The sequence below is a fragment of the Tistrella mobilis genome (assembly GCF_039634785.1).
In the GTDB taxonomy this organism is placed as follows: Bacteria; Pseudomonadota; Alphaproteobacteria; order Tistrellales; family Tistrellaceae; genus Tistrella; species Tistrella mobilis.
The window spans coordinates 1-57,671 of sequence record NZ_JBBIAB010000026.1 but is presented as its reverse complement, the minus strand read 5'-3'; the positions used below and the strand labels follow the sequence as shown (position 1 = coordinate 57,671).

27 protein-coding genes (1 of these 27 running past the window's edge) are annotated in these 57,671 nt (G+C 68.1%); 16 read left to right on the top strand and 11 right to left on the bottom strand.

The annotated features are described in order from the left end of the window. The 8 genes from WI697_RS24045 to WI697_RS24010 all read left to right on the top strand — a co-directional run. A protein-coding gene (locus tag WI697_RS24045) for an ABC transporter ATP-binding protein (protein WP_014748479.1) crosses the window boundary here: on the top strand, positions 1–141 show its end. 633 nt of this gene lie to the left of the window's left edge; only the last 141 of its 774 coding nucleotides appear in the window; the start codon falls outside the window, past its left edge; the stop codon is at positions 139–141. Next, positions 134–1,066: an ABC transporter permease gene (locus WI697_RS24040; protein ID WP_345960205.1), complete on the top strand. Its 933-nt coding sequence runs from the start codon at positions 134–136 to the stop codon at positions 1,064–1,066. The genes WI697_RS24045 and WI697_RS24040 overlap by 8 nt, the downstream gene beginning before the upstream one ends. Continuing rightward, positions 1,063–2,217, top strand: coding sequence for an ABC transporter permease (locus WI697_RS24035; protein WP_345960204.1), 1,155 nt, complete (start codon positions 1,063–1,065; stop codon positions 2,215–2,217). The genes WI697_RS24040 and WI697_RS24035 overlap by 4 nt, the downstream gene beginning before the upstream one ends. 170 nt (positions 2,218–2,387) lie before the next feature. Further along, entirely contained in the window at positions 2,388–3,401 is a 1,014-nt protein-coding gene (locus WI697_RS24030; RefSeq protein WP_062767122.1) for an ABC transporter substrate-binding protein, read from the top strand. 148 nt (positions 3,402–3,549) lie between these two features. Then, positions 3,550–5,139: a putative bifunctional diguanylate cyclase/phosphodiesterase gene (locus WI697_RS24025; protein ID WP_345960203.1), complete on the top strand. Its 1,590-nt coding sequence runs from the start codon at positions 3,550–3,552 to the stop codon at positions 5,137–5,139. Between the two features lie 20 nt (positions 5,140–5,159). Then, a complete protein-coding gene (locus WI697_RS24020) occupies positions 5,160–5,654 on the top strand; it encodes a GAF domain-containing protein (RefSeq protein ID WP_345960202.1) in 495 nt (164 codons plus the stop codon). A gap of 72 nt (positions 5,655–5,726) precedes the next feature. Next, positions 5,727–6,104 (top strand): type II toxin-antitoxin system RelE/ParE family toxin, encoded by a 378-nt coding sequence (locus WI697_RS24015; RefSeq protein ID WP_296713269.1) that lies wholly within the window; start codon positions 5,727–5,729, stop codon positions 6,102–6,104. Further along, positions 6,082–6,399 (top strand): helix-turn-helix domain-containing protein, encoded by a 318-nt coding sequence (locus tag WI697_RS24010; protein WP_296713270.1) that lies wholly within the window; start codon positions 6,082–6,084, stop codon positions 6,397–6,399. The genes WI697_RS24015 and WI697_RS24010 overlap by 23 nt, the downstream gene beginning before the upstream one ends. A 197-nt stretch (positions 6,400–6,596) precedes the next feature. On the opposite strand, the gene WI697_RS24005 is transcribed toward WI697_RS24010, so the two are convergent. The 5 genes from WI697_RS24005 to WI697_RS23985 form a co-directional block, all read right to left on the bottom strand. Next, a complete protein-coding gene (locus tag WI697_RS24005; RefSeq protein WP_345960201.1) occupies positions 6,597–8,249 on the bottom strand; it encodes an OFA family MFS transporter in 1,653 nt (550 codons plus the stop codon). Between the two features lie 248 nt (positions 8,250–8,497). Continuing rightward, positions 8,498–9,424 (bottom strand): LysR family transcriptional regulator, encoded by a 927-nt coding sequence (locus WI697_RS24000; protein ID WP_345960200.1) that lies wholly within the window; start codon positions 9,422–9,424, stop codon positions 8,498–8,500. A 103-nt stretch (positions 9,425–9,527) separates the two neighbouring features. Next, positions 9,528–10,961, bottom strand: coding sequence for a DHA2 family efflux MFS transporter permease subunit (locus WI697_RS23995; protein ID WP_062767137.1), 1,434 nt, complete (start codon positions 10,959–10,961; stop codon positions 9,528–9,530). Next, complete coding sequence (locus WI697_RS23990; RefSeq protein WP_345960199.1) at positions 10,958–11,491, bottom strand: MarR family transcriptional regulator; 534 nt, start codon at positions 11,489–11,491, stop codon at positions 10,958–10,960. Before WI697_RS23990 ends, WI697_RS23995 begins: the two co-directional genes overlap by 4 nt. Positions 11,492–11,633: 142 nt before the next feature. Continuing rightward, on the bottom strand, positions 11,634–12,539 hold the full coding sequence (locus WI697_RS23985; RefSeq protein ID WP_062767141.1) for an IclR family transcriptional regulator: 906 nt from the start codon (positions 12,537–12,539) through the stop codon (positions 11,634–11,636). Between the two features lie 447 nt (positions 12,540–12,986). Between WI697_RS23985 and WI697_RS23980 the strand changes: the two genes are divergently transcribed. After that, on the top strand, positions 12,987–13,970 hold the full coding sequence (locus WI697_RS23980) for a thiamine pyrophosphate-dependent dehydrogenase E1 component subunit alpha (protein WP_345960210.1): 984 nt from the start codon (positions 12,987–12,989) through the stop codon (positions 13,968–13,970). After that, positions 13,967–14,938: an alpha-ketoacid dehydrogenase subunit beta gene (locus WI697_RS23975; RefSeq protein WP_062767145.1), complete on the top strand. Its 972-nt coding sequence runs from the start codon at positions 13,967–13,969 to the stop codon at positions 14,936–14,938. The genes WI697_RS23980 and WI697_RS23975 overlap by 4 nt, the downstream gene beginning before the upstream one ends. A 284-nt stretch (positions 14,939–15,222) precedes the next feature. Here WI697_RS23975 and WI697_RS23970 read toward each other — a convergent pair whose 3' ends face one another. Together WI697_RS23970 and WI697_RS23965 are read right to left on the bottom strand one after the other, a co-directional pair. Then, a complete protein-coding gene (locus tag WI697_RS23970) occupies positions 15,223–16,773 on the bottom strand; it encodes a TolC family protein (RefSeq protein WP_345960198.1) in 1,551 nt (516 codons plus the stop codon). Positions 16,774–16,897: 124 nt separating this feature from the next. Further along, on the bottom strand, positions 16,898–45,364 hold the full coding sequence (locus WI697_RS23965; protein ID WP_345960197.1) for a cadherin-like domain-containing protein: 28,467 nt from the start codon (positions 45,362–45,364) through the stop codon (positions 16,898–16,900). Positions 45,365–45,869: 505 nt separating this feature from the next. On the opposite strand from WI697_RS23965, the gene WI697_RS23960 reads away from it, so the two are divergent. The 4 genes from WI697_RS23960 to WI697_RS23945 all read left to right on the top strand — a co-directional run bounded on the left by WI697_RS23960 (position 45,870) and on the right by WI697_RS23945 (position 48,256). Then, positions 45,870–46,193 carry a DUF6916 family protein gene (locus WI697_RS23960; RefSeq protein ID WP_062769940.1) on the top strand — a complete coding sequence of 108 codons (324 nt, stop codon included), beginning with the start codon at positions 45,870–45,872 and terminating at the stop codon, positions 46,191–46,193. A gap of 143 nt (positions 46,194–46,336) precedes the next feature. Further along, positions 46,337–46,930 (top strand): phage tail protein, encoded by a 594-nt coding sequence (locus tag WI697_RS23955; RefSeq protein ID WP_345960196.1) that lies wholly within the window; start codon positions 46,337–46,339, stop codon positions 46,928–46,930. A 100-nt stretch (positions 46,931–47,030) separates the two neighbouring features. Beyond that, positions 47,031–47,624 carry a phage tail protein gene (locus WI697_RS23950; RefSeq protein ID WP_345960195.1) on the top strand — a complete coding sequence of 198 codons (594 nt, stop codon included), beginning with the start codon at positions 47,031–47,033 and terminating at the stop codon, positions 47,622–47,624. A 32-nt stretch (positions 47,625–47,656) separates the two neighbouring features. Then, on the top strand, positions 47,657–48,256 hold the full coding sequence (locus tag WI697_RS23945; protein ID WP_345960194.1) for a phage tail protein: 600 nt from the start codon (positions 47,657–47,659) through the stop codon (positions 48,254–48,256). A 1,089-nt stretch (positions 48,257–49,345) separates the two neighbouring features. Here the strand turns inward: WI697_RS23945 and WI697_RS23940 are convergent. The 4 genes from WI697_RS23940 to WI697_RS23925 all read right to left on the bottom strand — a co-directional run bounded on the left by WI697_RS23940 (position 49,346) and on the right by WI697_RS23925 (position 55,043). Continuing rightward, positions 49,346–51,538, bottom strand: coding sequence for a site-2 protease family protein (locus tag WI697_RS23940; protein ID WP_296710123.1), 2,193 nt, complete (start codon positions 51,536–51,538; stop codon positions 49,346–49,348). 3 nt (positions 51,539–51,541) lie between these two features. Then, the gene (locus WI697_RS23935; protein WP_345960193.1) at positions 51,542–53,092 is read right to left on the bottom strand and encodes an efflux RND transporter periplasmic adaptor subunit; all 1,551 of its coding nucleotides are present in this window, start codon (positions 53,090–53,092) and stop codon (positions 51,542–51,544) included. After that, on the bottom strand, positions 53,089–54,009 hold the full coding sequence (locus WI697_RS23930; RefSeq protein ID WP_231889548.1) for an efflux RND transporter periplasmic adaptor subunit: 921 nt from the start codon (positions 54,007–54,009) through the stop codon (positions 53,089–53,091). The genes WI697_RS23935 and WI697_RS23930 overlap by 4 nt, the downstream gene beginning before the upstream one ends. 140 nt (positions 54,010–54,149) lie before the next feature. Next, positions 54,150–55,043 (bottom strand): c-type cytochrome, encoded by an 894-nt coding sequence (locus tag WI697_RS23925; RefSeq protein WP_345960192.1) that lies wholly within the window; start codon positions 55,041–55,043, stop codon positions 54,150–54,152. A gap of 252 nt (positions 55,044–55,295) precedes the next feature. Between WI697_RS23925 and WI697_RS23920 the strand changes: the two genes are divergently transcribed. Further along, positions 55,296–56,231, top strand: a complete 936-nt coding sequence (locus WI697_RS23920) for a DMT family transporter (protein WP_345960191.1) — start codon at positions 55,296–55,298, stop codon at positions 56,229–56,231. A gap of 32 nt (positions 56,232–56,263) precedes the next feature. Continuing rightward, entirely contained in the window at positions 56,264–57,517 is a 1,254-nt protein-coding gene (locus WI697_RS23915; protein WP_345960190.1) for a M20/M25/M40 family metallo-hydrolase, read from the top strand. Positions 57,518–57,671: the final 154 nt, after the last annotated feature.

Sequence of the window (57,671 nt, the reverse complement as noted above, 5' to 3'; positions counted from 1 at the left end):
CCGCGCCCGGGCCGGATCCTGGAAGAGATCGTCTGCGACCTGCCGGCGGAGCGCACGCTGGAGATGCGCGAGAGCGCCGAATTCCAGCGGGTCGCGGCCCTGGTCAGGGCGGGCCTCGCCAAGGGCCATTCCTATGACTGAGCTTGCAGCCGGGCCTGCCCCGCGCTCCGGCCGCCTGGGCCGCGCGCTGGCCGAAAGAGGCGCCGACATCCTGCCGGTGACGACGGTCGCCCTTCTGGTGATCGTGATCTGGTATGCCGCGGCCTATCTGCTCAACACCCCCCAGGCGGCGGAACAGCTGGCCCGCAAGGGCATCACCGAGCCCGGCTTTTCCCAGCTGATGACCGAGGCTTTCACCCAGCGGCGGCCGGTTCTGCCCACACCCGATCAGGTGGTGGTGGAGATCGTCACCTCGTCGACCGAGCGGCCGGTCGGCAATGTCCGCAACCTGATCACCCATGTGATCGCGACCGCGCAATCGACCCTGGCCGGCTTCGTGCTGGGCTCTCTTCTGGGCCTGGGCCTTGCGGTCGGCATGGCCGCACTCAGGCCGCTGGAACGCGGCGTGCTGCCCTGGATCGTCGCCTCGCAGACGGTGCCGATCCTGGCGATCGCGCCGATGGTGGTGGTGGTGCTGGGCAATCTGGGCTTCACCGGCCTGCTGCCCAAGGCGGTGATCTCGATGTATCTGTGCTTCTTCCCGGTCGCGATCGGCATGACCAAGGGGCTGCGCTCCGCCGATCCGCTGCATATGGATCTGATGCATTCCTATAACGCGACGCCGCTGCAGGTCTTCCTGAAGCTGCGTCTGCCGGCCGCCCTGCCCTATCTCTTCGCCAGCCTGAAGGTGGCGATCGCCGCCGCACTCGTGGGGGCGATCGTGGGCGAGCTGCCGACCGGCGGCCAGGCCGGGCTCGGCACCCGGCTGCTCGCCGGATCCTATTACGGCCAGACCACCCAGATCTGGGCGGCGCTGATCGTGGCTTCGCTGCTTTCGGCCCTGCTGGTCCAGGCGGTGGCGCTGGCCGAGCGGATCGTGGTCCGCCAGAGCGGAGGTGCGCGATGACCACGGCATCCACCGCACCCTCTGCCCCTCTCCAGCCCGTCTCCCGCGGTCTGGATGCCGTCTGGGGCCTGATGGGGCTCGTCGCCCTGCTGCTGCCCCTGTCCACCACGGGCGGCACCTGGATCGGCAATGCCGATCTGACCGTTCTGCTGATGATCGCCGGCATCCTGCTTTTTGCGCTGGCGGGGCTTCGGCCCCGGCGAAGCGGCATGCGCGGGCCGCTGGTGCTGGCAGGGGCGGCCCTCACCGCCATCGCCACGCTCGTGGCGCTGCGCAGCGGCACGGTCGGCTTCGGCGAAGGCGGTGCGGGCTACACCCTTGCCGGGCTCGCTGCGATGGCCGCGGCCTTTCGCGGCATCGCCCTGGTCGCGCGCCTGCCCGAGACCTCGCTGCCGGTGCGGCTGCTGCCGCCGGCCGCCCTGGGCCTGACGCTGCTCTATGCCTGGGAGGGCGGCTGCCTGGGCTTCGGCGTGCCGGCGGTGCTGCTGCCGCCGCCATCGGCGATCGGCGCCGCCTTTGCCGCCAACCTGCCGGTACTGTGGCAGGATTTCGTGCAGACCGTGTGGAAGGGGGCGCTGCGCGGCTATCTGATCGGCTGCACCGCCGGCATCCTGCTGGGTGTGGCGGCCGATCGCGTCGCCTTCCTGCGCCGCGGCCTGCTGCCGGTCGCCAATCTGATGAGCGCCGCCCCCATCGTGGGCGTCGCACCGATCATGGTGATGTGGTTCGGCTTCGACTGGCCGTCCAAGGCGGCGGTGGTGGTGGTGACCACGCTGTTCCCGATGCTGGTGAACACGCTGGCGGGGCTTTCCGCCACCTCGCGGCAGGAACTGGACCTGATGCGATCCTATGCCGCATCCCATGCCACCACGCTTCTGGTCGCCCGGTTGCCGAACGCATTGCCCTTCCTGTTCAACGGGCTGAAAATCAGTGCGACGCTGGCCCTGATCGCGGCCATCGTGGCGGAATTCTTCGGCACGCCCGTGGTCGGCATGGGCTTCAGGATCAGCACCGAGGTCGCGCGGATGAATGTCGACGTGGTCTGGGCGACGATCCTGGTAGCCGCCATTGCCGGCTCCGGCACCTATGCCGCGCTGTCGTTCATCGAGCGGCGCGTGACCTTCTGGCATCCCGCGATGCGCGGGCGCTGACGGCGCCCGGCCAGCTGATGCGGAGACGGCGTCCCGGGCGGGACCATCGGAGGCTTCGGCCCGCCCGTGGATGATTTTGAGGGGAGACCCCGCGATCCGCCGCCGCCCCACAACGGGGGCAAACCCCGCCGGCGGCCGGTCCGGGACAGATGATGACGAGGGAGACGAGAATGAGGACGCTCAAGACCCTCCTGACCGGTTCGGTCGCCGGGATTGCCCTGGCACTGGCCGCGACGGGCCCCGGCCTTGCCGCCGATGCGCTGACCCTGCAGCTGAAATGGGTCACCCAGGCGCAGTTCGCCGGCTATTACGTGGCGAAGGAAAAGGGCTTCTACGACGAAGCCGGGCTCGACGTGACCATCAAGGCCGGCGGTCCCGACATCAACCCGTCGCAGGTGATCGCCGGCGGCGGCGCCGATGTCGTGGTCGACTGGATGCCTTCGGCGCTGGCCACGCGTGAAAAGGGCGTGCCGCTGGTCAACATCGCCCAGATCTTCCAGCAGTCGGGCATGATGCTGACCTGCCGCAAGGACAGCGGCATCAAGACCCCGGCCGATTTCAAGGGCCATACCCTGGGCGTCTGGTTCGGCGGCAACGAGTATCCCTTCCTGTCGTGGATGTCGACGCTGGGCTACAAGACCGAAGGCCCGGATGCCGACATCACCGTGCTGAAGCAGGGGTTCAACGTCGACCCGATCCTGCAGAAGCAGGCCTCGTGCGTGTCGACCATGACCTATAACGAATACTGGCAGATCCTGGATGCCGGCATGCCGGCCGACGAGCTGATCACCTTCAAGTATCAGGATCAGGGCGTCGCCACGCTGGAAGACGGCCTCTACACGCTGGAGAAGAGCCTTCAGGATCCGGCGATGGTCGAGAAGCTGGGCCGCTTCGTGAAGGCCAGCGTCAAGGGCTGGGAATACGCCGCCGCCCACCAGGACGAGGCGGTGGAGATCGTGCTCGACAACGACACCACCGGCGCCCAGACCGAAGAGCATCAGACCCGGATGATGCAGGAGGTGGCCAAGCTGCTCGACGGTTCGAAGAAGGGCATGGGCTATCTGGCGCCCGAGGATTTCCAGCGCACGGTGAAGGTGCTGCTGGGGGCCAAATCCGCCCCGGTCATCACCAAGGATCCGGGCGAGGCCGCCTGGACCCACGCGGTCTACGACAAGGCCATGTGATCATGTTCCATGTGATGTGATCCGCCAGGTCACGTCGAAACACTTGCGTCCTCTTACGCCGCCGCCCAGGATCGGACGATCCGGGCGGCGGTCGCATTTCGGGCCATGCACGACCGCCTGCCCCGGTGATCGGAAGGAGGACAACCGTATGTCGACGTCGCGGCCCCGCCGCATTCTGCGCCGCCTGGTTCGCCGGCGCATCTGCCTGAGGGATGCCGGCATCATCGCCGTGGTCATGGTCGTGGCCGGCTATGTGGCGGTTGCCTTCGACCTGTTCGAAGCGAGTGAACATGCCGCCGACACGGCGACCGCGATGCTGGAGCTCGACGAGGCGCTGGCGCTGGGGGTGTTGCTGGCCCTGATCATGCTGGGGGTGGCGCTGCGCCAGTACCGCGAGCAGAGCCGCGAGATCGCCCGCAGGCGGGCGGCGGAAACCGAGGCCCGGCGCCTGGCCTATCAGGATCCGTTGACCGGCCTTGCCAACCGGCGCCGGTTCGAGGAGCGCCTCGCGGCCGCGATCGCCGCCCCGCCGGCCGCGGGCGCCACCCATGGCCTGTTCCTGCTGGACCTGAACGGCTTCAAACAGGTCAACGACGTCTATGGCCACGGCACCGGCGACGAGGTGCTGATGGTGGTCGCCAACCGCCTGATGGGCGCGGTGCGCGACAGCGACCTGGTCGCCCGGCTGGGCGGCGACGAATTCGCCGTGCTCGCCCCGCATCTGATGGGGCCGGAAGCCGCGACCAGCGTGGCGCTGCGCCTGACCCGCGCCTTCGCCGACCCGATCGCCAGCGGCCGCGGCCGGCATGATGTCGGCACCGGCATCGGCATCGCACTTCTGCCCCAGGATGCCGATGACCCGGTGGAGGCATTGCGGCGCGCCGATGTGGCGCTCTACCGCGCCAAGACCGAGCGCCGCACCGCCTTCCGCTTTTTCGAAACCCAGATGGACGATGCCGTCCGTGTGCGCGAGGCGCTGGAGATCGACCTCAGGGCGGCCGTGGCCAGGGGCGGGCTCGACCTGCTCTACCAGCCGTCGATCGATCTGGGCAACGGCCGGGTGACGGGCTTCGAGGCGATGCTCTGCTGGCACCACCCCATCCATGGCGACATCCCGCCCGAGCGCTTCCTGCCGATCGCCGAGGATACCGGGCTGATCCACGGCCTGGGCCGCTGGATGCTGGATCAGGCGGCCCGTACCGCCGCCGGCTGGCCGGCGGACGTGATGCTGTCGATCGACCTGCTGCCCGGCCAGGCCAAGGACCCGACCTTCACCGCCGACGCCATCCGCATCCTGGCCGAGGCCGGGCTGCCGGCCGGCCGGGTGGAATTCGACATCGCCGAGAGCACGCTGGTCGGCGACCCCGATATCGTCCGCACCCTGGTCGGCGATCTCAGATCCGCCGGCGCCCGGGTGGCGCTGGCCAATTTCGGCACCGGCTATTCCAGCCTCTACCATCTGCGCGATCTGGAGCTCGACCGGGTCAAGATCGACCGCAGCTTCATCCAGCGCATCGACGAGGCCGAAACCGCCCGGCTGGTCCAGGCGCTGGCCGGGCTGGGCGAAGGGCTGGGCCTAGATGTCGGCGCCGAAGGCCTTGGGGCGGAAACCGGCGCTGCCGCCGCCGACCGGCTGATGGCGAGCGGCATCCGCAACGCCTCCACCCGCGGTCGAAGCGTGACGGCGGCCGAAAGCCTGGGCATGATCGGGGCCACAGCCACCCCGCCCACCGCCTGACGGCCGGAGCCCGCGCCCCCATGTTCGACGCCGCCCCCATCGATACCGACGCGACCCCCAAGCCCGAGCTGTACCGCCTGCTCGCCCGCCAGCTCGACGCCCTGATCGCGGGCGAGCGCGACCCGGTGGCCAATGCCGCCAACATGTCGGCCCTGATCTGGATGTCGCTGCCCGGCCTGAACTGGGCCGGCTTCTACTTCCTGAAAAGCCCGGACGAGCTGGTGCTCGGCCCCTTCCAGGGCCGGCCGGCCTGCGTGCGCATCGCCCGCGGCCGCGGCGTCTGCGGCACGGCGGTCGCGGAGGCCCGCACCCAGCTGGTCGAAGACGTCCATGCCTTCCCCGGCCATATCGCCTGCGATGCCGCCTCGGCTTCGGAAATCGTCGTGCCGCTGATCCGCGACGGCCGGATCCTGGGTGTGCTCGACCTGGACAGCCCCCACCCCGCCCGCTTCGACACCGAGGACCAGGCCGGCCTGGAACGCCTGGCTGCGATCTGGGTGGCGGGGAGCGATTGAGAGGGCAGCATTGCTTGATAAAGTATCACGCCATGTGTGATATTAATGGGGTGCGAAGCTTTGAGGCTGTTCATGAATGCCTGGTTTGCCCGCTTCGTTCGCAAACAGCGGCTACCACTGTCCCCATTGGTGGATGCCGTAAGGCGGGCCAACGCCGGCCAGATTGATGCAGACCTCGGTGGCGGGGTAATCAAACAAAGGATTGCGCGCCCCGGCCAGGGGAAATCCGGAGGTTATCGGACGATCATATTCTTCAGGCATCATGATCGTGCGTTCTTCATTTACGGCTTTTCCAAGAGTGATCTGGCTAATCTGACTGAGTCTGAAGAACGGCAGTTCAAAGAGGCAGCCCGTCGCGTCCTTGCCCTGACAGGGAAAGAGCTGACAGAACTCGTTCGAAGGGGCGACTTCCTGGAGATCGCACACGATGATGAAGAGATATCGCAGTGATCCTCTCGCAGCGATCCACGAGACGATGGAAGCGCTGCACGATATTGGCGCCATCGACAAGAAGACGATGCGTGATTTCGATGATGCATGCCTGACACCAGTCGAAAGCATGTCACCAGATGACATACGAGCACTCCGTGAACGGGAACGCTTGTCCCAGCCAGTGTTCGCCCGCTATCTGAATGTCAGTCGGAATCTCGTGTCAGACTGGGAACGTGGCGTCAAAAAACCTGGCGGCCCCGCGCTTCGCCTGTTGACGGTAATCAGGAAGAAGGGCCTGGAGGCCATCACCTGAGGCGATCGACGCCCCGGTCCCCGACGGGGGCGCGCCCCGTATAAAAGATCTCCACCAGCACGGAACCGCCGAGAGATTCCACTGGCCGGCATGCGAGGCGTTCTGAGAGCGCCTCGCATACACGATCTTCTGCGGCGACGTCAGGGTCTGGCGATGTATGGACCCAGGTCATGAAACACAAGACGTCGCAGAGAGCCTTACCGGAACAGCACCAGCGCCTTGTCGAGGGTGATCCACACACCCCAGAGGATCGGCAGACCGACGGCGGCCCAGGCGATGGCGGCGCGGGCGTCGATGCCGCCACGGCCGATGCCGAACGAGCCTTCATGCGCGGCATCCACCGGGCGGAGCTTCGCCTGGATCTCGGCCAGTTCCGCCTTGCCGATGAACCAGCGCTCGGCCAGGGGCCGGATCGCCAGGTTGCAGAGGAAGCCTGCGGCCAGCATCACCGCCAGCACGATCATGATCGTGTCGTAGATCTGCGGCCGCGGCACGCCGGCGGCGATCTGGGCGTCGCGCATATAGGCGACCACCAGCGGCCCCAGAATGCCCGCGGTCGACCAGGCGGTGAGCAGGCGGCCGTGGATAGCACCGACGAACTGGGTGCCGAAGATGTCGGCCAGATAGGCCGGGATGGTCGCGAAGCCGCCGCCATACATCGAAGCGATGACGCAGAAGGCGAGCACGAACAACGCCAGCGCATGGCTGCCCGCCAGCATCGGCGCCGCCAGATAGAGGCCGGCCCCCAGCACGAAAAACACCGCATAGGTGGCCTTGCGGCCCAGATGATCCGACAATGAGGCCCAGAAGAAGCGGCCGCCGATGTTGAACAGCGAGATCAGCCCCACGAAGCCGGCGGCGATCGCCGCGGCCGAAAGTTTCTGCTGCTCGTCGAATTCCAGGAAGCCGACATCGGGGGCCCCGACCAGCGCGCCGCCGAAGATTTCCTGCAGCATGGGTGCGGCCACGCCGATGATGCCGATGCTGGCCGAGACGTTCAGGCACAGCACCGCCCAGATCAGCCAGAATTGCAGCGTCTTATGGGCGTCGCGCAGATGGACATGGCCATGGGTGATCATGGCCTTGGACGCCGGTTTCGGCGTCCAGCCATCCGGGCGCCAGCCGGCCGGCGGCACGCGGTAGCCGAAGGCGCCGGCCAGCATGAACACCAGATAGATCGCGCCCAGCGCCAGGAAGGTTTCCCATACCCCCACCGAATCAGGCGTGCGGAAGTGGTTCATCATCATGTTGGCGAGCGGGCTGCCGATCATCGCACCGCCGCCGAAGCCCATGATCGCCATGCCGGTGGCCATGCCGCGCCGGTCGGGGAACCATTTGATCAGGGTGGAGACCGGCGAGATGTAGCCGAGCCCCAGACCGACGCCGCCGATCACGCCCGAGCCCAGCCACATCAGCCAGAGCTGATGGCTGGCGATGCCCAGCGCCGACACCGCCATGCCGCCGCACCAGCAGATCGCGGCCACGACACCGGCCTTGCGCGGGCCGGCCCGTTCCAGCCAGCCGCCGAACACCGCGGCCGAGGTGCCGAGCACCACGAAGAACAGGGTATAGATCCAGACCAGATCGCTGATCCGCCAGTCGCAGCTGGTGGTGGTCAGCGCCGACAGGAGCGTGAGATCGGCGCAGGCGACCGGCTGGGTCACGCCGATCGCGCGCGACAGCGGCAGCCAGAAGACGCTGAACCCATAGGCCATGCCGATGCAGAGATGGATGGCAAGCGCCGCCGGCGGCACCAGCCAGCGATTGAAGCCCGGACGGGCGATGATGCGTTCGCGATCGAGCAGCCCGGGGCGGGCGCCCGGGCCGTCGGTGGCGGCGATCTGGACCATGGCGTCGAATTCCTCCCCAGCGACGCGGATCTGCGGGGGGCCCGGCTGCCCTGGCACAGCGGGGAAACGGGCTGGCGATGCGCGATGGCGCGCGCCCACGACCCGTCATCCGGCCCCGACATGCCGACCGATCTGCCTGAAAGCTTCCCCGCCCGGCGGTGGTGACCTTTTCGGCCTCTTTCACCTCCGGTCGAACAACGCTGGGTCATCCCGCGCCCTGGATCAAATCGAAACGAATGAACGTTTGATCACCGTCCTCTATCAACCCGGGCGTTTTCCCGGGCGAAATCCCGCTCGAAATCCGCGCCGCGCAGACAGGTGAGCAGGGCCGCAGCCATGGGCGACGGCGGGTCACGATCCGACAGCACCAGCCCCACCGACTGGGTGTGGACCGGATCGACCAGATCGATCGAGACCAGATCGGGCGTCGCGCCCAGCACATGCAGAAACGTATGCGGCACGATGCTGGACCAGCCGCCCTGGCGGATATGGGCGCAGACCCCGAGGAAAGAATTGCTCACGACCGGCGCATCGACCGTCACCCCCAGCCCTGAGGCGACCTTGTTCAGGATCCGGCGGTTCTGCATGTCCTCGCTGAGCAGGCACAGCGTCTGGGTGAAGGCCTCGGCCCAGCCCAGCCGGTCGCGGCCCGCGAAGGGATGATCGGGGCCGGTCACGAAGACATAGCGCTCCTGATATAGCGGCAGCAGCCGGACATGTTCCGGCGGCTCGTTCTCAAGATAGGTCAGGCCGCCATCCAGCTCGAAGGCGTCGAGCCCGCGCTGGATAGCGCGGGAGGTGAGCGACTGAATGGCGATGCGGGCGGCGGGATGGGCGGCCATGAAGCGTGCGCTCAGAAACGCCACCGAGGGCATGGCCGCGGGGATCACCCCCAGTCTGAGCGTGCCGGTCAGCCCGCTGCCGCCGCCCAGATCCTCGCGCAGGCTGTCGTAATCGCGCAGGATCTGGCGGGCCCAGACCAGCAGCTTCTCGCCCTCGGCGGTCAGCCCGGTGAAGCGGTGGCCGCGCACCACCAGCCGCACCTCCAGATCCTGCTCCAGCTTGCGGATCGCGGCCGAGAGCGTGGGCTGGGTGATGTTGCAGCGCGCCGCCGCCCGGGCGAAATGCTTCTCGCCGGCCAGGGTCACGAAATACGAGAGATGACGGACGAGCATGGCGGATGGCCTCCGGCGGGGGCGCCCGGGTCAGCCATCCGACACTATCATATCAAGGTTGATGCGCCCATCTTCCGCACACCCTGCAGACGAGCCGCCCCGCCTATACCCGGCCGGGCAGGCGCAGGGCCACGAACATGGCGGTCAGCCCGAAGCCTGCCATCACCATCAGGGTGATCGCGAAGGCCTCCATGGTCTGGCCGGGCAGCGCCGCCTCGGCGGTTTCCAGCACCACCGCCAGGATGGCGACACCGACCGCGCCGCCGAACTGGCGCCCGACATTCAGGGCAGCCGCCCCCTGCGCCACCTGGCTTTCGCCGAGCAGCCTGAGCCCGCCGGCCGACAGGGCCGGCATCACCAGGGCCAGCGACATCCGCCCGAAGGCCATGATGCCGGCGATCACCCAGAAGCCGGCCGAAAATTCGGCCCAGGTGATCAGCACCGCATGCAGCGCAAAACAGCCGAGGCCGATCATCACCTGCGGCCGCGCCGGCATGCGGTCGGCCAGGCGCCCGGCGATCGGGAACATCGCCGCCATGGCGAAGCCGCCGGGGGCCATGGCGAGCCCCACCTCGGCCGGGCTCATCCCCCGCGCGGTTTCCAGCAGCAGCGGCAGCAGATAGGTGGAGCCGAACAGGCCGAGGCCGAGCGTCATGGAACAGAGCGCCGCCGCGGCAAAGCCCGGCGCGCGATAGATCTTCAGATCCATCAGCGGCCGGGTCACCCGCCTTTCCCAGGCGAGGAAGGCCGTCGCCGCCGCCACGCACAGCACCACCAGCCCCAGAACCGGCAGCGACACCCAGCCCTGCGACTTGCCCAGGCTCAACACCCCGATCAGCGAGACGAGCGCGGTTGCAAGCAGCACGAAGCCAAGCCCGTCGAACCGGCCCCCCGCCCCGGCCGGCCGGGCATCGGGCAGGGCCTTCATGGCCAGCCCCATGCCGACCAGGCAGACCGGGATCGCCACGAAGAACACCGACCGCCAGCCGGCGAATTCGACCAGCGCACCGCCCAGGCTGGGCGCCAGCGCCGGCGCCAGCACCACGCCCAGGCCGTAGAGCCCCATGGCGGCACCGCGCTTGTCGGGCGGGTACATGCGGAAAATCACCACCATGGCCAGCGGCTGGATCATGCCCGCCGCCGCCCCCTGGATGACCCGGGCGGCGATGGCGGCATGGGCGCCGGGCGCGAAGCCGCCCAGCAGCGCCGCGGCCACGAAGACCGCGATCGCCAGGATGTAGAGCTTGCGAAAGCCCAGCCGCCCCATCATCCAGGGCGCCACGGGCATGGCGATGGTGTTGGCGGCCAGAAAGCCGGTGGAGAGGCCCTGGGCGACCGTATGGCCGACGCCCATATCGGCCATGAAGGTGGCGAGCGCCACATTGATCAGCGTGGCCGAGAGCACGGTGGCGATGGTGCCGCACATCAGCGCCGCGATGGCGAGCCGGCGTTCGGTCGCCGTGATCGCGGGGCCTGCGGTCACGGCGGGTTCGGGCAGCCGCGTCTCGTCGTCGGATCCGTCGCGGGGGGCCGTCACCGGGCGCCTCCCTGATCGTCATCGGCGGCCGTGGCCCCCGACAGCAGGCGGTCGGTGCGGGCCTGGATCATGTCGAGAAGGGCCAGCGCCTCGACGATGCGCTCTTCGGGCATGTCGCCCAGCAGATCGTCGCGCACCTCGGTGATCGCCTGGCTGATCGTCCGGGTGGCCGGGGCAGCATTCGGCCCCAACCGGATCACCTTGCGCCGGCGGTCGTCGGGGTCGGCGCAGCGCGTCACCAGCCCGTCCGCCTCCAGCCGGTCCAGCAGCCGCACCAGGGTCGGCGCCTCGATCGCCAGGCGCTCGGCCAGTTCCCGCTGGGTCAGGGCGCGGGGCTCGGTCGCCACCACATTCATCACCCGCCAGCGCGACTGGGTCAGATTATGCGGTGCCAGACGCTGGTCGAGCAGCGCCCGCCAGCTGCGCGCCAGCCGCGCGACGGTCCAGCCCAGGCGCGCCCTGGGCGGCGCGTCCGGGCCGGTGGTGGGAACGGGAACGGTGGCATTGACCGGATCGATGACGGGCAGCATGACCTGCAGGGCCTCACGGAACGAACGAGACCGTTAGCCTAGCAAATCATTCCATTAGGTCACTAACGTTCCTGATGCAGCCCAGGCCCGCGCGCCGGTCAAGGCCACCCGATCAGGCCCCACCCGCGCAGGCGTCACCCGATCAGGCCCGCATGCGGTTCCGCGCCCGAAGCGCCAGATCCCGCGCCCCCGGCGACTGGGTGCGGCCCAGCTGCTGTTCGATCCGCTCCCGCTCCCGCTGCAGCAGGGCGACCAGCTGGGCGCGGCGCTCGGGCGTCATCCGGCTGTCGATCGCGGCGATGCTCAACGCCGCCTCGGGCTCCCCGCGCCGGTTCAGGATCGGCACGGCCACGGCGCTCATTCCCGCCACGATCAGCCCGTCATTGAAGGCATAGCCCTGGCTGCGGGTCTGGTCGACCAGGGCCAGCAGGCGCTGGGGTTCGAAGCGCGGCGCGTAGGAATTCACCCGCCCGGCATTCACGTCGATGATCGAGCGGACCTCGTTCAGATCGGGCTGGAAGGCGAGCAGCGCCAGGCTGCCGGCGCCCACGCCCAGCGGCCGCCGGTCGCCCACCGCAAGCGTCAGCGTGCGGATCGGGAAGGCGCCTTCCTGCCGCTCCACGCAGATCGCATCGAAGCCTGATCGGACCGAGAGATAGGCCGTATCGCCCGAGGCTTCGGCGATGCGCAGCACCGCCGGGGCCGCGATCTTGCGGATGCCGAAGCGTTCGGCCGCAACCGAGCCCAGCGCAAAGGTCTCCACCCCCAGATGATAGCGGCGGCTGCCCGGGTCCTGGTCGACCAGGCCTTCGCGCATCAGCACCAGCAGCAGGCGGCGCACGGTCGGCTTGTTCAGGCCGCTGTCGGCGACCACGTCGACCAGTCGCGCCCCGCCGGCATCGCGCCGGGCCAGGATGCGCAACAGGCTGATCGCACGTTCCACCGACTGGGTTCCGGTGGGGGCGGCAGGTGCCGCGGCGGGGACCGCGGGTCCACGGCGGGCGGGGGCGGCACCACGGGCGGGTCCGCCCGTCAGGGTCTCGGGCATGGTGACACGTTTCCTCCGGTGGTCTCCGGGCTGCCTTCGAACGGGCTGCTCACGGGGAAGGTCGCGAGGGTGCGCCAAGTCGTCCACGATGGTCCATTATGTGGACGTCTTGCCGATCCTCTTGTCGAATGATGTCTCTGTTACGTCGATTTGACAACGTAACAGATGATTTGTAGCTTGGTCTTGAGCGAAAAGCCAATCCACATGATGGACCGAAACGCGACGTCCACATGAAGGACCCCGCCGGGAGCAACGCCGGCACACGCTCAAAACGCGGGCGAACAGCCTGCGGCCTGGATAACGAGCAGAACATGCTGCCCGGCCTGCGTCGCCCGAGACGCGGGCCAAGGGCGCTTCCGGGGAGGAAATCCGGTGACGACCGATCCCGTATCGGCGCCGCCTGCCGCAGACAACGGCAGGCGTCGGCGCCTTGTTGACCATCACGCCATGATGTGGCGCATCCGCGCCTTCGAACGGGCCGCCGAAGCGGGGCTCGCCGACGGCCATGTGGCGGGTGCCGTGCACATGTCCATCGGCCAGGAAGCCGTGGCCGCGGGCGTTTCCGCCCATCTGATCAAGGCGGATGTGATCGCATCCACCCATCGCGGCCATGGCCACAGCATCGCCAAGGGCGCCGATCTTCACGGCATGATGCTGGAACTCTATGGCCGGGCGGGCGGTTCCTGCGCCGGCAAGGGCGGTTCCATGCACATCGCCGATTTCGATGTCGGCATGCTGGGGGCCAATGGCGTGGTCGGGGCCGGCCTGCCGATCGCCGTGGGCGCGGCGCAGGGGCTGCGCCTGCTGGGCCGCAACGCCATCGCGGTCTGCTATTTCGGCGACGGCGCGGCCAATCGCGGACCGTTCCTGGAATCGCTCAACTGGGCGGCGGTGTTTCGCCTGCCGGTCCTGTTCGTCTGCGAGGACAACAACTGGTCGGCCACGACCCGCACCGCGACCATGAGCGCCGGCCCCGGCATCGCCGCCCGGGCCGAGGCGCTGGGCGTGCCGGCCGTCAGCATCGACGGCAATGATGTCGAGGCCGTGGATGAAACCGCCGGCCGGCTGATTGCCGATATCCGCGCCGGCGGCGGGCCGCGGCTGCTGCATGCCCGCACCTACCGGCTGAAGGGCCATACCGTCACCGACCCCGCCCCCTATCGCCCGGCGGAAGAGGTGGCGGCACGGTGGGAAGACGATCCCATCGCCCGCAATGCCGCCGAGCTGAAGGCGCTGGGCCTGGACGAGGACGAGATCGCGGCCATCGAGGCGGCCGAAACGCGGCGCATCGCCGATGTGGTCGCAGCCGCCCTCGCCGCCCCCTTCCCCGAAACCGCTGCCGCCTTCGACGACGTCCAGGATGTCGGCCGCCCGGTCGCCGGGGCCGAACGCGGCCTTGCCCACACCCTTCCGGCGGAGCATCTGGCATGAGCGGCTTCACCTATATCGAGGGCGCCCGCCGGGCGCTGGCGGAAGAGCTGGAGCGCGACCCCAGGGTCTGGGCGCTGGGCGAGGATCTGGGCCGCGGCGGCGTGTTCAGGCAGTATGACGGCCTGCAGGCCCGCTTCGGCGAGACCCGGGTGGTCGACACGCCGATCTCGGAAGCGACGATCATGGGCGCTGCAGTCGGGGCCGCCCTGGTCGGCAGCCGGCCCGTGGTCGAGATGCGCTTCTCGGATTTCGCCCTCTGCGCGGTCGACGAGCTGGTCAATCAGGCGGCCAAGAACCGCTTCATGTTCGGCGGCCAGGGCCGGGTGCCGCTGGTTGTCCGCCAGCCGATCGGCGTCTGGCGATCCTCGGGCGCCCAGCATTCGCAGTCGCTGGAAAGCTGGTGGGTGCATATCCCGGGCCTGGTGGTGACGGCACCCGCCACCCCGGCCGATGCCTATGCCCTGCTCAAGGCGGCGATCCGCTGCGACGACCCGGTGGTGCATCTGGAGCACAAGGCGCTCTGGCCGCTGTCGGGGGCGGCGCCCGAAAGCGACGCCCCGGCGGAACTCGGACGGGCGGCGATCCGGCGCCCCGGCCGCGACGTCACCATCGTCGCCTGGTCGGCAGCGGTGCATGAAGCACTTGAAGCGGCCCGCCTGGCGGCGCTGGAGGGCGTCGAGGCCGAGGTGATCGATCTGCGCAGCCTCTGGCCCTGGGATGCCGATTGCGTGCTGTCATCGGTGGCCCGTACCCGCCGGCTGATCGTGGCGCAGGAGGCCGTGCGCGATGCCGGCTTCGGAGCCGAGATCGTCGCCACCGTCACCGAGGCGCTGGGCGACCGGCTGGAGGCGAAACCGGTCCGCCTGGGCGCACCCCGCATCCCGGTCGGCTATTCGGCGCCGCTTGAAGCCGCCTATCGGGTCGGCCCCGACAACATCGCCCGGGCGATCACCGCCATGGCGGCCTGATCCCCCCCACCCTTCCGCAGCCCCCGCTCAGGCGGTGGCCGGATATCGATCCCCGGTACCTCCCCCGGGCAGGCCCGACGCTCTCCCCCGAGCCCCTCCCTGCCCGACCGGTGATCCACCGACCGGTGATCCGGCCACGGCCTGCAGCGTTCCGGCTGCCGCACCGCCGCGTTCTCCCTCCGCGCGGCCAATGCCCGGCACCGGAACGCAAAACCGCCGGCATCCTTCCCCCAGGATGCCGGCGGTTTCCGTTTGGATCGGATGGTTCGATCCGACGACGGTGATCAGTCGGCGGAAGCGAGCTTCGGCTTGTCCACTGCCGGCGGCACGGGCGCAAAAGTCGGCCGGCCCTCGCGCCAGTTGGTCTCGGTCCGGTCGATCGCCTGGGTCAGCGTCGCGACCGTGGGCGCCTCCAGCGCCTCGGGCAGCGGGTCGGCGCCGATCGACAGGAACAGGCGCCCAAAGGCGTTGTTGGCGTCGGCAAAGGCCAGATCGCGGCGCAGCTGGCTCTGCACCGAGGCAAGCTCGGTCTGGATGACCTGCAGTTCGCCCATGCTGGTACCGGCCGCGGCCTTGGCCTGGTCCAGGATGCGGGCATCCAGATCGGCCAGTTCGCGGGCGGTCTGATACTGGATCCGCGCCTCGTCGTAATTGGTCTGGGCGACATGCACCTGGGCCAGCACCGCCATGCTGATCGCCATGCGCCGGGCGTCGACCACCTCTTCGTTCGCCTCGGCGACCGCCATGGCGCCGGGGATGCGCAGGATGTTGAGCAGGTTCCAGGTGACCTTGACGCCGTAATCGGCCCAGTCGTTGTTCACCAGATACTTGTTGCTGTCGTAATGGGCGCCGAGATCGAGCTCGATGCCCGGCAGCAGCCGCAGCAGCGCCTTGCGGGTTTCCTTCTGCGAGATGCGGGTCTGATAGTCCAGCTCGCGCACCTCGGGCCGGTTGGCCAGGGCCAGCACTTCCAGGTCTTCGGCCGACGAGGTCACCGGCGGCAGGGCGGCCTGGGTCTCGGGCGCCTCCAGCGTGAAGTCCTCGCCCGGGCGCAGATTGATCAGCGCCGCCAGCTCGGTCTTGGCCAGACGCAGTTCGCGCTTCTGCGCCTGAAGCTGGCGCAGGGCATCCAGCAGGCCGCGGCGATAGGTCAGCGCCTCGGTCGGCGCCCTCAGCTGCTGGCGCTCGATCTGGGCCGACGAGGCGAGCGCACTCTCGATCCGGGTCATCAGCGGGTCGATGCGCGACAGCACCCGCTCCGCCGCCACCGCCCGCCAATAGGCCGAACGGACGTCCTGGATGATGGTATGCACCACCCGGCGGCGCTGTTCGGCGGCGATCAGCGACCGGTCGGCATTCTGCTGGGCGGTGACGTAAGAGACGCCGAAATCGAGGATGTTCCACGACATATTGAGGTCGGCGACCCGGCGGTTGCGCTCGGTCGAGGTCGAGGGCACCAGCGATTCGGTGCCGGTCGCGACGTTCTCGCTGCTCGACGCCGAAACGTTGTCACGCCCGACGAAGCCCGCCGAGGCGGCCAGCGAGGGCAGCATGTCCCAGCGCGACAGATCCAGCTGCCGCTGGCTCAGCGCCTGTTCCATGGTGCGGAGCCGGCCGTCCAGATTGTAGAGGATGGCCCGCGCCATGGCCTCGTGCAGGCTCAACCGGCCGCTCACCGGCTCCTGGTTCGAGAACATCCGCGCAAGATCGGCCGAAATCCGCGCCTGGGTCATCTCCGGCGCGATCGGCTCCGGCGTCACGGTGCACCCCGCGAGCAGCGCCGCGGCCAGCACGCCCGCCACCGCCTTGCGGCCGTGCCGCCCGATCCCGTTCATTGCTGCCTGCCCCCGCATATGCTCACCCCGTCTGTCCGCGGTCGTTCTGCCGCGCGTCATGATCGTCGATACCGTCCCGAAATGGCCGGCGGGCCGGTCGCAGCCCGCCGTCGCAGTCGTCCTGTCAGCCACGCGCCACCCTCACCGCAGGCCCCTGTCCCAGTGCCCCGGCCAGGGCCTCGACCTCGCGGTCGAAGCTGGTTGCAGCCTGGCGCAGGCTGGCAGAGAAGCCGGCCTCCGCCAAGACCGCATCGGTCGCGGCGTCGTCACCATCGATCAGCCGGGCCAGCAGCACCAGATCGGGTTCGATCCAGGCCAGCGTATCGTCCGCGGTCTGGCCGCGAAGATCCGCCCCCTGCTGGCCATTCTCCTCGGAGGTCTGGCCCTCAGGGGCATCGCCCTGCTGGCCTTCGCCATCGCCGGCGGGTGCCGGCGGCTGCGGCAGCGCCTCGGCCGGGAAGACGACCGGCGGACCGGCCTCGGCCGGCACCGGCTCACCCTCGCGCACCACATTGACCACCACCCTGTCGACCGACACGCCGGTCGCCGCGATGGCATCCACCCGCCGCAGCAGATCACCGAAGAAGGTGGTGACCAGTTCGCTGTCGAAGGTGGTGTCGATGGCGAGATCCGAGATCAGGCTGCGGGCCATCAGCGCGGTGTAGTCGCCCAGGATCCGCTCGCGCTCGAAGCCCGAAGCGGCACGATGGGCCTCGCGGGCATATTCGACGATCGCGGTTTCATAGAAGCGATCGCGCAACACCAGCTCGATGCGGCCGAAGGACGAGTCGGCCAGGGTGACGTCCGGCGGGATCGGGATGACCACCGCAACCGGCACCTCGTTCTCTTCCGGCAGGACGTCGATCGGGATCGGCTCGATCGCGACGGTCAGGGTGACCGATGCGCTCTCCAGCGCGCCGTCGCCTGCCGTCACGGTCACCGTCTCGACGAAGTCCGGCCGGCCGGGCGCACCGGCCGCGGCGGTGTCGACACTCGGTCGATAGACCAGCCGGCCCGCGGCGATGTCGGCGGCCGACACCGTGAAGCCCGCACTCTGCGCCACGCCGTTCAGATAGAAAGTGCCGTAGCGGGTCTCGCCGTCGAAGCGGAAGACCAGCGCATCGCCATCCGGATCCGTCGCCTCCAGCACCGACCCGTCGATCACCACCTGGCCGGTGGCAAGGATCCGGACGGTACCGGGTTCGGCCAGAACCGGTGCCTCGTTGACGTCGGTGACCGCGATGTCGACCACGCTGCGGGCGGTGATACCGCCGGCATTGGTGACGCTGATCACCAGCCGCACCGAGCCCTCGGCCTCGTGGTCGAGAGACACGCCGTCCTTCAGCTTCAGCGTCCGGACACCATCCACCTCGACGATCTCGAAGCGATCGTCGTCGACCGTCCAGGTGACCTCGCCGGGCACGCCGGTATCGTCGACCGAGACCTGGCCGATGATGCCGCCGGCCGCGTTCTCGGCCACGCTGCCGCCATCCAGCACCGGCGCGCTCGGGCTCTCGTCCACGTCGCCGACCGTGATGGTCACGCTGCGGCTTGCGGTCAGCCCGCCCGCATCGGTGGCGGTGAGGACAAGATCGATGGTGCCGTCGGTCTCGTAGTCCAGCGCCACGCCGTCCTTCAGTTTCAGGACCAGCGCGCCGTCGACCTCGACTACCTCGAAGCGGGCATCGTCGACCGTGACGGTGACGGTGTCGCCCAGATCGGGATCGTCGACCGAGATGCCGCCGACCACGCCGCCGGGCTCGTTCTCACCGACCCGATCGTCGAGCAGCACCGGCGCCGAGGGCGCCTCGTTCACGTCGCCGACCGTGATCACCACGGTCGTGCTGGTGGCAAGGCCGGTGGCGTCGGTTGCGGTCAGCACCAGCGTCACGGTCGGCTCGCCCTCGTGATCGAGCGCAAGGCCGTCCTTCAGCTTCAGCTGGCCGTCGACGATCTCGAAGCGGGCATCGTCGACGGTGATGACCGGCGCCTCGCCCACATCCGGATCCCCGGCCGTAACCGTGCCGATCACCGCACCGGCGGCATTCTCGGCCACGGTCGCGCCATCCAGCACCGGCGCCGTCGGCGCCTCGGGCACGTCGGTGACCAGGATCTCGACCGTCCGGCTGGTGGAGAGACCGCCGCCATCGGTGACGGTGAGCGTCAGCGTCACCCCAAGCCCGGTCTCGTGGTCGAGCGACACGCCATCCTTCAGCTTCAGAACCAGCGCGCCGTCACGTTCCACCACCTCGAAGCGGGCATCGTCGACCGAGACCTCCAGGCTGCCGAAATCGCTCGCCGCCGCATCCGGGTCGCTGACGGTGATGGTGCCGACCACCGCCCCCGGCGCGTTCTCGGCGACGGTGCGGTTGTCGATCACCGGCACCGCCGGCGCCTCGTTCACGTCGCCGACCGCGATCACCACCGCGGCACTGCGGCTGCCCTCGATGGTGGTCGCCGTGATCACCAGCGTGATCCGGTCGGCCGCCTCGTGGTCGAGGGAGACGCCGTCCTTCAGCTTCAGCACCGCCTGGCCGTCGATCTCGACGATCTCGAACCGGGCGTCGTTCACCGACAGCGTGACCTCGACCCCCGGATCGACATCTTCCAGGAAGCCCACCGCGCCGACGATGCCGCCCTGGGTGTTCTCGTCGACCCGGCCATCGGCCAGGACCGGCACCGGCGGGGTGGCATCGGCCCGCACGGTGACGGTGATCGCCGTGGCGGCCGAAAGCCCGCCGCGGTCGGTAACCGTCACCACCAGATCGACGCTCGTCGTATCGCCGGCGTCGAGGGTGACGCCGTCCTTCAGCTTCAGCACGCCGTCCACGACCTCGAAGCGGGCGTCGTCCACCGTATAGGTCAGCGCGTCGCCCTGGTCGGGATCGCCGGCCGTCACCCGGCCGACCACCGCACCGGCCTCGCCGCCCTGCACCGCATCCCCCGCAACCGCAGGCGCGGTCGGCGCCTCGTTGACATTGGTCACGGTGAGGGTGATCAGGCTGGTGGTGGCAAGGCCGTCACCGTCGGTTGCGGTCAGCACCAGCGTCACCGAGGGTTCGGCCTCGTGATCGAGCGCGATGCCGTCCTTCAGCTTCAACTGGCCGTCGACGATCTCAAACCGCGCATCGTCGACCGCATAGCTCAGCGCATCGCCGTCGGGGTCGGTCGCCGTCACCGTGCCGATCACGGCCCCGGCCGCATTCTCGGCCACCGTGCTGCCCGAGACCACCGGCGCCGCCGGGGCCTCGTTCACATCGGTGACGGTGATGGTCACGCTGCGGGTGGCGACAAGCCCGCCCGCATCGGTGACGGTGATCACCAGATCGACGACAGGCTCCGCCTCGTGGTCGAGGGAGACCCCGTCCTTCAGCTTCAGCACACCGCCCACGATTTCGAACCGGGCATCGTCCACGGCATAGCTCGCCGTGTCGCCCGCATCCGGATCGGTGGTCGTCACCCGGCCGATCACGCCGCCGGCGGCATTCTCGGCGACCGTGTCACCCGCCAGCACCGGCGCCGCCGGAGCCTCGTTCACATTGGTGACCCGGATGGTGATCGGGGCGTCGAGGCTATGGCCTTCGATATCGGTCGAGGTGATGACCAGATCGATGGTGGCCGCCGCCTCGTGGTCGAGCGCGATGCCGTCCTTCAGCTTCAGCACGAAGCTGCCATCGGCCTCGACGATCTCGAACCGGGCATCGTCGACCGTGAAGCTGCCGCCCTCGGGGTCGGGCAGCGTTCCGATCACGGCCCCGGCCGCGTTCTCGGCGACCGTGCTGCCGGTCAGTACCGGCACCACCGGCTGCATGCCGTCATCGACCACGGTGATGGTCACGGTCAGACTGCCGGTCAGACCACCCGCATCCTGCGCGGTGATGACCAGATCGACCGTGGGTTCGGTCTCGAAGTCGAGTGCGACGCCATCCTTCAGCTTCAGCTGACCGTCCACGATCTCGAACCGGGCGTCGTCGACGCTGAAGGTCAGCGCATCACCGTCCGGATCGCCGGCCGAGACATCGCCGATCACCGCCCCCGGCTGGTTCTCACCCACCAGGCTGGCCGAGAGCACCGGCTGCGCCGGGGCCTCGTTGACATCCGTCACGGTCACCACGACCACCCGGGTGGCCGACAGCCCCCCGGCATCGGTTGCGGTCAGCACCAGCGTCACCGAGGGTTCGGCCTCGTGATCGAGCGCGATACCGTCCTTCAGCTTCAGCTGGCCGTCGACGATCTCGAACCGGGCATCGTCGACCATGAAGGTCAGCGCATCGCCGTCGGGGTCGCCGGCGGTCACGCTGCCGATCACGGCCCCGGCCGCATTCTCGGCAACCGTGCTGCCCGAGACCACCGGCGCCGCCGGGGCCTCGTTCACATCGGTGACGGTGATGGTCACGCTGCGGGTGGCGCTCAGGCCGCCGCCGTCGGTGACGGTGATCACCAGATCGACGACGGGCTCCGCCTCATGGTCGAGCGCGACGCCATCCTTAAGCTTCAGCACGCCGCCCACGATCTCGAACCGGGCATCGTCGACACCATAGGTCAGACGACCATTGCCGGTGTCGGCCCCATCCGGATCGGTGGCAGTCACCCGGCCGATCACGCCGCCTGCGGCATTCTCGGCAACCGTGTCGCCATCCAGCACCGGTGCGGCCGGGGCCTCGTCGACATCCAGCACCCGCACCAGCACCAGGGCAGAGGCCGTGCCGCCATCGGCACCGCTGGCGGTGATACGGAGCGTGATCTCCGCCGCCGCCTCGTGGTCGAGGGCGATGCCGTCCTTCAGCTTCAGCGTCCAGCTGCCGTCCAGCTCGACGACCTCGAAGCGGGCATCGTCGACCGTGTAGCTGGCCCCCGCCACATCCGGCAGGGTCCCGACCACCGCGCCTGCCGCATTCTCGGGCACCGTGGTGCCGTCGAGCACGGGCGTCGGCGGCACGATGCCGTCGTCGATCACCCCGATGGTGACCGTGGTGGAGGCCGAGATCGCCTCGCGGTCGGTGACCGTCAGCACCAGCGTCACCGTGGGCTCGGTCTCGTAGTCGAGCGAGACACCATCCTTCAGCTTCAACTGGCCGTCCACGATCTCGAACCGGTCGTCGTCGACCGTGAAGGTCAGCTCGTCATCGGCATCCTGATCGGTGGCGGTGACCGTACCGATCACGGCACCGGCCTGGTTCTCGGGCACCGTGCTGCCATCCAGCACCGGCGCCGTCGGGGCGTCGTTGCCGTCCAGCACCTGCAGGACATAGGTCCCGGAGGCCGAGAAGCCGTTGGCCGCGGTCGCCGTGATCACGACGCTCACTGAACCTTCGGTCTCGTAGTCCAGCGACACCCCGTCCTTCAGCTTCAGCACGCCGGCCACGACCTCGAAGCGGTCGTCATCGACGGTGAAGGTCAGGCCCTTGCCGTCCGGATCATCCGCGGTGACCGTGCCGATCGCCACGCCCGGCTCGTTCTCGGGGATGTCGCCACCCTCCAGAACCGGTGTCGTCGGCGCTTCCGGCACATCGGTCACCGTCAGCCGCACCGCGGTCGAGGCGGTGAGCCCGCCCTTGTCGGTGACGGTGATGACCAGGTCGACGAAGGGTTCGCCCTCGTGATCCAGGGTCTCACCCGCCACCAGCCGCAGCTCGCCGCCCACGATCTCGAAGCGCGGATCGTTGACCGAGAAGGTCAGAGCCTCGGCCGCATCCGGATCGGTCGCGGTCACCCGGCCGATCACCTGGGCATCCTCGGGCACCACGGTCTCGGAGAGCACCGGGGCCGAGGGCGCCTCGTTCACATCGCCGACCGCGATGGTCACGACCGACGAGCGGGTGCCCTCGATGGTGGTGGTGGTCAGCAGCAGGGTGACCCGGTCGGCCGCCTCGTGATCGAGCGCCACGCCGTCCTTCAGCTTCAGCACGAAGCTGCCATCCTGTGTGACGACCTCGAAGCGGGCATCGTCGACCGAGACGGTGACATCCACCCCCGGATCGACATCCTCGAGGAAGCCGATCACGCCGACCACGGCACCCGGCGCATTCTCGGGCACCCGGCCATCGGCGATCACCGGCACCGGCGGGGTGGTGTCGGGACGCACGGTCAGATCGACGGTCGTCGAGGCCGAAAGCCCGCCGCCATCGGTGACCGTAATCACCAGGCTCACCGAAGCCTCGTCGGCCGCGGAGATGACCACACCATCCTTCAGCTTCAGCACGCCGCCGACGATCTCGAACCGCGCATCGTCGACCGTATAGGTCAGCCGGCCGTTGGCGGTGAGCGGATCATCCGGATCGCTCGCCGACACCCGACCGACGATCGCACCTTCCGAACCGCCCTGCACCGCATCGCCGGTCACCACCGGCACCGTCGGCGCCTCGTTCACATCGCCGACCGCCAGCGTCACGATCATCGCCGTCGCCAGACCGCCCGGATCGCGGGCGGTGACCACCAGGGTCACGGTCGGGTCGCTCTCATGGTCGAGCGCAATGCCGTCCTTCAGCTTCAGGGTCTGGACACCGTCGATATCGACGATCTCGAAGCGGCTGTCGTCGACCGTAAAGGTCAGCGCATCGCCATCCGGATCGGTGCAGGTCACTGCCCCGACCACGGCACCGGGCGCGTTCTCTGCCACCCCGGTGCCCGAAACCGACGGCGCCGCCGGGGCCTCGTTCACATCCGAGACCGTGATGGTGACCGTGCGGCTGGCGGTGAGCCCGCCGCCATCGGTGACGGTCAGCACCAGATCGACGGTCGCCGCGGCCTCGTGGTCGAGGGAGACGCCGTCCTTCAGCTTCAGCACGCCGCCCACGATCTCGAACCGGGCATCGTCGACCGTATAGGTCAGCCGGCCATTGGCCGTGCTGCCGCTGTCGGGATCGCTTGCGGTCACCCGGCCGATCACCGCGCCGGCAGCATTCTCGGCCACCGTGGCGGCATCGAGCGCAGGCGCGCCCGGCACCTCGTTCACATCGCTGACGGTGATCGTCACCGTGCTCGACAACGTGGTGTCGTCGACCGCGGTCGAGGTGATGACCAGGCGGATCGAGGCCGCAGCCTCGTGGTCGAGCGCCACACCGTCCTTCAGTTTCAGCGTCCAGGTGCCGTCCAGATCAACGATCTCGAACCGGGCGTCATCGACCGAGAAGCTGCCGCCATTCGGGTCCGGCAGGGTACCGATCACACCGCCGGCCAGATTCTCGGCCACCGTCCGCCCGGTCAGCACCGGCACGGTGGGCGTGACGCCGTCGTCGAGCACGGTGATCGTCACCGTGGCCGATGCCGACAGCCCGTCCGGATCGGTCGCGGTGATCACCAGATCGACCGACGCCTCGGTCTCGGCATCCAGGCTGATGCCGTCCTTCAGCTTCAGTACGCCATCGACGATTTCGAACCGGGCATCGTCGACCGTGTAGGTCAGCACATCGTCATCGGGGTCGGTCGCCGTCACCGTGCCGATGCCGGCACCGGCCACACCCTCCGGCACCACCGACCCGTCGAGGGTGGGGGCAGCCGGGGCCTCGTTCACATCGGCCACCGCCACCGTCACCAGCCGCGAGGCGGTGAGACCGCCTGCATCGGTTGCGGTGATGACCAGCGTCAGCTCGGCGGTCGTCTCGTGGTCGAGCGACACGCCGTCCTTCAGCTTCAGCACGCCCGAGACGATCTCGAACCGGGCGTCGTCGACCGTGAAGGTCAGCGTGTCACCGGCATCCGGATCGGTGCCGCTGACGGTGCCGACCACCGCGCCCGCCACATTCTCGGTGACGGTCGTGCCCGACACCACCGGCTGGGCCGGGGCTTCGTTCACGTCGGTCACCGTGATCGTGACCGTGCGGCTGGCGGTAAGCCCGCCGCCATCGGTGACGGTCAGCACCAGATCGACCGAGGGCTCGGCCTCGTGATCGAGGGTGATGCCGTCCTTCAGCTTCAGCACGCCCGAGACGATCTCGAAGCGGGCATCGTCGACCGTATAGGTCAGCTGCCCGGCAGAGGTTGCCGCATCATCGGGATCAACCGCGCTCACCCGGCCGACCACCGCACCGGCGGTGTTCTCGGGCAGGCTGGAGCCGCCGACGGTCGGTGCCGCCGGCGCCTCGTTGACGTCGGTAACCCGGATCAGCACCTCTGCGGTTGCGGTGTCGCCCTCGCTGACCTGCGAGGTGATGCGGAGCGTGATGCTCGCCTCGGCCTCGTGGTCGACAGAGACCCCATCCTTCAGCTTCAGCGTCGGCACGCCGTCGCGGTCGATGATCTCGAAGCGGGCATCGTCGACGGTGTAGGAGACCCCAGCTCCGCCCGGCAGCGTGCCGATCAGGGCGCCGGCGGCATTCTCGGCCACCACGCCGCCGCTCAGCACCGGCAGCGGTGCGGTCACGCCGTCGTCGATCACCGTCACCTGCACCGTGGTGCTGGTGGTGAGGCCGCCCGCATCGGTGGCGGTGATCACTAGATCGACCGAGGGTTCGGTCTCGAAGTCGAGCGAGATGCCGGCCTTCAGCTTCAGCACGTCGCCCACGATCTCGAAGCGGGCATCGTCGACCGTGTAGGTGAGCGTGTCGCCGGCATCCGGGTCGCCGGCCGACACCACGCCGATCACCGCCCCGGGCAGGTTCTCGACCACCGAGTTGCCGTCGAGCGCCGGTGCCGTCGGTGCCTCGTTCACATCGCCGACCGTGATGGTCACGCTGCGGCTGGCGGCAAGTCCGGCCGCATCGGTCGCGGTGATGGTCAGCTGCACCGACGCCTCGACCTCGTGATCGAGCGCGATGCCGTCCTTCAGCTTGAGCGTGCCGTCGACGATCTCGAAGCGGCTGTCGTCGACCGAGAAGGTCAGCGTGTCACCCGCATCCGGATCGCTGCCGGTCACCGTGCCGATCACGGCACCGGCCGCATTCTCGGCCACCGTCGCACCCGAGAGCACCGGCTGGGCCGGCGCCTCGTTCACATCGGTCACGGTGATGGTAACCGTGCGGCTGGCGGTGAGCCCGCCGCCATCGGTGACGGTCAGCACCAGGTCGATGCTCGCCCCGGCCTCGTGGTCAAGGGACACACCATCCTTCAGCTTCAGCACGCCGCCGACGATTTCGAAGCGGGCATCGTCGACGCTGAAGGTCTTCTGGCCGAAGCTCACCGACGGGTCGTCCGGATCGCTTGCGGTCACGCGGCCGATGGTGGCTCCCGGCGCATTCTCGGCCACGGTCGCGGCGTCGAGCACCGGCTGGGCCGGCGCCTCGTTGACGTCGCCGACCGTGATCACGACCGTGGAGGTGAGCGTGCCGCCGTCGGAGCCGGTAGAGGTAAGGGTCAGGGTGACGCTGGCCGCGGCCTCGTGGTCGAGCGCCACACCATCCTTCAGCTTCAGCGTCCAGGTGCCGTCCAGATCTACGATCTCGAAGCGGGCATCATCCACCGAGAAGCTGCCGCCCGCCGGGTCCGGCAGGGTGCCGGCAACCGCGCCGGCCGCATTCTCGGCCACGCTGCCACCGGTCAGCACCGGCGGCACCGGGGTGACGGCATCATCGACCACGGTGATGGTCACCGCCCGGGTCGCGGTCAGCCCGTCGCCATCGGTGGCGGTGATGACCAGATCGATGCTGGCCTCGGTCTCGAAATCGACCGAGACGCCATCCTTCAGCTTCAGCTGGCCGTCCACGATCTCGAAGCGGGCGTCATCCACCGTGAAGGTGACGCTGTCGCCGGCATCCGGATCGCTGCCGGTGACGGTGCCGACCACCGCGCCGGCCGTGTTCTCGGGCAGCACCGTGCCAGACAGCACCGGTGCCGCCGGCGCCTCGTTCACGTCGCCGACCGTCAGGGTCACGATCATCGGGGTCGAAAGGCCGCCCGGGTCACGGGCGGTGATGACCACCGTCACCTCGGGCTCACCCTCGTGGTCGAGGGCGATGCCGTCCTTCAGCTTCAGGGTCTGCGCGCCGTCGATATCGACGATTTCGAAGCGGGTATCGTCCACCGTATAGGTCAGCGCGTCACCGTCCGGATCGGTGCAGGTGACCACACCGACCGCGGCGCCGGCCGCGTTCTCGGCAACCGTCGTGCCCGAGAGCGACGGGGCTGCCGGCGCCTCGTTCACATCCGACACCGTGATGGTGACGGTGCGGCTGGCGGTGAGCCCGCCGCCATCGGTGACGGTCAGCACCAGATCGACCGTCGCTTCCGCCTCGTGGTCGAGGGACACACCGTCCTTCAGCTTCAGCACGCCGCCCACGATCTCGAACCGGGCATCGTCGACGGTGAAGGTCTTCTGGCCGAAGCTCACCGCCGGATCGTCCGGATCGGTCGCGGTCACCCGGCCGATCGTGGCACCTGCCGCATTCTCGGCCACGGTCGCGGCATCGAGCACCGGCTGGGCCGGGGCCTCGTTGACATCGGTGACACGGATGGTGACGTCACCCTCGGCCGTGCCGCCATCGCCGCCGGTGGCGGTCAGGCGCACCACGACCTCGGCCGCCGCCTCATGGTCGAGCGAGATGCCGTCCTTCAGCTTCAGAAGCTGGACGCCGTCGCGCTCGACGATTTCGAAGCGGGCATCGTCAACCGCATAGCTGCCGTCGCCGATATCGGGCAACGAGCCGATGATCGCACCGGCCGCATTCTCGGCCACGATGCCGCCATCCAGCACCGGGGTCGGCGCGACGATGCCGTCATCGACGACGGTGATGGTCACGGCACGGGTGGCGGTGAGCCCATCCGCGTCCGTGGCGGTGATCACCAGATCGACACTCGGTTCGGTCTCGTAGTCGAGCGCGATGCCGTCCTTCAGCTTCAGGCTGCCGTCGACGATTTCGAACCGGTCGTCGTCGACCGTGAAGGTGACGCTGTCGCCATCATCCGGATCAGACCCGGTCACGGTGCCGATCACGGCACCCGCCGCATTCTCGGCCACGGTCGAGTCCGAGAGCGCCGGCTGCGTCGGCGCCTCGTTCACATCGGTGACGGTGATCGTCACGCTGCGGGTGGCGGTAAGCCCGTCCGCATCGGTGGCGGTGATCACCAGATCGACCGAGGCTTCCGCCTCGTGATCGAGGAAAACGCCGTCCTTCAGCTTCAGGCTGCCGTCGACGATTTCGAACCGATCGTCGTCGACGGTGAAGGTCAGCGTATCGCCATCATCCGGATCCGACCCGGTCACGGTGCCGATCACGGCACCCGCCGCATTCTCGGCCACAGTCGAGCCCGAGAGCACCGGCTGCGCCGGCGCCTCGTTCACATCGGTGACGGTGATCGTCACGCTGCGGGTGGCGGTGAGCCCGTCCCCGTCGGTCGCGGTGATCACCAGATCGACCGAGGCTTCCGCCTCGTGATCGAGGCTGACGCCGTCCTTCAGCTTCAGGCTGCCGTCGACGATCTCGAACCGGTCGTCATCCACCGTGAAGGTGACGCTATCGCCATCATCCGGATCGCTGCCGGTCACGGTGCCGATCACGGCACCCGCCGCATTCTCGGCCACGGTCGAGCCGGTCAGCGCCGGCTGCGTCGGGGCCTCGTTCACGTCGGTGACGGTGATCGTCACGCTGCGGGTGGCGGTGAGCCCGTCCCCGTCGGTCGCGGTGATCACCAGATCGACCGTCGGCTCGGCCTCGTGGTCGAGGCTGATGCCGTCCTTCAGCTTCAGGCTGCCGTCGACGATCTCGAACCGGTCGTCATCCACCGTGAAGGTGACGCTGTCGCCATCATCCGGATCCGACCCGGTCACGGTCCCGATCACGGCACCGGCCGCATTCTCGGCCACGGTCGAGTCCGAGAGCGCCGGCTGCGCCGGTGCCTCGTTCACATCGGTGACGGTGATCGTCACGCTGCGGGTGGCCGTCAGGCCGTCCGCATCGGTCGCAGTGATCACGAGGTCGACCGAGGCTTCCGTCTCGTGGTCGAGGGAGACGCCGTCCTTCAGCTTCAGGCTGCCGTCGACGATTTCGAACCGATCGTCGTCGACGGTGAAGGTCAGCGTATCGCCATCATCCGGATCAGACCCGGTCACGGTGCCGATCACGGCACCGGCCGCATTCTCGGCCACGGTCGAGCCCGAGAGCACCGGCTGCGCCGGCGCCTCGTTCACATCGGTGACGGTGATCGTCACGCTGCGGGTGGCGGTGAGCCCGTCCCCGTCGGTGGCGGTGATCACCAGATCGACCGAGGCTTCCGTCTCGTGATCGAGGCTGACGCCGTCCTTCAGCTTCAGGCTGCCGTCGACGATCTCGAACCGGTCGTCATCCACCGTGAAGGTGACGCTGTCGCCATCATCCGGATCGCTGCCGGTCACGGTTCCGATCACGGCACCCGCCGCATTCTCGGCCACGGTCGAGCCGGTCAGCGCCGGCTGCGTCGGCGCCTCGTTCATATCGGTGACGGTGATCGTCACGCTGCGGGTGGCCGTCAGGCCGTCCGCATCCGTCGCGGTGATCACCAGATCGACCGAGGCTTCCGCCTCGTGGTCGAGGAAAACGCCGTCCTTCAGCTTCAGGCTGCCGTCGACGATCTCGAACCGGTCGTCGTCGACGGTGAAGGTCAGCGTGTCGCCGACATCGGGGTCGGACCCGGTCACGGTCCCGATCTCGGCACCAGCCGCGTTCTCAGCCACAGTCGAGCCGGTCAGAACCGGCTGGGTCGGGGTCTCGTTCACATTGTCGACGGCGATCACCACGACATTGGAGCGGCTGCCCTCGATGGTGGTGGCGGTGATCACCAGCGTGACCGAGGCCTCCGCCTCGCGGTCGAGGCTGATACCGTCCTTCAGCTTCAGGGTCGGCACACCATCGACGTCGACGATCTCGAAGCGGGCATCATCGACCGTCAGAGACACATCCACACCCGGATCGACCGGATCGGTGAACCGCACCGGCCCGATCACCCCGCCGGGGGTGTTTTCAGAGACGATGCCATCGGGCAGGGCCGGCACCGGCGGCGTGGCATCGGGCAGCACGGTCAGCACGACCGTCTGCGTCGAGGCGAGGCCAAGCCCGTCGGTTGCGGTGATGACCAGGCTGACGGTCGGCTCGTCGCCCACCGACAGGCTTTCGCCCGCCTTCAGCTTCAGCATGTCGCCGACGATCTCGAACCGGCTGTCGTCGACGCTGAAGGTCAGACGGCCTTCCTGCGTGGTCGCATCATCCGGATCGGTCGCGGTCACCCGGCCGACGATCGCGCCGGCATCACCGCCCTGGACGGTGTCGGAGGACAGCACCGGCGTGGTCGGGGCCTCGTTGACGTCGGTCACCGTGACCAGCATCACGCGCTCGGCCGAAAGCCCGCCGGTGTCGGTGGCGGTGATCACCAGCGCCACGGAGCCCGCGGCCTCGTGATCCAGCGACACGCCGTCCTTCAGCTTCAGCACCATGTCGCCCGCGACATCGACGATCTCGAAGCGATCGTCGTTCACGGTGTAGGTGAGGTCGTCGCCGGCATCCGGGTCGGTGGAGGTGACGGTGCCGATCACGGCCCCTGCCGCGTTCTCCGCCACCGTCGCACCCGACACCACCGGGGTGGACGGGGTTTCGTTCAGGTCGGTGACATTGATCGTGGCGACCAGGCTGTCGCTCAGACCGCCGCCATCGGTGACCTGGATGTTGAGGGTCACCGTCGCCTCGGTCTCGTGATCGAGGCTGATGCCGTCCTTCAGTTTCAGGAGGCCGTCCACGATCTCGAAGCGGGCATCGTCGACAGTGAAGGTCTTCTGGCCGAAGCTGGTCGAGGCATCATCCGGATCGGTCGCGCTCACCCGGCCGATCACCGCACCTTCGGCATTCTCGGCCACGCTGTCGTTATCGAGCACCGGTGCGCCGACCTGCTCATTGGCATCGGCGACCGTGATCACGAAGGTGCCGGTCTTGGCATCGTCGTTGACGTAGATCGAGGTGATCTGCAGCGTCACCGTCGGCTCGGCCTCGTGGTCGAGCGAAATGCCGTCCTTGAGCTTCAGGGTCGGCGTGATGCCGATGAAGACCACTTCGAAGCGGGCATCATCGACGATATAGCCGTTGAGCGTCGCCACCGGCAGGGTGCCGACGACGGCCCCGGCCTCGTTCTCGGTGACGGTGGTGTTGCTGAGAACAGGCGTGGCCGCGCTGTTGGTGTCGTCGAGCACCTTGACCGAAACCGTGCTCTGGGTCTGGAGCCCCGCCACATCGGTGGCGGTGATCACCAGATCGACCGAGGTTGCGGCCTCGTAATCGAGATACTCGCCATCTTTCAGCTTCAGCTGGCCGCCGACGATCTCGAAACGGGCGTCGTCGACGGTATAGGTGACGCTGTCCCCGTCATCCGGGTCGCCGCCGCTGACATTGCCGATCACCGCGCCGATGTCGTTCTCGACGACCACATTGCCATCAAGCACCGGGGCATTCGGTGCCTCGTTGACATCGGTCACCGTCAGCGTCAGCAGCCGGGTCGCGGTCAGGCCGCCACCATCGGTTGCGGTCAGCACCAGGGTGATGGTCGGCTCGGACTCGTGATCGAGCGAGACGCCATCCTTCAGCTTCAGCTGGCCATCGACGATTTCGAACCGGGCGTCGTCGACCGACAGGCCAGCCAGGTCGTCGACATCCGGATCGGAGGTCGTGACCGTGCCGATCACCGCGCCGGCGTCATTCTCGGCCACCGTCCCGTCGCCGGTGAACACCGGCACCGAGGGCGCCTCGTTGACGTTGGAGACCGTCACGGTCACCGTCCGCTCTGCGGTCAGCCCGTCGCCATCGGTCACCGTCACCACAAGGTCGATGGTCGCCGCCGCCTCGCGATCCAGGCTGACACCGTCCTTCAGCTTCAGGACATTGCCCACCACCTCGAACCGGCTGTCGTCGACGGTATAGGTCAGGGTGTCGCCGGCATCGGGATCGGTGGAGGCGAGGGTGCCGACGGCAACCCCCGCGGCATTCTCGGCCACGGTGCCGCCGGTGAGCACCGGCTGCGACGGCGCCTCGTTCACATTCGCAACCCGGATCAGCACATCGGCGGTGCGGGTCTCGTTATCCGCATCGGTCGCGGTGATCGTGACCGTCACCTCGGCGGCGGCCTCGCGGTCGAGCGAGGTGCCGTCCTTCAGCTTCAGCACGGTCCGGCCGTCGCTCTCGACGATCTCGAAGCGGGTGTCGTCGACGGTATAGCTGATGCCGTCGAGGGTCGGCAGGGTGCCGACCACCGCACCGGCATCGTTCTCGGTGACATTGCCGCCGGTCAGCACCGGCAGCGGCGTGACGACGCCGTCATCGCGGATGGTGATGGTCACATTGGTGGTGTTGGAGGCGTTGTCCGGGTCGGTGACCGTCAGCACCAGATCGACGGTCGGCTCGGTTTCGTAGTCGAGGCTGACCCCCTCCTTGAGCCGGAGCAGCTGGACGCCGTCGACGCTGACGATCTCGAAGCGCGCATCGTCGACCGTATAGGTCAGCGTGTCGCCATCGGCATCGGTCGCGGTCACGCGGCCGATGACCGCGCCGGCGTCGTTCTCGTCCACCTCGTCATTGTCGAGAGCGGGTGCCGTCGGCTGATCGTTCACGGCAGAGACCGACAGCGTCACCGTCGCCGTGTCGGTCTGCGCGCCACCGGAGCCGGTATTGCCGCTGTCGGTGACATCGACGGTCAGCGTGACATCGCCATTGGCGTTGGCCACGGGCGTGAAGGTCAGCGCGCCGCCCGAGAGGAAGGCGTTGATGTCTGCCACCGTGCCGGTCAGCGTCAGCGCCGTCGCCGTGCCGCCCACCGTGACATCGGCGGTGCTGGTCGCGGCCAGTTCACCCTCACCCACCGTGAAGGTCACCGTCACTTCGCCGGTGCCGGCATCCACATCCGAAATCGAAATACCGGTGAGCGCGGTCTCGGTGTCTTCGGTGACGTCGATCGACGCAGGCGCCGTGATCTCCGGCGCATCGTTCACCGCCGTCACATCCAGCGTCACCGTCGCGGTGTCGGTCTGCGACCCGCCGGAGCCCGTGTTGCCGCCGTCATCGACGGTCACCGTCAGCGTCACATCGGTGGTCGCATTCGCCGCCGTGGTATAGCCGACGCCGCTGGCGGCGATGAAGGCATTGATCGCGGTCACAGTGCCGGTCAGCGTCAGACTGGTCGCCGTGCCGCCGACCACAACACCCGAACCGCTGGTCGCGGACAGTTGGCCGGTGGCGACGTCCAGCGTGACGGTCACATCGTTGCTGCCGACGTCGACATCACTGATCGAGATGCCGGTCAGTGCGGTCTCGGTGTCTTCGGTGACGTCGATCGACGCGGGCGCCGTGATCTCCGGCGCGTCGTTCACCGCCGACACCGCCAGCGTCACCGTCGCCGTGTCGGTCTTCGCCCCGCCGGAACCCGTATTGCCGCCGTCATCGACATCGATGGTCAGCGTCACATCGCCGCTGGCATTGGCGACCGGCGTGAAGGTCAGCGCACTGCCCGTGATGAAGGCGTTGATGTCGGCCACCGTGCCGGTCAGCGTCAGCGCGGTTGCCGTGCCGCCCACCGTGACCTCGGTCGTGCTGGTCGCGGCCAGCTCACCCTCGCCCACCGTGAAGGTCACCGTCACCTCGCCGGTGCCGGCATCCACATCCGAAATCGAGATGCCGGTGAGTGCGGTCTCGGTGTCTTCGGTGACGTCGATCGACGCAGGCGCCGTGATCTCCGGCGCATCGTTCACCGCCGAAATCGTGATCGCGAAGCTCTGGCTGCTAAGCGTCAGATTGGTCGTGTCCTCGACCGAGAAGCCGAAGCCGCCCGACGCCCCTTCCGAACCGTCATGCTCGTAGGTCAGCAGCCCGTCGTCGATATCCTTCTGGGTGAAGGTATCGCCCACTTCAAGCGCGGTGCCGTCCAGCTTCAGCGTGCCCGACGCCGGCGCCGTGGTCAGCGTGTAGATGACATCCGCCGGATCGGTATCCTCGCTGTCCGAGGACGACAGCATGGCCGAGGTGATCGTGGTCGAACCGCCCTCGTCCACCGTCGTGCCGGTGTTGGTGTCGACCTTCGGCATGGCGTTGACCTCGATCGTGCGCTCGAAAGCCACACTGGTCTGGGTCGCCGTGTCGCCGCTGTCGTCGGTCGCGACGATCGACACGACCCGGTCGCCGCCAGGCATTGTCGCCGCCTCGCCCATATAGGCGAAGGCGACGCCCTGCAATACCGTCTGGTAGTCGGCGAGCGACGCCGTGCCCGAAAAGGTCAGCGTGCCGGAGGTCTCATCGTAGATGCGGGTAATACCGTGTTCGTCGGCGTGAAGCCCCGCATCCACAGCCAGGAGAATAGAATCCGACGTGCCGCCAGGACGGGTGGTGAAGGTCACCACCACGCCGGTCAACATGGTCGAGTCGACATCGCTGAGCGCCGCAGACCCGACCATCAGCACAGGGTCACCGCCGGCCGTATAGACCGGCGAGGCCGACAGGTCGGTCACGACGGGCGCATCGTTCACCGCCGTCACATCCAGCGTCACCGTGGTCGTGTCGGTCTCTGCCCCACCCGAGCCGCTATTGCCGCCGTCATCGACGGTCACGGTCAGGGTGACATCCGCAGTCGCATTCTCGGCCGTGGTGTAGCCGACACCGCTGGCGGCGATGAAGGCATTGATCGCGGTCACCGTGCCGGTCAGCGTCAGGCTGGCCGCCGTGCCGCCGACCACAACACCCGAGCCGCTGGTCGCGGACAGGGTCCCGGTGGCGACGTCCAGCGTGACGGTCACGTCGTTGCTGCCGACATCGACATCACTGATCGAGATGCCGGTGAGCGCCGTTTCCACATCCTCGGTCACGCTGATCGAGCCCGGCGCCGTGATCTCCGGCGCGTCGTTCACCGCCGACACCGCCAGCGTCACCGTCGCCGTGTCGGTCTTCGCCCCGCCGGAACCCGTATTGCCGCCGTCATCGACATCGATGGTCAGCGTGACATCGCCGCTGGCATTGGCGACCGGCGTGAAGGTCAGCGCACTGCCCGTGATGAAGGCGTTGATATCGGCCACCGTGCCGGTCAGCGTCAGCGCGGTCGCCGTGCCGCCCACCGTGACATCGGCGGTGCTGGTCGCGGCCAGCTCACCCTCGCCCACCGTGAAGGTCACCGTCACCTCGCCGGTGCCGGCGTCGACATCACTGATCGAGATGCCCGTCAACGCGGTCTCGGTGTCTTCGGTCACGTCGATCGACGCAGGCGCCGTGATCTCCGGCGCGTCGTTCACGGCCGTCACCGTGATCGCAAAACTCTGCTCGCTGACGGTGAGGTTGGTCGCGTCCGCCACCGAGAAGCCGAAGCTGTCCGACGCCCCTTCCGAGCCGTCATGCTCGTAGGTCACCAGCCCGTCGTCGATATCCTTCTGCGTGAAGGTATCGCCCACGCCGAGGACGGTGCCGTCGAGCTTGAGCGTACCGGCAGCCGGCGCCGTGGTCAGCGTGTAGGTGACATCGGCCGGATCGGTGTCTTCCATATCCGACGACGACAGCATCGCCGAGGTGATGGTGGTGGAATCGCCCTCGTCCAGCGTCGTGCCGGCGTTGCTATCGATCTTCGGCGGCGCATTGACCTCGATGGTGCGCTCGAAAGCGACACTGGTCTGCGTGTCCGTATCGCCGCTGTCGTCCGTCGCGGTGATCGAAACCACCCGGTCGCCGCCGGGCATCGAGGCCGTGGCGCCGGTGTAAGCGAAGACCACGCCCTGCAGCACGGCCTGATAATCGGCGACCGACGCCGTACCCGACAGGGTCAGCGTGCCGGTGGCCGGGTCATAGCTGGCGTAGCTGATGCCGTGGCCATCTGCATAGGTCGCCGCCGACGACGACAGACTAATATTGTCCGAGGTGCCACCCGGGCGCGTCGTCAGGGTCAAGACGACGCTGGTCAGCATGGTCGAGTCGATGTCGTCGAGCACCGCGGAGCCGACGACATTTACGGCGGCACCACCGGCCGTGTAGACCGGCGAGGCCGACAGGTCGGTCACCGTCGGCGCGTCGTTCGCGGCCTCGATGTTCACGGTGCTCACCAGCGTGCCGATGAGCGCACCGCCCGAACCCTGGGCACCGGTATTGCCGTCATCGACCGACCAGAGCAGATCGACCGAGGCCGGCGGCGTGTCGTTCGCCGTGGCGTAGCCGATCTGACGTGCGGCCTCGTTCACAAGATCATAGGTCGCATCGGCGTTGAGCGTGAGGACGAGCGTGCCGCCCGCATTTGTGGTGACGGTACCGATGACGATGCCGCCGACGGTCAGATCCCCACCCTCGGTCAGGTCGCCGAGCGTGCCGCCGCTGATCGCCCCGAACAGATCGTCGGCATCGGCCCCGCCGTCGCGGGTGATGGTGATGACCATGCCGTCATGATCATCGGCCAGCCACAGCTCGGGATCGTAAATGTCGATCTCGGGATCGATGGCGGTGAAGCCGCCATCCTCGACATGGGTCGGATCCATGTTGAAGCCGGTGACGGGCGTACCATCGGTTGTGAAGCGCGCCGCGAAAATCTCGTCGCCACCGCAGCCGCACCCCAGATAGCTGCCGCCCAGCAGCAGATCACCATTGTCGTCGATGGTGAGCGACGAGATCGTGAAGCTGCGCAGATCATCACCGAAAGTGACTTCGCCATTGGTCCCGAAGCTGGTATCCAGCTGCCCGTCGGCGCCGATCTTGATGATCGAGGCCGTGGCGGACGGGGTGCCCCCGCCGATCGTCATATGGGTACCGACGAAGACCATGCTGCCATCGGCCAGCAGGGTCGCATCGGTGGTCAGATTGCCGGTGAAGACCAGGCTGCCGCCGCTGCCGAAGCTGCCGTCCACCGAACCGTCATCGGTCAGGCGCACAAGCGTGGTGACGGGCAGGCCGGTATCCGCATCGACATGCATGTTCACGACGATCATGCCGCCGGCAGACTGGGGCAGCACGATCTGGCTGCTCTCCAGGATATCGGGATCGTCGATCGTGACGGTGCCGCTGCTGCCGAAGCCGGTATCCAGCGTGCCATCGGCGTTGTAGCGCTGAAGGATGGCACCGTCGTCATTGGCGCCGGCAACGACGATCTTGCCGTCATCCTGGACCGCGACGCTCAGCAGCGTCTCGTTGCCGCCAAGATCGATCGCAAGCGGCGCACCGCCGTTGAACGCGGTGTCGATACTGCCATCGTCAAGCAGCCGGTACAGCAGGCCATCGGTGGTGCCGGCGGCGCCGGTGAAATTCATGCCCGCCACCAGGAGGCGGCCGGTGGCGTCCGCCGTCACCTTGAACAGCGAGAACTCCACCCCGGTGTCGCTCAAGACGACGACGCCGCTCGTGCCGAAGCCCTCATCCAGCGAGCCGTCATCGTTCAGGCTGATCAGCATGCCGGCGTTGCCCCCACCACCGGACGGGCTGACCGTGCCCGAGATCAACAGCTTGCCGTTGCTCTGCAGCAGGGCGGTCCCAGGCCTGAACGTGCCGAAGCTGTCCAGGGTGACGATGCCATTGGTGCCGAAGCTGGTGTCGAGCTTGCCGTCGGCGTCATAGCGCGCGACCACGATCATATTCGACGCGACATCGGTATCCACGCCGAACTGGTAGTAACTGCCGTCAGGCAGGCCGACGATCCCGCCGACACTGTCCATGTCCCCGGGCCCGTCGACGACGACCACACCGTCGGGCATGGTGGTCACGTCAGGCGCATCGTTCACGGGCGTGACCGTGATCGTCACCGTCTCGCTGGCGGTTTCAGAGGCGCCGCCGCTATTGCCCAGATCGTCGATATCGACGGTCAGGGTGACATCGCCGGTATCGTCGGTATCGGTCTGGAAGGTGACGCCCTGGGCGGCGATGAAGGCGTTGATGTCGGCGATCGTGCCGGACAGCGTGATCGCGTTGGTGCCGTCGGTGACCGTCACCCCCGCCCCGCTGGTGGCAGTGATCGTGCCCTTGTCGACGCTCAGCGTCACCTCGACCGTGCCACTGCCGGCATCGGCGTCGGCAAAGGAAATGCCGGTGATCGCCGTGGCCGTGTCTTCGGTGACCGTGATCGCGGCACCAGCCGGCACGGTGATCACCGGCGTGTCGTTGACGGTGGTGATGGCGACGGTGGTCGTCAGCGTGCCCTCGGTCGCACCGCCGGTCCCCTGCGTGCCGCTATTGCCGTCATTCACCGTCCAGACCAGATCGACCGAGGCCGGCGGCGCGTCGCTGGAATTGACATAGGAGATCTGGCGCAGCGCCTCGTTCACCAGCGCACGGGTCGCCGCGGCATTGAGCGACAGCACCAGCGCGCCGGCCGAGTTGGTCACCACCGTGCCGATGGTGGTGCCCGAGACGACCAGGGCCTGGCCCTCGGTCAGGGCATCGAGCGTGCCGCCATCGGCCGCCGAAAACTGATCCTGGCCGTCGGCACCGCCGTCGCGCGTCAGGCTGACGGTGAAACCGTCGAGCGTGTCGGCATCGCCCAGATCGACATCGTCGACCGCAATCGTCGGTGCAATCACCACCGGCGCGCCGTTTTCGGTATAGGCCGCCGGATCGGCATCGAATACCGGCTGACCGGTCGCGTCATAGCGGGCGAAGTAGATATCGGCCGGCTGCAATGCCGAGTCGTAATGGTTGCCACCCAGCAGGATTTCGCCGGTGTCGGCGTCGATCCGGACCGAGGTGTGATTGAGCGGGAATTCGGTGCCGCCGATCGTGAACCCGCCATCCCGGCCGAAACCGGCATCGAGCACGCCATCAGGGGTAAAGCGCTGAACCGTCGTCGAAATATCCGCGGCGAAGGAGATGGTGCCGACGACGATGATGCCGCCATCCGGGGCGAAGGCGAAGGAGACGGTGTGCGCCGCCTCGCCCGTCACGGCACCGTTCACACCGAAGCCGGTATCCAGCGCGCCATCGGCGGTCAGCCGCCAGATCACCGGCACCTGCTGGCCGGGGAAGCCGGAATCCTCGGTGGCCGACGCCACCAGAATGCTGCCATCGGCCTGCACGCTGACCCCCTGGGCGCCAGCGCCGCCGAGGAGATCGGTATCGATGATCAGATAACCGCCGGTTCCGAAGCTGGTATCCAGCGTGCGATCGGCATTGTGACGATAGACGATCAGATCGCGGCCCTGGGCCGCCAGCGTCACGACCTTGCCATCGGGCTGGATGACCGAATCGAGGGCCTGCTCGCTGCCCGGAATGCTGGCGCCGACATTGAACACGCCGTCCGCGGTGCCGTCGGCGGTGAAGCGGAACACGACGGTGCTGGTATCGCCCGAGGTGGGCGTCAGCGTCGCCGTGACATAGATCCGGTCGCTGCCGTCGATTTCGATATCGACCGGGCCGAAGCTCGACGGGGCCTGGGAGACGGTGATCGGGAAGCCCGACACCACGCTGCCATCGGTCGCAAGACGCGTCACCACCAGCGAGCTGTCGGACACCGCGCGGCCGGCAATGATCAGCTCACCCGAGGCCAGCACCTTCACCGCGTTCGGAACCGTGCCGGCGAAATAGGCCGCACCATCCGTGCCATAGCTGGTATCGATGCTGCCATCGGCGTTGTAGCGATAGACCAGCACATTCTGGTACGCATCCCCACCGGTGGTGCGGCTGCTGACCACATAATGGCCGCCGCCGGGCGCATCCAGCATCCAGGTCGGGGTGGAAAGCGGCTCGGGCGCGGCAACCACATCGACGCCGTCATTGATGGTGTAGACATCCGGCGCGTCGTTGACCGGATCGACGGTCACGGTCACCGTGTCGGCATCGGTGCCCGGCAAGGCCGCGTCCTGGTCGCTGACGCTGACCGAGAGATCGACCGTACCGGTGACGTTCACCCCCGGCCGGTAGGTCACATTGCCGCCCGAAATGAAGGCGTTGATGTCGGCCCGGCTGCCGGTGAGGATCAGGGTCTGGCCGCCGGCGGCAACGGTGACGTCGGCGGTGCCGGTGGCGGTGAACGAACCGCCCGGGGCGGTGATCGTCAGCACGTAATCCTGGCCGAGATCGTCGGTGTCGGCGATCGAAATGCCGGTGATCTGAAGATCGGTGTCCTCGTTCACGGTCAGCGAGCCCGGCACGGTCAGCACCGGTGCCTCGTTCACCACCGTCACCTCCATGCTGCCGGTGGCGAGCGCCGAAGAATAGGCGCTGGAGCTGCCGGTGATGGTGGTGTCGGCGGTGCCGCGGGTGGAACCGTTGGTGGCGGTGCCGATCGTCTGGTCCCAGGCGCGGAACGAGATGGTCGCGGTCTCGGCCGTGTCGCCGGCCGGGTCGTAGCGGAGCTGGGCACCGGCCGCCAGCAGAAGCGAGGCATTCACCGACACGGTGCCGACCGCATGCCAGTTGGTGCCGTCGGTCGAATATTCCCAGCGGCCGGTGCCGGTCAGCGCGGTGATCGCGATACCCGATTCGGGGTTGGCATCGACATCGCCATAGCCGCCATCGGTGAGCAGGTCGCTGACGGTGATGGGGGTCGACACGTCATTGCGATCCACCGGATCCAGCGTGATGTCGGTGGTCGACAGCGTCGGCGCATCGTTGATCTGGGTGACGACCATCGCCGCGCGGGAATCTTCCACGGAATAGGCGGTGCTGCCGCCCGTGCTGGACGCATCCCCCGTGCGGAGCGTGGACCCGCTGGTGGCCGTGCCCGAGGTCTGGTCCCAGCCCCGGAAGGTCAGCGATGCCGGGCCGCCGCGGTTGTTGTCGGGCACGAAACGGAACTGGGTGGTCGCTGCGAACAGCAGGGCCGCACTGTCGGATGCCGCCGTGCCCAGCCCGTACCAGTTGTCGCCGTCGGTCGTGTACTGCCAGGCGCCGTTGCCGACGATACCGGTGATCGCGATGCCCGAAACCGCGCCGCTGTCGGGATCGGCATAATTCACATCGGTCAGCCAGTCGCTGACCGAATAGGTCGTCGACATGGTGTTTTCATTGGTGGTCGTCAGCACGACCTGCGATCCGTCGATGGTCGGCGCGTCGTTCACCGCAGAGACCGCCAGCGTCACCGTGGCCGTGTCGGTCTTCGCCCCGCCGGAGCCGGTATTGCCGCCGTCGTCGACATCGACGGTCAGGGTCACATTGCCGGTGGCGTCGGCGGCGGGCGTGAAGGTCAGCGCACTGGCCGCGATGAAAGCATTGATGTCGGCCACCGAGCCGGTCAGCGTCAGCGCGGTCGCCGTGCCGCCCACCGTGACATCGGCGGTGCTGGTCGCAGCCAGCTCACCCTCGCCCACCGTGAAGGTCACCGTCACATCGCTGGTGCCGGCATCGGCATCCGAAATCGAAATGCCGGTCAACGCAGTCTCGGTGTCTTCGGTCACGGCGATCGACCCGGGCGCCGTAATCTCGGGCGCGTCGTTCACGGCCGTTACGGTGATCGCGAAGGTCTGACCGCTGACGGTGTGGTTGGTCGTATCCTTCACCGAGAAGCCGAAGCTGCCCGACGTGGTTTGCGAGCCGTCATGCTCGTAGGTCAGCAGCCCGTCGTCGATATCCTTCTGGGTGAAGGTGTCATTCACCGACAGCGCCGTACCGTTGAGCTTCAGCGTGCCCACAGCCGGCGCCGTGGTCAGGGTATAGGTGACATCGGCCGGATCGGTGTCTTCGGTATCCGACGACGACAGCATCGCCGAGGTGATGGTGGTGGAGCCGCCCTCGTCCAGCGTCGTGCCGGTATTGGTGTCGACCTTCGGCGGGGCATCGACCTCGACCGTGCGTTCGAAGGCGGCACTGGCCTGGGTCGCACTGTCGCCGCTGTCATCCGTCGCGACGATCGAAACCACACGGTCGCCGCCGGGCATGGAGGCAGTGGCGCCGGTATAGGCATAGACCACGCCCCGCAGCACGGTCTGATATTGGGCGACCGAGGCCGTGCCCGAAAGGGTCAGCGTGCCCGTGGCGTTGTCTGGGTCGACGTTGATGCCGTAGTTACTTGCATTGTCCGCCCCGATGGTCGACATGGCGATACGATCCGACGTCCCGCCCGGGCGGGTGGTCAGGGTCAGGACCACGCTGGTCAGATTGCCGGAGTCGACGTCGACGATGGTAGCGGATTCGGCCACCGCCACCGGCGAGCCGCCGGCACTGAAGAGCGGCGACGCCGAGGTGTCGTTCACCACCGGCGCATCGTTCACCGGCGTCGTGTTGACGGTGAAGCTATGCTGCACCGAGTCCGAATAGTTTGCGGACGACTGCTTCAGCGTGAAGGTCAGGGTGCCGGCAGTTTCCCCGCCGTCATGCTGGAAGGTGACGAGCCCGTCGTCGATATCCTGCTGGGTAAAGGTCCCGCCGGTCGACAGCGTGCTGCCGTTGAGCGACACGGTCAGATGACTGAGCGCCGCCACCGTATAGATCAGATCCGCCCCGGTGGCGTAATCGTCGGAGGCTTCCAGCATCGCGGTGGTGATGCTGCCCGATCCACCCTCGGCAACCGTGGTGCCGGTATTGGTGGCGACCGTCGGGGTCTTGTCGATCTCGATCGTCAGATCGAAGGTGCCGACCTGATCATTGGCATCGGTGACCGTATAGCGGATGATGCGGTCGGTCGTATCGACAGTGGCCCCCGACGACAGGTTCTTGTAGTCGAGATTGCGGAGAATCTCCTGGAAGGCATTGAGCGACGCGGTGCCGGTGGGCGAGGTGCCGGTAAAGGTATACTTTTTGCTATCCGCATCCCAAGCGATATTGATACCAGCATAGGTTCCCTGAATGCGCGGGCGCTCCAAGGACCCGTCCGGGGAGGCGACCAGCTGCACCGTCACCGATTTTATCATCGCCGTGTCGTCGATGAGGAACAGGTCCGGCGCGAAGTTCGCATAGCCGTCTGACCCATAGGCACCAGGGGTATAGACGAAGGTGTCGGCGGAAATCGCCGGTGGATCGTCGTCCACACTGGTAACCTGGACGCCGCTGCCGACCAACTCGTCCGAGGTGGCGCCGTCGGCATCGGTGACGGTGACGCGGAGGATGCGCGAGCCGGCGGCATCGGGGGTATAGGCCGATCCGGTATTGCCCCAGGTGGGGGCGTCGGAGGTGGACGAATAGGTGACCGTCCGCAGCGCCGCCTGCATCTGCGCCGCCGTGCCGCTGCCGGTCAGCGTCAGGACGAGAAGGCCGCCTTCCATCGCCACGCTGGCACTGTAGGGCCCGGGCGAGGTGATCGCGAGCACATCGCCATCATGCGGGTTGGAGATCCAGACCCGCGCCGAGGTGATCAGGTCGCCGTCGTCATCGGCGACCGTGATATCGGGCAGCAGGATGACCGGCGCGTCGCCTTCGGTCCAGCTCACGGTCCGCGGGCCGCCCAGCACCGGGGTGGTGTCGTTCACAGCTTCGACCGCACCGATATCGATGGCGCTGCCGGAAATGCGGGTGGCGCCGGTCTGGTCGGTGGCGGGCTGGCCGGTGATCGAGGCATTGCCGGCATCGATCGCCGAGCTGCCGGTGCCCGGCTTCATCGTCTGGGTATAGCCGCCATTATCCGCCAGCGCCCCCAGATTGGGATCGGTGGTCAGATCGGTACCGGGACCCGCATCCAAGCCGTTATTGTCAAGGCTGTTGCCGAAATAGATGTTCCAGCCGACATTGGTCGCACTGCCGCCGGTGACGTTCACGCCCCAGCCGGTGTTGTTGGCCAGAATCGTATGGCTGACACTGACCGAGCCGCCATAGGAATCGATCGTGCCGTTATTCATGCCGTTGGTCGCGCTGTTGCCCGAAAAGGTGCTGTGCGCCACGGTGAGCGCCGAGGTGCTTTCGATCGCGCTGCCGAAGGTCGCTGTGTTCCCGGAAAAGGTAGAATTGACCACAGAAACGGTGCTGCTGGTGCCGAGTAGTGCGACGGCGCCACCACTACCGCTGCTGGTCGCAACATTGCGATCGAAGGTAGATCGAACAATATCAAGATCAACCAAGGCATTAGACGCAATGAGGACAGCACCGCCACTCCCCCCAGTGCCGCTAGCCGTGTTCTGTGTAAACGTGCTATCAGTAATGAAGGCCTCGGAAGCCGTAGCTGTGCCGCCCAACTCGACAGCGCCGCCGCCACCGCTGCCGTTAGTCGTTTCATTACTAGTGAAGGTCGACCGCTCGATTGTGGTCGACCCACCGCCCGTTCGCGTCGAGATCGCGCCACCCAAGCCCCCCGTATTGCCACTAAAGCTGCTATCGGCCACGGAGAAGGTGATGTTGCCGGAGGTATTCCCCTCAATGCGGATCGCACCACCGGCCTGGGTCGCACTGTTCTGATCGAAACTGCTGTCGGTCACATTCAGCGTGGCGCCGGCCGCACTGGTCTGATAGATCGCACCGCCCTGGGTGGTCGCGGTGTTGGTGGTGAACTGGCCGGTGACCGTGTGAATGAAATTTCCGCCGGAAATATAGATCGCGCCACCGGCGCCGCTGGTCGCCTGGTTGTCGACGAAGCTGTTGGTGCCGGTCATCGCCAGCTGACCGCCGCTGATAAAGATCGCGCCGCCTTGGGTGGCATGCAGACCGGTCATGGTCATGTCGGTCAGCGTCAGCGTGTCCGAGCCGGTGGACGAGAAATTGATGCCGGCACCGCCGCCCGAGGTCTTCGCCGCACCATCGATCGCCAGCCGCGCAAAGGTGACCGTGGCATCGCTGACCGTGAACACGCTGCCATCGGTGATGTTGGCGGCCAGAATGTCGCGGGTCGCCGCGGTGCTGGACTGGATCACGACATTGTCGGTGATCGTGGTGAAACCGGTGGCGCCGCTGCCCAGCGTGATATCGGCGGTGATGTCGATCTGGTCGGTGCCGGCCGCCGCATTGGCATTGACGATCGCGGTTTCCAGCTGGGCCTCGGTGCCGGCGGTGAAGGTCGCCATCAGGCCGTCATAGCCGGCGCGGGTGTCCTCGGTCACCGCGATGGTGGTGTCGACCCGGCCGATCGACACTTCCAGATCCCAGTCGCCGAAACGGCCACCGCCATTGGCGGCGACGCTGCCGGTGGCATCGTCCGAGGCGGCGACATCGGCGCCGGTCAGCTCTGCCAGCCGGCCCAGAAAGGCCAGGCCGTCGCTGCCGCCGGCTACGTCGCAGCCGTAAAGCAGGATGTCGCCATCCTCGGCCAGGCCGGCGCCGATCACCGCCAGGTCGCCGGCCCGGTCATCGATATTCCTGTCCGAGAGGGTGGAAGATCCCAGCCAGATTTCGCCGACACTGCCTTCCGAAATGATGTGGATGGCATCCACTGCCCCCGACTGTTCGGCCATCCAGTCGGCGATCTGTTCCAGCCCGTCGCGGCCGGCATCCAGCACCACGATTTCGACATCCTGGGCCAGGCCGGCGGCCAGGGTCTGCCAGTCGGTGACGCGGGTGTCGATGAAGGCGACCTCGCGCCGGTCGCCCGCCGCGGCGGGGGCCGCCGTCACATCCGATCCGTCATCGCCGCCCTGGGCGGCGGTCTCCACCAGGGCGGCAGCGTCATGGGCATCGGCCTGATGGCCGGTATCGGCCGCACTGCCGTCGCCCGCGGTATCGGGGTGCAGTTCCTGCGCGGCATCCTGGGCGGCCTGATCCTGCAGCGCCTCTGCCGCGGTGGCGACACCGGCGGCATCGAACATCATCCGTGGTTCAAGCGCCTGGGCCAGCGCCCCCCGCCGGCCCGGGCGGCGCGGCCCGGTGATGTGACGGCTGGCATGATCTCCCCGACGACGAAAGCGGCGCATGATACCCGTCCCCCGAAACCCCGTGACGACCGGGCGACGTGATCTCCGCACCCGGTCTGACTGTCATTCCCGCGGCGCCGGCGGTTCTTCTTCACGAAGTGCCGCATATCGCAACGATACACCCGTCCGGCCGGACGCAGCGTACCTTCGTCGGGTTTTGGTTAACCTAGCTGAACCTTACTGACCCGAAAAGCGGCTTTCGGGGCGTGCGCCCGACGAAGCGGTGCTCCAGAAGATTGATTCGGCGCGTTTTTCAACGATCCCAAGCATTTGAGCTATATCAACGGCCATTAACCTCGCCCTCACATGACGGGCAAGACTCCTGTCGCAAACCATGCGACATTAATCACGCACGGCAACCGCCAAGCGAAACGGCGGGAATGCGCCGCAGATGCATACAATCCAGGCTGGTGCGGCCAGGCTGGTGCGGCCAGGCTGGTGCGGCCAGGCTGGTGCGGGGCTGCATCCCGCGGGGTCTGCCGCCGGTCAACCATCGGGATGTGGGATGTTCGAGAACTTCACCTTTGAAACCTTCGCGCCGCATGTGGGCACCGAATTCCATGTGCGCCTGCCCCAGGGCAATCTGCCGCTGACCCTGGTGTCCGCCCAGCCCGGTATCCAGGCCATGTTGACCGGCCAGCGCCGCCTGGGCTTCAGCCTGATCTTCCGCGGCCCCCCCCAGATCTACCTGCCGGCCAACAGCTACGACATCGCCCATCCCCGGCTGGGGCTGCTGAAGATGATGTTCATCTGCCCGGTGATCGCACCGGTCGATCCGTCGACCGGGCGGCCGGTGCCGGGCAATCACTACGAAGCGATCTTCAATTGACGCCCCCCACTGATACCAAGGCCCACTGATACCAACGCCTGCCGAAACCACCGGCTGCGGCCCGGCCGGGCGACCGCATCGCCACGTCGCGACGACAGCCATGTCGACAACAAGACGGAACAGGACGAGGACGGAGACCGGATATGGACTCACCCTTCATCGCCAGCATCGTGACCTGGATGCCGAATTTCGCGCCCAAGGGATGGGCCTTCTGCCACGGCCAGATCCTCTCGATCGCCCAGAATCAGGCGGTGTTCGCGCTGATCGGCACCACCTATGGCGGCAACGGCAGCACCACCTTCGCCCTGCCCGACCTGCGCAGCCGCATCCCCGTCGGTACCGGCAACGGCCCCGGCCTGTCACCGGTTTCTCTGGGCCAGGCGGCCGGCAGCGAAACCCAGACCATGACCGATCAGACCCTGCCGGCCCATACCCATTTCGCCCTGCCCGAGCTGCGCCCGGCCCTGCCGCTGTCGACCGCCCCGGCCACGGCGCCCGATCCGGCCACCGGCGTGCTCGCCACCGGATCGGTCCGCATCGGCAGCGGCCCGGCCGCCCAGACCTTTCCGGTGTCGAATTTCACCACCGCTCAGGCCAATGCCGTGCTGCCGGTCACCATGCCGGGGGATCTGACCGCGACCCCCACCGGCAACTCCCAGCCCTTTTCGATCATGCAGCCCTATACGGCGCTCAACTTCATCTTTGCGATGCAGGGCATCTATCCGCCGCGCAGCTGACCGGTTTCCGCTGCGCAGCCGGGCCGGCACTGCTCCGGTCGCCATCCACGGGCCCGGTCGCCATCCACATGGTCTCCACCATCCATAAGGTTTCGGAAAGATGAACCCCTATATCGGACTCTGCATGCATTGGGCGCCGAATTTCGCCCCCCGCAACTGGGCCTACTGCGCCAATCAGCTGATGGCGATCAGCCAGAACACCGCACTGTTTTCGCTGATCGGCACCATCTATGGCGGTAACGGCATCCAGACCTTCGCCCTGCCCGATCTGCGCGGCCGCGCCGGCCTGGCCGCCGGCCGCTCGACCACCGGCACCATCTATGTCGAAGGCGAAGTCGCCGGCACCGACCAGACCACCTTGCTGATGACCAATATGCCGGCCCATACCCATGCGGTCAGCCCGGTCACCGGCACCCTGCCGGCCACCGCCACCCAGGCCGATACCAACGGGCCGGCCACGGGGCTCGCCTTCGGCACGGCGCACACGATCTTCGACAACGGAGGCAGCGAGATTTCAGCCCCGGTCAACGCCTATGCAGCCGGCCCGGGGGATGTCACCTCGGCGGCGGGGGCGTCCGGCGGCACGGTCACCTTCGGGGTGACCGGCCATACGGCCCAGACCCCGATCACCCAGCCCTATCTGGGCCTGAACATCATCATCGCCATGTACGGCATTTTCCCGCCGCGCAGCTGACCGGCCCCCGACGCGAAAACAGGAGAGAACCGATGGACGGAGTTTATCTGGGGGCCGTGTTCCTCTGGGCGCCGAGCTTTGCACCGCGCGGCTATACCTTCTGCAACGGCCAGTTGCTGTCGATCGCGCAGAACGACGCCCTGTTCGGCCTGATCGGTACGACTTTCGGCGGCGATGGCCAGACCACCTTTGCCCTGCCCAACCTGATCGGCCGCACGCCCCTGGGCGCGGGCCAGGGGCCCGGCCTGTCGAACTATGCCCTGGGCCAGACCGGCGGCAGCGAGACCGTCACGCTGACCGGCAATAATCTGGCCCATCACACCCATACCGTTACGGCAGAGCTGCAGGGCGCAATTCCGGTCGCCACCACCGACGCGACCGAGTCCGAGCCGGCCAATAACGTCGTCCTGGGCAATGGTAATTTCGTGCAGACCAATGCGCCCGGTTCCCCCACCCGGCCCGCCAATCTGTTCGTCGCCAAACAGGACCCGGAAGCGACCCTGCCGGTGCAGATGAACGGCCAGGTCGCCGTCGGCTCGTCGGGCATGAACGTCCCGGTCCAGATCATGCAGCCTTACGCGGTGCTGCAATACATCACCCCGCTCTACGGCATTTATCCGCCGCAGGGCTGATCGGGCGCCACACCGTCAACGACGCATCAGGGGGCACGCGGAGACGATCCGCGTGCCCCTTTTATTCGGGCCGAGCTGTTCGCCGCCATCAGCAGCCGTTTCGGCGACGACGGCGTCACCGATTTCGCCCTGCCCGACCGTCACCCCCGCCCCCTTCGGGCGCGCGATTCCTGGTCGCGCGCCCGCCTGCCCTGCTCTGCCCGACGAGAACATAACGGTTTCGTCTTGCGCCGCAAAACCATCGGAACAAGGCGCGTACAGGCACAGAATCATACACGTTTTCGGCGTGTTTTCGGGGCAATCGGCATCGGAGCAGGGGCAAGCATTGAACATTTTATTTAAATTTCCTTAAAGCGCCTGACATCCCGTGTGCTATACCTCACATGAAACTGCACAATTCACAAGAACAAGAAACATGTCTCGGCGCCATGCTGCATTGCAACATTTACAAAAGGTAAACGCCCGCACCGCAACCGGCCGGATGCTGAGTGACATATCATCGCACTGTGATCGACAGCCGCAGGCTGCAAGCCCCCGGCCGGCCTGATTTTCCTGATATACCCCTGATATGTTCCAAGTCCGGTTGTAATTACTCTCCTTATGGTTGTAGTCGTTTCGTATGAAACGGGAACATATCCGGAAAAGGACGGCGTCACATCATGGTTAACGCCGCATCCGCAAGCGACGGTCCGACCGGTGCAGAATGCCGGGGCGATCGCCCGGACTGGGCCGGACGGGCCCGGCTTCCGGTGAATGCGGTGCAATATTCACCCATCCCCGCCCCACCCTTTCGGTCAGGGCTCGTCGGGGTTCTCCCGCCCGGATCGCCATGCCCCACCCTGGGCGCGAACATCATCACCCACACCATCGAAACGCGATGGACATCTCCGGGCAGGCACCCTATAGTCGGGGTCGCAGCCCGGTCGTGCGATGGCGCGGGGGGATGTATGGGACGGAGGGCATGACGCGATGCCGCCGGCCCCACCGTACAGGTTTACCCGAACTTGTGTGGTGTAGATGCGACACCGACTTGAGCGCGGCGGACATGCGTCCTGCCGCGCTTTTTTCGTCGCCCCTCGGATATGCGGATCAGAAGCCGCTTTCGCGGATGGCGACGGCGATCACCCGGCGCCACAGGCTGGCGGCGAAGCTTTCCGCCGGTGCGTCGATCCGCACCATGCCCCGCAGGGCCAGCGTCTGGCCGGCGGGCAGCCCGGCGCCGGCATCGGGTTCCAGCCACACCCGATAGACTGCGCCGCGCGGCACGGGGCGGCGCTCGTGATCCAGCTCGGTGGCGATCGGCCCGCCATTCTGGCTGGCCAGGGCCGGCTGATCCAGGGCATCGACGGCCGTTTCGGACACGGCCGTCACCACCACCGGCAGCGGGTCGCGCGCGGGGTCGTCGGTCACGAACCGGCCGCGGGCGCCGACCTGCAGCCGCGGCAGATCCTCGCCCCGGACATAGGCCTCGATCCGCCCGCCCTCGGCGGCGACCACCAGCCCCAGCACCCGTGCGGGGGACACCCACAATCCCGGCATCAGATCGGCCGGCGGGTCGCGGAAGATGCCGTCCTGCGGCGCGCGCACCACCAGCCGGGCGCGCTCTGCCATCAGCCCGTCCAGCTCCGCCAGCCGGGCGGCCAGCCGCCCTTCCAGCACACCCACCTCGGCGGCGGTGGCGGCGCTGGCGGCCTGGCGCTGGATCAGCCTCTGGGTCACGTCCAGCTCCAGGCGGATCATCTCGATCTTCCGGTCCAGATCGGGGTTGTCGAGCACCACCACCGGCTGGCCGGCGGTCACGCGCGCCCCTGCCGCCACTGGCACCTCCACCACCCGTGCCGGTGCCGGCGGATGCAGCCGCGGGCTGGCCGATGCCTCCAGCATCGCCGGCAGGCCGATATCGCCCTGCCAGGGCACGAAGGCGAGCCCGATCAGCAGCGCCAGCACCGCCAGGCTGCGGGCCATGGCCCGGTTCATCCGCATCTCGTCCCTCGCCTTCCACCATTCGCCGATTTCGCGCAGCGCCGGCATCGCCAGGAACCAGCACACCTCCACCGCCGCCAGCATGATGCCCAGCACCTTGAAGAAGGCGTGATAGACCAGCACCGCGATGCCCAGGAACAGGAAGAACCGCCAGATCCAGGCGCCATAGGCATAAAGCAGCACGGCGTGGCGGGTGCGCGGCGGCAGCACTTCCGGCGGCTCGCGCCCCAGGCCGAACAGGGTTTCGCGCAGATGCCAGCGGGCCAGCGCGAAGCCGCGGCCCTGCAGGTTGCGCACGCCGATCAGATCCGACAGCAGGTAATAGCCGTCGAAGCGCATCAGCGGATTCAGATTGACCAGCAGGGTCATGAACCACGACACCGCCGCCAGAAAGAACACCGCCGAGCGTGCCGGCCCGTCGGGCATCATCGTCCAAAGAATGGTGGCGATTGCGGCGATGCCCAGCTCCACCGCCATGCCGGCGGCACCGATGATCAGCCGCCGGTGGCGTTCCGGCAGCCGCCAGGCGTCGCTGACATCGGTATAAAGCACCGGCATCATCACCAGCAGGGCGACGCCCATGGAATGCACCCGGCAGCCGAAGCGCTTGGCGGCCAGGGCGTGGCCCATTTCGTGCAGCACCTTGGCCACGACCATCGCCAGGCCGAACCACACCGCCCCTTCAAGCGTCAGGAAGCTGGTGAAGGTGTGCAGGAACACATCCCACTGCCGCCCGACCAGATAAAGCGCGACGGCGACCAGAGTGAGCAGGGTAAGCCCCGCCCCTTTGGAGAACATCATCCGGCCAAGCGGCGTCAGCCCGTCCAGCCACATATCGGGGCGGACCAGCGGCACGCGCACGAACAGATAATTGTGCAGCATCCAGGAAAAGGCGCTGCGCTTCGCGGCCTTGCGCTGGCGAAGATAGCTGCCGCTCATCCCCGGCTCGTCGCCCGCGACCAGATTGTTGGCGATCAGGAAACGGGCCAGCTCGTCCACATCGCTCAGCTCCAGCGGCAGGCGAGAGGCGGCCATGGCCCGGGCCAGAACCCTGTCGGGCATGCCCTGATCCCAGGCGCCCAGCAGCGCCACCGCCTGGGGCGACAGGCTGTAATAGCGCCCGCGCGCCGGATCCAGGATCGTCCAGCTGGGGCTGCCGTCCAGATCGGTGGGGCCCGGCAGCAGTTTCAGATCCTCGCGCAGCCGCGGTACCGGCTTGGCCTGCTGCTGGCCGCCCGCGCCGCCCCCGAACGAGATGGTCGGCCCCCCCGGCGCGCTGCCCTGAACGGATGCGACCATGGCCTAGAACCCGGTATGCTGGCGCAGCGCCGCCAGCGGCCTGCGGAACAGATAGAAGGCCAGCGGCACATCCGCGCCATAGACCTTGGCGGTGCCGCGCAGCCCCACCCTGGGCAGGGCCTCCCCCGCCGGCTGGTCCAGCCGGGCCTTCAGCTCATAGGCCAGAATGCCGCCCGGGGTCTGCTCAGCCGTATAGCTCAGGCTGGTCATCCGCCCGGCCACCGGCTCCAGCGGCCGGGCATCCAGGAACAGCTGCACCGGCGCGCCCGGCTCCAGCCGGATCGCCTCGCCCACCGGCAGTTCCACGCGGATCTCGGCCCGGGACGGATCGGCGATGGTCATGATCCGCTGGCCGGTCTGCACCGGCCGGCCGATCCAGTCGTCGGCGCGGGTGAACAGCACGATGCCCGGGCGTTCGGCACGCACCTCCACCCTGGCCAGGCGCTGTTCGGCATACTCCAGCTCCGCCTGGCGCAGCCGGGCGCGGGCTTCCAGCAGGGCGATCTGTGCGCCGGCATCGCGGTCGTTGAAGGCACCCTGGCGCGCGCGGCGCAGTTCGGCCTCGGCGATTTCCAGCGTGCGCCGTGCCACCGCCACCTCGGCCTGAAGATTGGTCGGATCAAGCGTCAGCAGCAGGTCGCCGGCCTCGACCCGCTGGTTGGGCTGCACCTCGATCGCCTGCACCACCCCGTCCAGCGGCGAGGCGACGGTCGCCGGATCGCTGGCCGACACCTCGGCCGGCGCCAGCACGCTTTGCGGCACCGGAATGAAGCCGGCGGCAACGGCGGCCGCCACCAGCCCCAGCACCAGCCAGCGCGGCCGCGGCAGCCGCCGCCGACCGGCACCGCGGCCGGCCAGCGCCAGCCAGGCATGGGCATAGGCATCGGCCAGCTGGGCGGCCAGCACCTGATCGGCGGGGGCGAAACCGGTATCGCGGGCCAGCCACAGCCAGCCGCGCACCTGGCCCTCGCGATCGGCTAGCGGGCAGAGCAGCGCATGGGGGGCGGCCAGCTCCGGCCAGGCCTCGGCCAGTTCCTGCGGCAGATCGGCGGGCGTCACCAGCCGCGGCTTCAGCAGCTCGGCCTCGGGCGCCGGCGCCGGTGCGGCTCCGGCCAGCGGCTGTGCCGCCGGTGCAGGCGCCGGCGCCGCCTTCAGCGCCTTCACCTGGTCGCGATGGGCGGCGGCCAGATGGCCCAGCACCCGTTCCAGCCAGGTGACATAGGGCGCCGTGCGCTCCACCCCCGGCACGTCCGACAGGGCGACGGGTTTCGGGCGGATCGCGCCCTCGGCAAGCGCCGCCTGGCGATAGGGCAGCAGACGGCGGGTTTCGTTGACGATCACATAGCGCAGGCTCTGCACATCCGGCGCGCGCCGGGCGGCGCGTTCCAGCGACAGCATGATCGAGAACAGGATCGCCGACCGGCCGCGCGCCGGATCGGCTGCCGCTCCCCCGGCGGCCACTCCACCGGCGGCAGATGCACCCGGCTTCGCCGCCGCGGCGGCCAGCTTCTGCAGATCGATCTTGGGCGGCTGCGGCCGGGGATCGGCGTTCATTTCGGCGTCCCTTGCGGCTTGGCCTGCGGTACGGGCTCGGCGGGGCCGGCGGGCCGTGCGGCAGGGTCGAAACGGGCGGTCCCGCTCATGCCCGGCAGCAGATCGGTCGGTTTCCCCTCGATCGCCGCCAGCACCGGCACGGTCTGCGACACCTGATCGACCCGGGCACCGATGGCGGTGACCTGCGCCTTGACCGTGCCGCCGGTCTCGTCGACCGCGAAATCGAACGGCATGCCGGGCACCAGCCAGGCCAGCCAGGTGGAGGGCACGATCAGCCGGATGCGCGGCAGCCCGTCCGAGACGATCGCCAGCAGGTCGTCACCGGCGGCGACGCCTTCGGCCGGCTGCGCCAGGCGGCGCACCACCCGGCCGGCATAGGGCGCCTCGATCCGGCAGCGTTCCACCGTGGCGGAACTCAGCCGGATGGCGGCCGATGCCTCGGCCAGCTTCGCCTCGGCCAGCTGCACGTCCAGCACGCCGATCGACTGAAGCTTCGCCAGGCTGCGGGCGTTGTCGAGTGCGGCCTTGGCCCCTGCCGCCTGGGCACGGGCCTGGGCCAGCTGGGCCTCGTAGAGCGTGCAGTCGAACCGCACCAGCAGGGCGCCTTTGGCAAAGTCCGCGCCTTCGGTCACCGGCAGATCGACGATCCGCCCGGCGATCTCGGCCGAAATCACCGCCTCCGCCGCCGGCTCCAGCACGCCGCGCGCGGCTTCGGGCGACGGCGCATCCGGCCCGGTCTTTACCGGCCCCGGCACCGGGGCGGCCGACAGGATCGGCGGCAGCTGGCGGGGCGCGGCCGTGGTTTCGCCCCCACCCGAAGACGCCCCACCCGCAGAAAGGGGCGGCAGCCCGGTCTGTGCCGCCGCAAGGGTTGCCATCGTCACCAGAGCCGCCGCCACCGCGGCTCCGGCCACCATCCGACGGGCCCGCATTGCGTTCCGAAGCTGCATTCCCTCAACCGCCCCTGACTGTTATTCCGGCGCCGTCCCTGTCGCCCGCGCGCCGGGTCAGCCTACGCCTGTTGGCGCAGGCGCGCCACGCCCCTCGGCCGCCATGGTCACTTCGCGGGCCCGGCCTTGCGGCCGGCCATATGGGTCAGATAGGCCACGATATGGTCGATATCGGCATCGCTCAGCTCGTCGGCAGAAAAGGCCGGCATCACCGATCCCGGCCAGCTGCGCACCGATTTCGTATTGCGGATCAATTTCTTCAGCGCTGCCGGCTGGACGTACTCGGTCGGGTTCATCGGCAGGTTCAGATCGGGGCCCAGCTCGGCCGGGCCGGCACCGTTGATCTTGTGGCAGGCGGCGCACTGCACCGCGAAGACCTGCTCGCCCTTCCGCTCCGGCGCATCGGCCGGCAGCGTCTCCGCCACCCGCATCGGCGGGAAACGGTCCAGCAGCGGCACGGTGGCGGTGAAGCTCGCCACCTGATAGGGCCATTGCTCCTGGGTCACCCCGCTCGCCGCCGCATTGGTCCACACCACATAGAACGGGCCCGGATCGGCATCCTTGTCGGGCAGGGTCGGCCAATCACCACCCGCCGTGGGGCCATCCGCCGTGGACAGCGCCAGCCAGGCCCGGGCGCGGTCGGGGCGGGTTTCCAGCACCAGGGCCGCCGGCAGCTGGGCTACGAAACCGTCCAGCGCCGCCACCTCCAGATGGTCGTCGGCCGCCAGGCCGTGATCGGCCAGGATCGGCGCCAGCGGCACCGCCTTGTAGCGCATGGGCCGGTGATAGGAGACATCGTCCGGCACATCGATCACGGTCAGATCGGGCCGCTTCAGCAGGGCCTCGCGATCCAGCGAAAACGCCCGGCCCTCGATCGTGAAGCTCACCGCCGGCACCTCGGCGGCATTCAGCCTGGCCGCCACCGGCGGCAGGCTCACCAGAGCCAGCGCCACGGCGATCGCCGCGACACCCGCCCGCACGCGTCTCGTCACATGTGCCATCACATCACCCCACCCATCACATCCCCTTTCCGGCCGTCGTCATCCCGTGCGACCGGTTGGGATGCAGTATGCACCAGTCCGGCTTTGTCGGCGCGTGGATTGAAGATCCTGCGTAAACACCGGTGGATGCCGGTCCGGTGTCGGATCATGGACCCTTGCGGACGAAGCGCTGTACCTGGCCGCCGATCCCCGGCAAGCTTGGCGGACCATCTTTCTCCGCACTGCGGACCCTGCGCCAGATCGGTTCCGACAATGACCACGACCCCCACCCCGCCCGCCGGCCCGGAGCCGGTCGGAACGCAGTCGCTCGCGGCCTCCAACCCGTCGCTAGACCGTCTGAAGGGCATCGGCCTGATGATCGTGGCGGTGGGCCAGTTCGTGGCCATGGACACCATCGCCAAACTGCTCTCGGAAACCCAGCCGGTGCCGCAGCTGGTCTGGGCGCGCTATGGCTTCCATCTGCTGTGGATGCTGCCGCTGATCCCGGTTTTCGGGCTCAGGCGGATGATCTCCACCCGCGTGCCCGGCCGTCAGCTCGCCCGTTCGGCCCTGCTGATCTCGTCGACCGTCTTCGCCTATCTGGCCGTGCACCGCCTGCCGCTCACCCAGCTCTATGCGGTGAATTTCACGGCGCCGCTGATGGTGACCCTGATGTCGGGGCCGCTCCTCGGCGAAGCGATCGGCCCGAAGCGCTGGGCGGCGGTGCTGCTCGGGCTGGGGGGCGCGCTCATCGCCGTGCGCCCCGATCCGGGCAATCTCGACCCCGGCATTCTTTATGCCTTCGCCATGGCGCTCAGCTTCGCGGTCTATCAGATCATCACCCGCCAGATCTCGCCCTATGACGGGCCGCTGGTCGGGCTGTTCTATGCCGCCCTGTTCGGCTTCACGCTCACCTCGATCGCGGTGCCGTTCTATTGGGCGCCGGTGGATGCCCGCACCTGGGTGATGATGGCGCTGCTCGGCCTGTTCGGCGCCTTGGGGCATCTGGCGCTGATCTCGGCGCTCCGCCTCGCCCCTGCCTCGCTGATCTCGCCCTTCAGCTACACCCAGCTGATCTGGGCGACCGCGGTCGGCTTCGTGATCTTCGGCCATCTGCCCGATCAGTGGACGCTGACCGGGGCCGCGATCGTGGTCGCGGCCGGGCTCTATCTCGCTTTCGGGGAACGGCTCAGGCTGCGCCGGCGTTGAAGGGGCAGGCCATCTTCAAGGAGCCCCGAGCCGTGAGCGTGCCAGCCAGTCCCAGCACCGATACCGCCCGCCTCGCCGGGATCGTCGACCGCAACCACGAGACCGCGATCGACTTCCTCTCCGAACTGGTGCGCACGCCCTCCGACGCGCCGCCCGGCGACTGCACCGCCATCGCCGAGGTCACCGCCGGCTGGCTGGAGACGCTGGGCTTCGAGGTGGAGCGCGTGCCCGTGCCCGAAGCGGCCTTCGGGGCCGTCGGCGTCGCCGCCGCCCCCAACCTGATCGTGCGCGCGGAATTCGGCCCCGGCCCCACCATCGCGCTCGTGGCCCATGGCGACGTCCCGCCGCCGGGCCATGGCTGGTCGGTCGAACCCTATGCCGCCGTGGTCCGCGGCGGGCGGATGTATGGCCGGGGCGCCGCGGTCGCCAAATCCGACATCGTCGCCTATGCGCTGGCGCTCAGGGCGATCAGACAGGCCGGCCTCAGCCTCGGCGGCACGATCGAGCTGCATCTGACCTGGGACGAGGAAAGCGGCGGCGAGGTCGGGCCGCCGCTGATCCTGGAGCGGCGGAAAACCCGGCCCGATTTCGCGATCTGCTCGGGCGGCTCTTACGCGGTCGGCACCCGGCAGAACGGCTGTCTGCATCTGGAGGTGACGGTGGAGGGCCGCTCCGCCCATGCCGCCCGGCCCGAAAGCGGCGCAGATGCGATCGAGGCGGCGCTGCGGATCATGCAGGCGGTCTACGAGTTGCGCGACCGGCTCGCCGCCGACGGCGGTCCGCCGCTGGTGATCGGCAGCCTTGCCGCCGGCACCAACCCCAACATGGTCGCCGACCGCGCCCGCTTCGTGATCGACCGCCGTATCACCCCCGATGAAGATCCCGAAGCGGTGGAGGCCGAGCTGATCCGCCTGGTCGAACGGACCGGCGCCGGGGCCGGTGCGCTCAAGACCCACTGCACGCGCCTGCTGCTCGCCCGCCCCCTCACCCCCGTGGGCGACATCGCCCGGCTGTCGGCAGCGATCCGCCGCGCCGCCACGCGGGAAATGGGCGAAGAGGTGGTCGAGAGCAGCTCGGCCCTCTATTCGGATGCCCGCCACTACGCCGCCGCCGGCATCCCCACCGTCACCTATGGCGCCGGCCCCCGCGACCCCGAGGACGCCCACGGCCACCGCGCCGATGAACGCATCACCCTCGACGACCTCCGCCGCGCCACCCGCATCATCGCCGCCGCCCTGGTCGAGCTGCTGCCGGTGGGGGCGAGAAATGCGGGAAGGAAGAGCTGATCCGCCTTGAAACCGACCAATCTGGTATCACCCCAGGGGAATCGCATTTGAAAATCCCGGGTAGCGGAATGGTCAAAGATGGATTCTTTATTCGGTTCCAAGGAGGAACCGATGCCATCTCTGATCACCATCCTGCGCCAAGTGCCCGACCCGC

Excerpts from the sequence above, each read along its gene's own strand:
- WI697_RS24005 (WP_345960201.1), bottom strand. The coding sequence starts at position 8,249 with ATGGTCCAGATCGCCGCCACCGACGGCCCGGGCGCCCGCCCCGGGCTG.
- WI697_RS24030 (WP_062767122.1), top strand. The coding sequence starts at position 2,388 with ATGAGGACGCTCAAGACCCTCCTGACCGGTTCGGTCGCCGGGATTGCC.
- WI697_RS24010 (WP_296713270.1), top strand. The coding sequence starts at position 6,082 with ATGATGAAGAGATATCGCAGTGATCCTCTCGCAGCGATCCACGAGACG.
- WI697_RS23925 (WP_345960192.1), bottom strand. The coding sequence starts at position 55,043 with ATGGCACATGTGACGAGACGCGTGCGGGCGGGTGTCGCGGCGATCGCC.
- WI697_RS23935 (WP_345960193.1), bottom strand. The coding sequence starts at position 53,092 with ATGAACGCCGATCCCCGGCCGCAGCCGCCCAAGATCGATCTGCAGAAG.
- WI697_RS23990 (WP_345960199.1), bottom strand. The coding sequence starts at position 11,491 with ATGCTGCCCGTCATCGATCCGGTCAATGCCACCGTTCCCGTTCCCACC.
- WI697_RS24040 (WP_345960205.1), top strand. The coding sequence starts at position 134 with ATGACTGAGCTTGCAGCCGGGCCTGCCCCGCGCTCCGGCCGCCTGGGC.
- WI697_RS24035 (WP_345960204.1), top strand. The coding sequence starts at position 1,063 with ATGACCACGGCATCCACCGCACCCTCTGCCCCTCTCCAGCCCGTCTCC.
- WI697_RS23980 (WP_345960210.1), top strand. The coding sequence starts at position 12,987 with ATGATGTGGCGCATCCGCGCCTTCGAACGGGCCGCCGAAGCGGGGCTC.
- WI697_RS23975 (WP_062767145.1), top strand. The coding sequence starts at position 13,967 with ATGAGCGGCTTCACCTATATCGAGGGCGCCCGCCGGGCGCTGGCGGAA.
- WI697_RS24015 (WP_296713269.1), top strand. The coding sequence starts at position 5,727 with ATGAATGCCTGGTTTGCCCGCTTCGTTCGCAAACAGCGGCTACCACTG.
- WI697_RS23945 (WP_345960194.1), top strand. The coding sequence starts at position 47,657 with ATGGACGGAGTTTATCTGGGGGCCGTGTTCCTCTGGGCGCCGAGCTTT.
- WI697_RS23965 (WP_345960197.1), bottom strand. The coding sequence starts at position 45,364 with ATGCGCCGCTTTCGTCGTCGGGGAGATCATGCCAGCCGTCACATCACC.
- WI697_RS24020 (WP_345960202.1), top strand. The coding sequence starts at position 5,160 with ATGTTCGACGCCGCCCCCATCGATACCGACGCGACCCCCAAGCCCGAG.
- WI697_RS23930 (WP_231889548.1), bottom strand. The coding sequence starts at position 54,009 with ATGGTGGCCGGAGCCGCGGTGGCGGCGGCTCTGGTGACGATGGCAACC.
- WI697_RS24000 (WP_345960200.1), bottom strand. The coding sequence starts at position 9,424 with ATGCTCGTCCGTCATCTCTCGTATTTCGTGACCCTGGCCGGCGAGAAG.
- WI697_RS23970 (WP_345960198.1), bottom strand. The coding sequence starts at position 16,773 with ATGAACGGGATCGGGCGGCACGGCCGCAAGGCGGTGGCGGGCGTGCTG.
- WI697_RS23920 (WP_345960191.1), top strand. The coding sequence starts at position 55,296 with ATGACCACGACCCCCACCCCGCCCGCCGGCCCGGAGCCGGTCGGAACG.
- WI697_RS24025 (WP_345960203.1), top strand. The coding sequence starts at position 3,550 with ATGTCGACGTCGCGGCCCCGCCGCATTCTGCGCCGCCTGGTTCGCCGG.
- WI697_RS23950 (WP_345960195.1), top strand. The coding sequence starts at position 47,031 with ATGAACCCCTATATCGGACTCTGCATGCATTGGGCGCCGAATTTCGCC.
- WI697_RS23985 (WP_062767141.1), bottom strand. The coding sequence starts at position 12,539 with ATGCCCGAGACCCTGACGGGCGGACCCGCCCGTGGTGCCGCCCCCGCC.
- WI697_RS23955 (WP_345960196.1), top strand. The coding sequence starts at position 46,337 with ATGGACTCACCCTTCATCGCCAGCATCGTGACCTGGATGCCGAATTTC.
- WI697_RS23940 (WP_296710123.1), bottom strand. The coding sequence starts at position 51,538 with ATGGTCGCATCCGTTCAGGGCAGCGCGCCGGGGGGGCCGACCATCTCG.
- WI697_RS23960 (WP_062769940.1), top strand. The coding sequence starts at position 45,870 with ATGTTCGAGAACTTCACCTTTGAAACCTTCGCGCCGCATGTGGGCACC.